Source organism: Planococcus soli (genome assembly GCF_016881065.1).
In the GTDB taxonomy this organism is placed as follows: domain Bacteria; phylum Bacillota; class Bacilli; order Bacillales_A; family Planococcaceae; genus Planococcus; species Planococcus soli.
Map to the genome: position 1 here is coordinate 1 of NZ_WXYN01000049.1, position 56,843 is coordinate 56,843.

A 56,843-nucleotide genomic window follows, 5' to 3' on the forward strand; every position below is an offset into this window, starting at 1 on the left:
CGTTACCGATTCCGGTAACGGCTTTTTTGTATGAAAAAATGAAAAGACAAAAGCAAAATTCATAAAGAAAGAAAAATTAGGATTGAAGATGTTATAGAATGGGAAAACCAAGAGTGAGGTGAGTTCTATGAAACCAGGTATATATAAAGTAGAGGCTATTGATAAAAGAACAGTATTATTAAAGGCTACAGAAGAAAGTGGAGAGCAGTATACATTTCCTTTAGCTGATTTTACTTATAATGTCTCTGTAGGAGACGCAGTCGAAATCTGGCAAGAAGGAATAAAGTGGAAAACGAAATATGCAGAAGAAAAAACTCAGTCAGTATCAAGCCATGCTAAAGATTTTGTAAAAAGAATACTAGATCAGGAGTAAGAAAGAAGTCTTTAAGCAAAAGTAGCTTTAAGGCTTTTTTATTGAAGAAATTTTTCGATACATACTATTTGATATCTATAAAAAACTTGGTGTATAATTAAGTCAAATATAGTCAAAGTCAATTTTTGCATATTATGTATCGAAGAGGTGAAAACGATGCGGAATATTTCGGATGTAATAGAAGGTTATTTGAAGCAGGTTATCGAATTAAGCGAGAGAGATCATATTGAAATTAAGCGAAGCGAAGTGGCTGAAAAATTTCAATGTGTGCCATCACAAATAAACTATGTCATTAACACGCGCTTCACTGTTGACCGTGGGTATTCTGTAGAAAGCAAACGCGGCGGCGGTGGGTATATTCGCATTAGGAGAATCCGGCTTCATCAAAAGTCCGATGTTATAGCCGAAGTTATCCAACGTTTGGAGCATGGTGCTACGCAAGTAATGGCTGAGGATATTATTTTCAGGCTACTGGATGAAGAGATTATTTCTAAACGGGAAGCAAAACTGATTCTCAGTGCTGTAGATCGCTCAACGCTGCTTTTACCTCTTCCAATGCGTGATGAAGTCCGGGCGCGTATTCTCATTGCCATGCTCTTCACAATAAAATATCAATCGAACACATAGAGGGGTGAAGGGATGATTTGCGATCAATGCGGAGAACGTTCTGCATCAGTAATAGTTAAACAACAGCAACAAGGACAGATAACTGAGCTTCACTTATGCCATATCTGTGCTGCTGAAAACCATAGCATTAATATTGCTTTTGAGCAGGATCCATTAGCTATTCATCAGTTATTATCAAATTGGTTTCCTACTTCGCAGGCATCTATTAACCCGGTCAAAAAGGAAGCGGCTACTTGTCCTTCCTGTGGTTTTACTTTCCATAAGTTTTTGCAGTTGGGTAAATTCGGGTGTGCCTCTTGTTACGATGAATTTGCGCCTCAACTCAATGAAATATTTAAACGGTTCCATAATGGGAATACAGAACACACTGGCAAGATTCCAGCTTCTTATGGCACAACGCTCAAGATAAAAAAGGAGATTGAAGAACTTCGGAAGCAGATGCAGGCATCAATTCAAGGGGAACATTTTGAAGAAGCTGCCAGACTAAGAGATGAAGTGAGAGTGTTAAGTTCAAAGCTTGAGGGAGGTGCTCCAAATGGCAGTTGAACGGTTTCTCCAACCTCGAGCAAGCAGCTGGATGGCCAATGATGGTGAAAATGTAGATATTGCAATGAGTACAAGAATTCGATTAGCGAGAAATTTAACTGATTTCAAGTTTCCATATTCTTTTACGGAAGATGAGGCACTTAAAGTAGATAAGGAAATCTCTTCTGTATTATTAGATAAGGGCAGTGAGTTAGACTATACTTTTAGTCATATCAGTATTGAAGAACTTGCTCAGCTGCAAAAAGAAGTATTGGTGGAAAAGCATTTGATAAGTCCTTATCTTGCAAATAGCCAGCATTCCAGTTCTGTTTTATTGTCTGAGAACGAAGAGCTGAGTATTATGGTAAATGAAGAGGACCATTTGCGGATTCAAAGTCTGCAATCAGGATTTCATCTTCAAAACGCCTATAAGATAGCCAATGAGTTAGATTCCCTTTTAGAAAAGAATTTGTCGTATGCATTTCATGAAAAATATGGCTACTTAACCAGTTGTCCCACCAATGTGGGTACAGGCATGAGAGCATCAGTCATGCTTCATTTGCCGGCTTTGACTATGTCACATCAAATTCAGAGGATCATTCCTGCAATCTCAAGACTCGGTATGGTGGTTCGCGGCATTTATGGCGAAGGCAGCGAAGCTTTGGGAAATGTCTACCAAATATCGAATCAATTGACGCTTGGCAAGTCCGAATACGAAATTCTTCAGGACTTAGAGAATATGACGGAACAGATTATTCAGCAGGAACGCAGGGCCCGAGAAGCAATTGTTCTAAATTCGCCGCTGATTTTGGAAGATCGCGTGTATCGGTCACTTGGAATTCTTACCCATTCGAGACTGCTGACGACTGAAGAAGCTGCTACTTGTTTGTCAGATGTTCGTTTGGGTATTGATTTAAAGATGATTCAAGATGTGGACATGTCGATTTTGAATGAACTGATGATTTTCATGCAGCCGGCATTTCTGCAGCAATATGCAGACAAGCCGCTGCAGCCGAAAGAACGTGATTTTGCTCGGGCTAAGTTGTTCCGGGAGCGATTGAATAAAGAAGGTATAAATAGTGAAGGAGAGGATCTTGCATGATGTTTAATCGATTTACACAACGCGCACAAAAAGTTCTTCAGTTAGCTCAAGAAGAGGCCATTCGCATGAAACATGAATCAATCGGTACAGAGCATATTCTTCTAGGTTTAATTCGCGAAGGCGGCGGTATTGCTGCTAAAGCTCTGGAAGCGATTGAAGTGAATACACAATTGATCGAAGAAGGCGTCAAAGAACTTGTTGGTGTCGGAGAAAAAGATGTTGGTCCGATTGTCCACTATACGCCGAGAGCGAAAAAAGTTATTGAATTGTCAGTAGATGAGTCCCGCAAATTGGGCCATTCCTATATTGGTACAGAGCATTTGCTATTGGCGCTGATCCGCGAAGGTGAAGGCGTTGCAGCGCGTGTGCTAGGTAATGCAGGTGTCAGCTTGAATAAGGCGCGTCAGCAAGTATTGCAGCTCCTGGGCAACAATGAGCAGGCATCTACTGGCACAAGCCCGAATGCTTCGGCAAACACACCAACCTTAGATGGTTTGGCCCGTGATTTGACGCAAGTAGCCCGTGAAGGCGGACTGGATCCTGTTATCGGCCGTAGTGATGAAATCACGCGTGTGATTGAAGTATTAAGCCGCAGAACGAAAAATAATCCGGTATTGATCGGTGAACCAGGTGTCGGTAAAACAGCGATTGCTGAAGGTTTGGCTCAACAAATCGTCAACAATGAAATTCCCGAAACCCTTCGTGATAAGCGCGTCATGGTTCTGGATATGGGTACAGTGGTTGCAGGAACAAAATATCGCGGTGAATTCGAAGATCGCTTGAAAAAAGTGATGGATGAAATTCGCCAGGCGGGCAATGTCATCCTCTTTATCGATGAACTTCATACGTTAATTGGTGCAGGTGGAGCTGAAGGGGCAATCGATGCTTCTAACATTCTAAAACCTTCATTGTCACGCGGTGAACTTCAGTGTATCGGTGCGACGACGTTGGATGAGTACCGCAAATACATTGAAAAAGATGCAGCGCTTGAACGCCGTTTCCAACCGATTCAAGTAGATGAGCCTTCAGTAGACGAATCGATTCAAATCATTCGTGGTTTGCGTGACCGCTATGAAGCGCATCACCGTGTGAAAATTACCGATGAAGCAATTGAAGCAGCTGCTAAAATGTCAGACCGCTACATTTCGGACCGCTTCTTGCCGGATAAAGCGATTGACTTGATTGATGAAGCTGGCTCTAAAGTAAGACTTCGCTCTTACACGACTCCACCGGATCTGAAGGAATTGGAAGCTCGTTTGGAAGCTGCACGTTCTGAGAAAAATGAAGCGGTGCAAAGCCAAGAATTTGAAAAAGCGGCTTCGCTTCGTGATGCGGAACAAAAGCTCCAAAACCAATTAGATAAAACGAAAAAAGAATGGAAAGAAAAGCAAGGCAAAGAAGAGTCTGAAGTAACAGTGGAAGATATTGCGAAAGTTGTATCCATGTGGACCGGCATTCCGGTTTCAAAACTGGCACAAACGGAATCTGATAAATTATTGAACTTGGAATCGATCCTTCATAACCGTGTTATCGGTCAGAATGAAGCCGTCACTTCCATTTCAAAAGCTATTCGCCGTGCGCGTGCCGGATTGAAAGATCCAAAACGTCCAATCGGATCGTTTATTTTCCTTGGTCCTACCGGCGTTGGTAAAACAGAGTTGGCGCGTGCGCTTGCTGAATCCATGTTCGGTGATGAGGATGCGATGATTCGCATCGATATGTCCGAATACATGGAAAGACACTCGACTTCACGTTTGGTCGGTTCGCCCCCAGGTTATGTTGGCTATGAAGAAGGCGGGCAGTTAACAGAGAAAGTTCGCAGAAAGCCTTATTCGGTAGTTCTGCTTGATGAAATTGAAAAGGCTCACCCGGATGTATTCAATATTCTATTGCAAGTACTTGAAGATGGCCGCTTAACAGATTCAAAAGGCCGCAGAGTCGATTTCCGCAACACAGTAATCATCATGACTTCAAACGTTGGTGCGGAAGAACTGAAATACAATAAATATGTCGGTTTCAATTTAGATGATGCAAAAACGGACTACAAAGACATGAAAGGCAAAATGCTTGCTGAGTTGAAAAAAGCATTCCGTCCAGAGTTCTTGAACCGTGTGGATGATATGATCGTTTTCCATTCTCTTGAAAAAGAGAACTTGAGAGAGATTGTCAACTTGATGACGAAACAGTTGGTTGATCGCTTGAAAGAGCAGGATATCGATTTGGAGTTGACTGAAGCAGCACTTGAAAAAGTGGCTAAAGAAGGATATGACCCAGAGTATGGGGCGCGTCCACTTCGTCGTTCACTCCAAAAGCACGTAGAAGACAGGTTGTCAGAAGAGCTGTTAAAAGGTACGGCTTTATCCGGCCAACGCATTATCTTTGATGTGGAGGACGATGAATTTATCGTTCGGACAAAAGAAACAGCAGAAGCGAAAGAAGTAGTAGTGGAAAAACAATAAGAATATTCCGCTCGCCGGAGGCCATCTCCGGCGAGCGTTTTTTCTATTTAGGAGGTACACATGGCTAAGAAAAAAACGAAATTCATTTGTCAGTCGTGTGGTTATGAATCAGTCAGATGGATGGGGAAATGTCCAGGCTGTGCAGCATGGAATACGATGACTGAAGAAGTAGAAGTGGCGGCTCCAAAAGGGACGCGCGGTGCTTTTCAGCACAGTGCATCGGTTCCTCAAAAAGCGACGCCAATCAATGCAATCGAAACACAGGACGAGCCTCGAGTGGAAACGGAACTAAGTGAATTAAACCGTGTGCTTGGAGGCGGCATCGTGCCGGGGTCACTGGTACTGATTGGCGGCGATCCGGGTATCGGGAAATCGACTTTGCTTTTACAAGTTTCCGCTATGCTTGCAAATAGTGGGAATCGGGTATTGTATATTTCTGGTGAAGAATCTATTCGCCAAACAAAATTGCGGGCAGAACGTCTGGATGCTTCCTCTTCAGAGCTGTTCATCTATGCAGAAACAAATCTTGAGTTGATTCATCATACGATTGAAGAAGTGGCTCCTGATTTTGTCATTATCGATTCGATTCAGACAGTTCATCATCCTGAAGTAACTTCTGCACCCGGCAGTGTGACTCAGGTACGAGAAAGCACCGCTGAATTAATGCGGATTGCAAAAACAAAGAACATTGCCATCTTCCTTGTCGGGCATGTAACAAAAGAAGGACAGATTGCAGGGCCGAGGATTTTAGAGCATATGGTGGATACGGTGCTGTATTTTGAAGGTGAGCGCCATCACACATACCGGATTTTGCGCAGTGTCAAAAACCGTTTCGGCTCAACCAATGAGATAGCAATTTTTGAAATGCTTCAAAGCGGATTGAAAGAAGTGTTGAATCCGTCCGAATTATTCCTTCAGGAACGGTCAAGCGGTGCAGCAGGATCGACAGTAGTAGCTTCAATGGAAGGAACGCGGCCAATTCTGGTTGAAATCCAGGCCTTGGTGACGCCGTCGAGTTTTAACTATCCTAAACGCATGGCTACAGGCATCGATGTTAACCGAGTGTCATTGTTGATGGCGGTGCTCGAAAAACGGGCGGGCATGTTAATGCAGACCCAGGACACCTATATTAAAGTTGCAGGTGGGGTTAAGCTTGACGAGCCGGCCATCGATTTGGCAGTGCTTGCAAGCATAGTCTCGAGTTTCCGGGATAAGGCGCCCAATGTCTATGATTGTATTATCGGAGAAGTTGGCTTGACTGGTGAAATAAGGCGCGTGTCACGGATTGAACAGCGCGTTCAAGAAGCGGCTAAGCTCGGGTTCAAGCGGGCAATTATTCCAGCGTCAAATTTAGGCGGTTGGGATTATCCTGAAGGGATTCGTGTGGTTGGTGTAGAAAGTGTTAACGATGCATTAAAAGAGATTTTTCCACAGTAAGGAGGCAATTATGCCTCCTTTTATTTCTAAATAAGGGTCATTGGAGCGTTTCAGATTTAAAATGTGTATAATTATAAAAAGGAGGTGGAGCGTGTGTTAAGACCTATTATACAAATTATGTTTTTGCTTATTGGTGCGACCGTCGGAATTTTATTATTACCATCTGCATTTGAACTTATTCCTCTTCTCGACAATCCATGGATTAGTAACCCTTACGTAGCTGCAATTGTTGGTGCTCTTGTCTTTTTCCTGTTATCTTTATTATTTGTAGATTCGCTCATCAATTTCATGAAGTGGATGGAGGAGAAGCTGCTTCACGCCCCAACGCCGGATCTTCTGTTTGGAACGGTGGGCATGATTATTGGCCTTGTGGTGGCGTTCCTGATCGGCTTTGCGTTAAGTACTGTGGATATTCCATTGGTGGCGACAGTGGCACCGTTAGTGCTGTCCGTGGTGCTTGGATACTTAGGGTTCCAGGTCGGATTCCAAAAGCGTGAAGAAATGGTAGCCATGTTAACACCAGCCAAATTTACAGCAGTGAAAAAGCTGGAACCGGAAGAGCCGATTGAAAAGGCGTCTTATAAATTGCTTGATACAAGTGTCATCATTGATGGGCGGATTGCCGACATCTCAGCAACGGGGTTCATGGAAGGCACTTTTGTAGTGCCGCAATTTGTCTTGTCTGAGCTGCAGCATATTGCCGACTCTTCTGACACCTTGAAACGGACACGCGGCAGGCGGGGCTTGGATATTTTGAAACGGCTTCAAAGTGAGCGTGTGGATGCTATTATGATCACAGAGGAAAATTTTGATGAAGTCAGCGAAGTCGATTTGAAATTGATGCGCGCTGCGAAAAAAATGGGCGGCCAAGTCGTAACCAATGATTTTAATCTTAATAAAGTGTGTGAACTTCATAATGTTCCTGTACTGAATATCAATGACTTGGCAAATGCTGTAAAACCTGTCGTCATTCCAGGAGAAGATATGCATGTAGTGGTCATCAAAGACGGCAAAGAGCAAAATCAAGGTGTGGCTTATTTGGATGATGGAACGATGATTGTTATTGAAGATGGCAAAGGGTACATCGGCCAGGCGATCAATGTCACAGTCACCAGTGTTTTGCAGACTTCTGCAGGGCGGATGATTTTTGCGAAGCCGCGCGAAGGAAAACAAACGGCAACAAATTGATAAAGGATGTTATCCAATGAACTATACAGTCGTCTTGCCTGCTGCTGGCAGCGGGAAACGAATGAAAGCAGATAAAAATAAATTATTGCTCGAGCTTTCCGGCAAACCAATCTTCCTTTATACCCTAGAAGTTTTTCAACGGGATCCAAATTGCGATGCAATCTGGCTGGCGGTAAAAGAGCAGGAGCGGGAACTGATTGAAGGATATGTATCGCGCCACAACATTACAAAAGTACAAGGATACGCTGCAGGGGGGACCGAAAGACAGGATAGTGTCAGAGCCTGTCTTGAAGCGATTCCACCTTGTGGCGTTGTTTTGGTTCACGACGCAGCTCGGCCTTTTATTGACAAGGAAGTTATTGAACGATTGGTGGAAACCGCGCAGGCATCAGGAGCGGCGATTGCCGGTGTACCGGTCAAAGACACCATCAAAAAAGCGGAAAATGGCGTCATTTCAGAAACGGTGGACCGCAATCAATTGTGGATGATCCAGACGCCGCAGGCTTTTCGTTATTCTTTGATTTTGAAAGCCGCGCAAGCAGCCCATAATGACGGGTTTATGGGGACAGACGAGGCGATGCTCGTGGAGCGCTTGAATTACCCGGTGGCTATTGTTGAGAGCACGTATGAAAATATTAAAATGACGACACCGGATGACTTGATCTATGGGAGAGCTATTCTGGAGAGTCGATTACAGGAGGAACAGAAATGATTCGAATCGGACAAGGGTATGACGTACACCAGTTGGCAGAAGGACGGCCATTTATATTAGGCGGTATCGAAATAGAGCATGATAGAGGACTTCTTGGCCATTCTGACGCAGATGTACTGCTCCATACCATTACGGACGCAGCACTTGGTGCAATTGGCGGAGGCGATATCGGCAAACATTTTCCAGATACAGATCCTGAATTTAAGGACGCCGATTCCCGAAAGTTACTGACTCATATTTGGAAATATGTTAAAGAACAAGGCTACGAACTAGGCAATGTTGATTGCACAGTGATTGCTCAAAAGCCGAAATTGGCACCATACATTGAACAGATGAGGGAGTCGATTGCGGGCTTACTGGAAGCGGATATTTCACAGGTCAATGTCAAAGCGACCACTTCCGAGCACCTTGGATTTACTGGACGCGAAGAAGGAATCGCTGCATTAGCGGTGATCTTATTGAACAAGCGCCCGGTTTCGCTCGATGTCCCTGAGTGATAGAATAACAGAAGGATATACGAAAATTTAGGAGGAAATCAAATGACACAAGAAGTACGCGTACGTTATGCGCCAAGTCCGACAGGCCATTTGCATATCGGCGGCGCACGTACAGCCCTATTTAACTATTTATATGCGCGCCACAATAACGGGAAATTTATCGTTCGCATCGAAGATACAGACACAGCCCGCAATATTGAAACAGGGATCATGTCCCAGCTGGATAATTTAAAGTGGTTGGGCATCGAGCACGACGAGTCTATTGATATTGGCGGAGATTACGGTCCATACCGCCAAATGGAGCGTTTGGATACGTATAAAGAGCATTCAGAAAAAATGCTTGAAAAAGGATTGGCCTATAAATGTTTCTGTACAGCTGAAGAGCTGGAAGCAGAACGCGATGCCCAAAAAGCATCCGGTATCGCAGCTCCCCAGTATAACGGAACTTGCCGCAATTTGACGGCTGAGGAAGTCGCTGAAAAAGAAGCAGCAGGCAAATCATTCACTATTCGTGCTAAGGTTCCTGCCGGCGTTAAGTATGAATTCAACGATTTGGTCCGCGGTCCGATTTCATTCGAGTCAAAAGATATTGGCGATTGGGTGATGGTCAAGACGACTGGCATCCCGACGTATAATTTTGCTGTTGTCATCGACGATCATTTGATGAAAATTTCACACGTGTTCCGCGGGGAAGAGCATTTGTCAAACACACCAAGACAAATGATGATTTACGACGCATTTGGTTGGGATTATCCAGGCTACGGCCACATGACCTTAATCATCAATGAAGACCGCAAGAAATTATCGAAGCGTGATGAGTCGATTCTGCAGTTTATTTCCCAGTACAAGGATTTAGGCTATATTCCGGAAGCCTTGTTTAATTTCTTTGCGCTTCTTGGCTGGTCTCCAGAAGGCGAAGAAGAAATCTTCTCGAAAGAAGAGTTGATCCGTATTTTTGATGTGGAGCGCTTATCTAAATCGCCATCGATGTTCGATAAGCAAAAATTGATGTGGATGAACAACCAATACATTAAGCAATTGCCGCTTGAAGAAGTAGTGAAGCTGTCTCTGCCGCATTTGCAAAAAGCAGGCAGATTGCCGGAAGAAATGACGCCAGAGCAAGCGGAATGGGCCAACAAGCTGGTTGCGTTGTATCACGATCAAATGAGCTACGGTGCAGAAATCACCGAACTTTCCGAGCAGTTTTTCACTGAGGAATTAACTTATGGCGAAGCTGAGAAAGAAATCTTGGCTGCTGAGCAAGTTCCTGAAGTGATGACGGCATTCAAAGAGCAATTGGCTTCTTTGGAAAACTTCGAGCCGGCTGAAATCAAAGCGGCAATCAAAGCAGTCCAGAAATCAACAGGCCATAAAGGCAAAAACCTGTTCATGCCAATCCGCGTGGTCATCACCGGACAAATGCACGGACCTGAATTGCCGGATTCTATTTCTCTATTAGGAAAAGACAAAGCCATTGCCCGCGTTTCCCAATACGCGAGTGCGTAACATTGACTTCCTGCGCTAACGGTGTAAAATGAATTTACCATTAATAAAAGCGTTGACGGGAAGAAGTACATGCAGCACGCTCTTTAGAGAAGGTCCCCACCGGCTGAAAGGGATCTGGGCCGCTGCTGCATCGAAATGCCTCTCCGAGTGCTGAGTCGAATCAAGTAGACCAGACGTCTTGCCTGCGTTACGGGCCTTCGAGAGAAAAGGATGCATAATTGTCCTTTTAATCAGAGTGGAACCGCGCAACTATGCGTCTCTGTCATTTATATGACAGGGGCGCTTTTTATTTTGGAGCAGAAAGGGAGCGAGAGACATGTTTAAGTTATTAAAAGATGACGTTGATGTCATTTTCGAACAAGATCCGGCAGCGCGCAGTTACATGGAAGTAATCTTGACCTATTCCGGTCTGCATGCCATATGGGCACACCGTCTGGCACATTTCTTCTTTAAGAATAAGTTATTTTTCATTGCCCGGGTTATTTCACAGATCAGCCGTTTTTTCACCGGAATCGAAATTCATCCAGGCGCCGTCATTGGCCGTCGTTTCTTTATTGACCATGGAATGGGTGTAGTTATCGGAGAGACGTGTGAGATTGGCGACAACGTTACGTTGTACCAAGGGGTCACGTTGGGCGGTACCGGAAAAGAACGCGGGAAGCGCCATCCGACATTGGAAGATAATGTCCTGGTCGCGACTGGCGCCAAAGTGTTGGGGTCGATTGTCATCGGTGCCAACTCCAAAGTTGGAGCGGGGTCGGTTGTCTTGAAGAACGTACCGATGAATTCAACGGTAGTCGGAATTCCGGGTAAAGTGGTGATTCAAAACGGCGTTAAAGTGAAGCGTGATTTGAACCATCAAAATATGCCGGATCCCGTCATGGATAAATGTGAAAGTATGGAAATGAAGATTGCCAGACTGCAATATGAAATTGACGAGCTAAAAAAAGTCAGACAGGAAGAAGGACAACGTTTATGAGCATTCAAATTTTTAATACTTTATCACGGCAAAAAGAAGAATTTATTCCTTTAGAAGAAGGAAAAGTAAAAATGTATGTCTGCGGACCGACTGTTTACAATTACATCCACATCGGCAATGCGCGCCCTGTCATCGTCTATGATACGGTGCGCCGCCACTTGGAATACCGGGGATATGATGTGAAATATGTCTCAAACTTTACGGATGTTGACGATAAATTGATCAAAGCCGCCAATGAACTCGGCCAGGAAGTTCCGGAAATTGCGAAGCGGTTTATTGCTGCTTATTTTGAAGATACGAAAGCGCTTGGTTGTGCAGAAGCGGATGTCCATCCGCGCGTAACCGATCATATGGTGCAAATCATCGAGTTTATCGAAGCGCTGATTGAAAAAGGCTACGCTTATGAGTCGCAGGGGGATGTCTATTATCGGACCCGTAAATTCGAAGGCTACGGCAAACTGTCTCATCAGTCGGTTGACGAACTGAAAGTTGGGGCGCGCATTGAAACCGGCGATAAAAAAGAAGATGAGCTGGATTTCGTGCTGTGGAAAACAGCTAAGCCAAAAGAAATTTCATGGGATAGCCCATGGGGCAAAGGGCGTCCGGGCTGGCATATTGAGTGCTCAGTCATGGCTCGCGAGCATTTAGGCGATACCATTGATATCCATGCAGGCGGGCAGGATTTGACTTTCCCGCATCATGAAAACGAAATTGCTCAATCTGAAGCATTTACCGGCAAACCTTTTGCGCGTTATTGGATGCATAATGGGTATATTAATATTGATAATGAAAAAATGTCGAAGTCACTGAATAATTTTGTGTTGGTAAACGACATCTTGAAAGAAATGGATCCTCAAGTGCTGCGCTTCTTTATGCTGTCGGTCCATTATCGCCATCCAATCAACTATTCTCAGCAACTGGTGGAAGATGCCGTTGCGGGACTGGAGCGGCTGCGTACCGCTTATGGCAACTTGAAGCATCGTTTGGGCACTTCAGCGGACCTTGGCGATCATACTGATATTTGGATCCATAAAATCGAAGCCATTAAAACAGCGTTTATCGAGACAATGGATGATGACTTTAATACAGCAAATGCGATTTCCAGTCTTTTTGACTTGTCGCGTCTGTCGAATACGTATTTATTGGAAAAACAAACTGCGACAACGGTGTTGGAAACTTTTATTGCGGTATTCGATGAATTGGCTGGTGTTTTAGGTGTGCCATTCAGCCAGCAGGAAGAGCTATTGGATGAAGAAGTTGAGGCTTTGATGGCAGAGCGGATTGAAGCGCGCAAAAACCGCGATTTTGCACGTGCTGATGAAATCCGTGATTTATTCAAAGAGAAAAAGATCATTTTGGAAGATACGGCGCAAGGCACACGCTGGAAGCGGGGGCAATAAGTTGAACGTTTTACGAAAAAATGATGTAGATCAACTAAATGCATTGGCCCTCGCCTATATGGGCGACGCCGTTTATGAGCAGTCTATCCGCGAGCATTTATTGCGTTCAGGCCGTTCCAAACCGAACATCCTGCACCGCCAGTCGACGACGTTCGTTTCTGCCAAAGCGCAGGCGATGGTCCTGAAGCGGCTGACCGAAGAAAATTTTCTGACAGAACCAGAATTGGCGATTATGAGACGTGGACGCAATGCCAAGTCCGGATCTGTTCCAAAAAATACCGATGTTCAGACCTATAATTTCAGCACCGCTTTTGAAGCGGTTCTGGGCTGGCTGTATTTAAAAGAAGAGCAAGCGCGTGTGGACGAAATCATTTCCTATGCGATTGAGATTGTCGAAGAGCTGGGAGGCGTATTAAAATGACTGAAGAAGAGTTGGCACCGGAGATAATCGGCGGCAAGAACCCTGTACTGGAAGCGCTGCGTGCAGACCGGGACATCAATAAAATCTGGATTGCAGAAGGCGTCCAGAAAAAAGGCATCACTGAATTGCTGCAATTGGCAAAAGACAAAGGCGTCATCGTCCAGTCGGTGCCGAAAAAGAAAATAGACGGACTGACGGATACCAATCACCAAGGCATTGCGGCGGCGGTTGCTGCTTATAATTACGCAAGCCTGGATGATTTATTCGAGGCAGCGGCAGCAAAAAATGAAGAGCCGTTTTTCTTGATCTTAGACGAACTGGAAGACCCGCATAATTTGGGCTCTATCATGAGAACGGCCGATGCAATCGGTGTTCATGGTTTAATTATTCCAAAGCGTCGGGCAGTCGGGCTGACAGGTGTCGTGGCAAAAGCTTCGACTGGCGCCATTGAACATGTGCCGGTCGTACGCATCAATAATTTGTCGCAGACCGTGGATGAGTTGAAAAAGCGAGGCCTGTGGATTGCCGGGACAGATGCTAAAGAGTCGGTCGATTACCGGAGAATGGACGCTGCGCTTCCGCTCGCTGTTATTATTGGCAGCGAAGGCAAAGGCATGAGCCGGATTTTGCGTGACAAATGCGATTTTCTCTACCAATTGCCGATGGTCGGCCATGTTACGTCACTGAACGCTTCCGTAGCGGCAAGTTTGTTGATGTACGAAGTTTACAGAAAGCGCAATCCCCTGGTTTAGTGCCATGAACATTCTGCTGGTTGATGGGTACAATATCATTGGTGATTGGGTCGAACTGCAGGAGTTAAAAAAAGATAAATTGGCAAATGCCAGGGACCGCCTAATTGAGCGGATGGCTGAATACCGGAGCTATAAAGGCTGGCGTGTCATCATCGTGTTTGACGCCCATCTGGTTCCGGGCATTGAAGCCAAGAATCTGCACCACGATGTTGAAGTCATTTTTACAAAAGAAAGTGAAACGGCAGATGAGCGGATTGAAAAACTGGTAGCCAGTTTAAACAATCGCCGTGACCAGATTTATGTAGCTACTTCGGATTTAACAGAGCAATGGGTTATTTTTGGCAAAGGCGCATTGCGAATTTCAGCGAGGGAACTGGAAATTGAAATGATCGAAATACAGGAGAACATCACTAAAAAAGTAAAAGAAATCCAGGAGCAGCGCGGGATTTCAAAAATACCGCTGTCTGGTGAAGTAGCGGAAATTTTCGAAAAATGGCGAAGAGGCTTGAAATGAACGGTTGAGCTCATTTTTTTCTTCCTGTATACTGAACATATCGAGGCTCACGCAATCGGAGGGATCACCCGTGGAAAATCATGAGCAAGTTCAGCCCCAACGATTCACCGGCATGACAGATGAGGAACTTGTCAGTTTAGTCCACAGTGGCAATACGGAAGCATTGGATTTTTTGATTACCAAATTCCGGCCTTTTGTTCGAATGAAAGCCCGGTCGTATTTTCTGATCGGTGCTGATAAGGAAGATATTATTCAGGAAGGCATGATCGGCTTGTACAAGGCGATCCGTGATTTTCGAAGTGATAAATTGTCTTCTTTCCGCGCGTTTGCAGAACTATGCATTATCCGGCAGATTATCACTGCCATTAAAACGGCGACACGCCAAAAGCATATTCCGTTGAATTCATATGTCTCTCTGGACAAGCCGATTTATGATGAGGAGTCTGACCGAACCTTGATGGATGTACTGGCTGGAAACGGCGTCGACGATCCAGAGGACTTAATCATTCATAATGAAGAATTTCAGTATATGGAAGAGAAAATGGGCGAGGTATTAAGCGAACTCGAGCGAGAGGTGTTGGCGCTCTATCTGGACGGCCAATCCTATCAGGAAATTTCGGAAAAGCTGGAGCGCCATGTAAAATCGATTGACAACGCTTTGCAGCGGGTCAAGCGAAAACTGGAGCGCCACTTGCAGATCAATGAGATGCCGAGCTCTTGACGTGCGGTTGACAGGTCTGTTTTAAGGTGATAACCTTGAAAAAGCTGTAAACTTGAATAAGGTGATAACATGGCTAAAAAGATTGTTTTAAGCTGCTCGAAATGTGCATCCCGCAATTATACGGTTCCTGCGAAAGCGGAATCCAGCACACGTTTGGAACTCAAAAAATTCTGTGCTCATTGCAATGGGCATACCGTGCATAAACAAACGATATGAATTTTAACTGAATGCCGGACGATATAGAGTGATTTTGAAATTCGGAGGTTTTTTAAACAATGGGTAACATTGGCGGTTTCTTTAAAAATGTCGTTTCGGAAATGCGGAAAGTTAGCTGGCCGAAACGAAAAGAACTAACTCGTTATACGATCGTTGTTCTTTCTACTTGTATTTTCATGGCTCTGTTCTTTGCAGTAATCGATGCAGGCATCTCGGAAGTATTCCGTTGGTTCTTGGCACTATAAGTCATTCGACAAGAATAACGCATAAAAATAGCCCGTGATTCTATGAGAACGGGTTTTTTTATTTGGTAAAAAAGGAGGGATGGACGTTCAGTCCGCACGATTATGGAGAAAAATTGGTATGTAGTCCATACGTATTCCGGTTATGAAAACAAAGTAAAAGCAAACCTGGAAAAGCGTGTAGAAACAATGGGTATGGAAGACCTTATCTTCCGCGTCATCATTCCGGAAGAACAGGAAACAGATTTTAAAGATGGCAAGAAACGCACCGTCATGCGCAAAACTTTCCCAGGCTATGTCCTAGTTGAGTTGATCATGACAGATGAATCTTGGTATGTGGTCAGAAATACACCAGGAGTTACAGGATTTATCGGTTCATCAGGCGGGGGAGCAAAACCGACGCCATTGCTAGATGAAGAAGTCGATTTCATCCTGAAACAAATGGGAATGACAGAACGCAAAGTGGATATCGATTTTGCAGTTGCCGATACAGTTGAAGTGATGGAAGGGCCATTCGCCAACTTCCAAGGGAAAGTGGAAGAAATCGATGATACAAAAGGCAAAGTTAAAGTGTCGATTGATATCTTCGGCCGCGAAACCAAAATGGAACTGGATTTCGAGCAAGTTCAAAAAGTATAAAAGCCCCTTGCTATTCTGAATTATTAATGGTATTATTTCATAGGTCAGACTGTCATAGGACAATCTGTACAATTTAGCTAATTCTATCAACATCGTTGACAGACAGATATTTGAGTGGGAGGGGAAACCCTATTACCACATCACGGACTTAAGGAGGTGTGTTTCGTGGCTAAAAAAGTTGTAAAAGTTGTAAAATTGCAGATTCCTGCAGCAAAAGCTAATCCAGCGCCACCGGTTGGTCCAGCATTGGGTCAAGCAGGTGTTAACATCATGGGCTTCTGTAAAGAGTTCAACGCGCGTACGGCAGATCAAGCAGGACTGATCATTCCAGTTGAGATTTCAGTATTTGAAGATCGTTCATTTACATTCATTACGAAAACTCCACCCGCAGCTGTTCTATTAAAAGTAGCAGCCGGTATTGAATCAGGTTCAGGCGAACCGAACCGCAATAAAGTAGCGACTGTGAAACGCGACAAAGTTCGCGAAATCGCAGAAACTAAAATGCCAGATCTAAATGCTGCTTCAGTAGAAGCTGCAATGTTGATGGTTGAAGGTACTGCTCGCAGTATGGGCATTACAATCGAAGACTAATTCTAGCAGTTGTTTTTGGATGGGTTGCGCAGTTCATCATGAGCCGCGCAGCCTTTAATCGTGGGAGGTTCATTCCGTTATACCACAACAAGGAGGACGTTTAAAATGGCTAAAACAGGCAAAAAGCTGCAAGATGCAGCAAAATTGATCGACCGTTCAAAACAATACGAAGCAAAAGAAGCAATCGAACTTGCGAAAAAAGCAAGCACAGTGAACTTTGACGCTACAGTAGAAGTGGCTTTCCGTCTAGGAATCGACACGCGTAAGAACGACCAGCAAATCCGTGGAGCAGTAGTACTTCCAAACGGAACTGGTAAAACTCAAAGCGTTTTGGTTTTCGCTAAAGGCGAAAAACTAAAAGAAGCTGAAGCAGCTGGTGCAGATTTCGTAGGCGACGCTGAATATATCCAAAAAATCCAACAAGGATGGTTTGACTTCGACGTGATCGTTGCAACTCCTGACATGATGGGTGAAGTTGGTAAACTTGGACGCGTTTTAGGGCCAAAAGGTTTAATGCCTAACCCGAAAACAGGCACAGTTACATTTGATGTAACGAAAGCTGTCCAGGAAATCAAAGCTGGTAAAGTGGAATACCGTGCAGACAAAACGGGTATCATCCATGCGCCAATCGGGAAAGTTTCTTTTGATGACAGCAAACTTGCTGAAAACTTGGAAGCGATCTATGACGTAATACAAAAAGCGAAGCCAGCTTCTGCTAAAGGTACGTACATCAAATCACTAAACGTTACTACAACAATGGGACCTGCTGTTAAAGTTGATCCATCTAAAGTAGTTGCTAAATAAGATATTGACATCGTATTTTCGCTCTGCTATACTAGCGGAGTTGTGAAATACCCATTTGTACCGCAGACAGCAGGGGCGCAAGCCGCTTAATTTATCCCTGCCGAGGACATGATGAATTCAGTAAACATCTTTTTGATGCTGATTTTATGCCTCTGTGTCTGTAATGGACCAGAGGCTTTTCTTATGGACGGTATAAATGAAAAATCTATAGGAGGTGCCAAAATGAGCAAAGCAGTTGAAACGAAAAAAGTTGTCGTGCAAACAATCGCTGATAAGTTCGGCGCTGCAGCTTCGGTTGTAGTTGTTGATTACCGTGGATTGAACGTTGCACAATTAACAGAACTTCGTAAACAGCTTCGTGAAGCAGGCGTTGAGTTTAAAGTTTACAAAAACTCAATGACTCGCCGTGCGACAGAAATGCACGGACTTGAAGCGATCAACGAACACTTTACAGGACCAAACGCAATTGCATTTTCTAACGAAGATGTAGTCGCACCAGCGAGAATCATCAATACTTTCGCTAAAACAAACGATGCGCTTGAAATTAAAGCGGGTATCATCGAAGGTGCTGTTGCATCTGCTGAAGATGTAAAAGCATTGGCAGAACTTCCATCACGCGAAGGTTTGCTTTCTATGCTACTCAGCGTACTACAAGCTCCAATCCGCAACTTTGCAGCTACAACAAAAGCGGTTGCAGATCAAAAAGAAGAACAAGGCGCTTAATAAGTTAGCCGGCTAGCACGACAAAAAATATTACCTATCAATAGGAGGAAACTATAATGACACAAGAACAAATCTTAGACGCAATCAAAGAAATGACAGTTCTTCAACTTAACGACCTAGTAAAAGCAATCGAAGAAGAGTTCGGCGTAACTGCTGCTGCTCCAGTTGCTGCTGCTGCTGGCGGCGCTGCTGCTGAAGAAGAGCAAACAGAATTCGACGTAGTTCTTACTTCTGCTGGCGATTCAAAAATCAAAGTAATCAAAGCAGTACGTGAAGTAACTGGTCTTGGTCTTAAAGAAGCAAAAGCTCTTGTAGACGAAGCTCCTAAAGCAATCAAAGAAGGCGCTACTAAAGAAGAAGCCGAAGAAATCAAAGGCAAACTTGAAGAAGTTGGCGCATCAGTAGAAGTTAAGTAATTTAATGACTTTATCAAAATGAAAGGAAAGCTCGTCAGTGTATACCGACGGGCTTTTCTTCTTTTTAATTTCATTTGCATAACGGGCAGTTTGCCCGCAATAAGGTGAACGCAAGGAGGACTTTACATGTCTCAACATTATTATTCCAAAAATCCTCAAACAAAAAGCAATCCTCGAGAATGGACAGACGTGTTGCGGGGCGAGAAGTTTCGCTTCCAGACCGATACAGGCGTTTTTAGCAAAAGTGAAGTCGATTTTGGTTCGCGTTTATTGATCGAGACATTTGAACGGGCTGAGATAGATGGGCCGGTGCTGGATGTTGGCTGCGGCTACGGACCTATCGGGATGGCAGTTGCAAAAGCATTTCCTCAAAATCAAGTGCATATGGTCGACGTTAATACACGAGCCATTGAACTGGCAAAAACGAACGTTGAAAAAAATAATGTCACGAATGTCCAGATTTACGAAAGTGATGGCTTAAGCGCTGTTGAAGCAACGGATTTTTCTGCAATTTTAACAAACCCGCCGATCAGGGCAGGCAAAGAAACCATTTTTCGTTTTTATGAAGAAGCTGCTGAAAAGTTAGCGGATGGTGGATCGTTGTGGGTGGTTATTCAGAAAAAGCAGGGTGCTCCTTCAACGCAAGTGAAACTGGAAGAGCTTTTCGGAGAAGTCAGAGTGGTCGATAAGAAGAAAGGTTACTTTATTTTTGAGGCCAGAAAAGTTTGACTTGACAAAACGGCTGTGTTATTATAATGAAATGCAAAATTTATTATTTTGAGGTCGTTTGCCCTTTTTCGGGCTTGGCATGGCGACAGATCTAATCACGTGTAAACCGAAAATGAGCTAATCTTTAGTCTCGTTTTCTTTTTGTCTTTTCGATATCATACACTATTTTGTAGAAATCGCAAAGACCTATAATCGTTTTATTGAGGGGTGAATAAGTTGGTAGGTCAACTAGTTCAGTACGGTCAACATCGTCAACGCAGAAGTTTTTCGAGAATCAGTGAAGTGCTGGATCTTCCGAACTTGATTGAAATTCAATCATCATCTTACGAATGGTTCCTTGAAGAAGGGCTTCGTGAAATGTTCCGGGATATCTCACCGATTGAAGATTTCACAGGAAATCTATCACTCGAGTTTGTTGATTACAGTCTCGCGGAACCGAAGTATCCAGTCGATGAATCGAAAGAGCGTGACGTAACTTATGCGGCACCATTGCGCGTTAAAGTACGTCTGCACAACAAAGAAACGGATGAAGTGAAAGAACAGGATGTCTTCATGGGAGATTTCCCATTAATGACAGAAACGGGTACTTTCGTCATCAACGGCGCAGAACGCGTTATCGTTTCTCAATTGGTTCGTTCGCCAAGTGTTTATTTCCATGACAAGACAGATAAAAATGGTAAAAAAGGCTTCGGAGCAACTGTTATTCCAAACCGTGGAGCATGGCTGGAATATGAAACAGATGCGAAAGATGTCGTGTACGTCAGAATTGACCGCACGCGTAAATTGCCGGTAACGGTTCTTTTAAGAGCGCTTGGCTTCGGATCTGACCAGGAAATCATCGATTTGCTTGGAGATAACGAATTCCTTCAGAATACGCTTGAAAAAGATAACACAGAGAGCACAGAAAAAGCGCTTCTTGAAATTTATGAACGCTTGCGCCCTGGTGAGCCGCCAACAGTTGAAAGCGCGAAGAGCTTATTGTATTCACGTTTCTTCGACCCAAAACGCTATGACCTGGCAAATGTCGGCCGTTACAAAATGAACAAAAAGCTTCATATTAAGAACCGTCTTTTCAATCAGACGATCGCTGAAACACTGGCTGATCCTGAAACAGGCGAAATTCTAGTTGAAGCTGGCACATTGATTGACCGTCGTGTACTTGATCGCTTGATTCCGAACTTGGAAAATGGAGTTGGTTTCCATACTGTTTCCCAAGTGGGCGGTGTCCTGGAAGGCGAAGTTACCTTGCAGTCGATCAAAATCTACGCACCGAACAATGAAGACCAAAAAGAAATTACTGTCATCAGCAACGCTTATATAGAAGATAAAATCAAGCACGTAACACCGGCTGATATTATTTCTTCTATTAGTTACTTCTTTAACCTTCTTTATGGTGTCGGAAACACGGATGATATCGATCATCTTGGTAACCGTCGCCTGCGTTCAGTAGGTGAACTGCTGCAAAACCAATTCCGTATCGGTTTATCCCGTATGGAGCGCGTGGTTCGCGAGCGTATGTCCATCAATGATACGCAGGCAATCGTTCCTCAGCAATTGATCAATATCCGTCCGGTTATTGCATCGATTAAAGAGTTTTTCGGCAGCTCTCAGCTTTCCCAGTTTATGGATCAAACCAATCCATTAGCTGAATTGACGCACAAACGCCGTCTATCGGCGCTTGGGCCCGGTGGTTTAACGCGTGAACGCGCAGGCTTTGAAGTACGTGACGTTCACTATTCCCACTATGGCCGCATGTGTCCGATTGAAACGCCTGAGGGCCCGAACATTGGCTTGATCAACACTCTCTCAACATTTGCGAAAGTGAATAAGTTTGGTTTCATTGAAACTCCTTATCGCCGCGTAGATGGTGAATCTGGCGTAGTGACAGAGCATATTGATTACTTGACTGCTGATGAAGAAGATAACTATGTAGTGGCTCAGGCCAATTCGAAGCTGAATGACGATGGTTCATTTGTCGAAGAAGGCGTTGTTGCACGTTTCCGTGGTGAAAACACCGTTTACAAGCGCGGCAATATCGATTACATGGATGTTTCTCCGAAGCAAGTTGTTTCTGTAGCAACAGCTTGTATTCCGTTCCTTGAAAACGATGACTCCAACCGAGCATTGATGGGAGCGAACATGCAGCGTCAAGCGGTTCCATTGTTAAATCCTGAAGCACCTTTTGTAGGAACTGGTATGGAGCACTTGGCAGCACGCGATTCTGGTGCAGCTGTAGTATCAAAAAATGATGGTATTGTGGAATATGTGGAAGCTAAAGAAATTTCAGTCCGCCGCATTGAAGTTGTGGATGGCAATGAAGTCAGAGGCGACCTTGACACATACAGATTGCAAAAATTCGTCCGTTCTAACCAAGGGACGAGTTATAACCAGCGCCCTATTGTTAAAGTCGGAGACCGTGTTTCGAGACGTGACATCTTAGCTGACGGACCTTCAATGGAACGTGGAGAGATGGCATTAGGAAGAAACGTATTGGTTGCCTTCATGACTTGGGATGGCTTTAACTATGAAGATGCGATCATCATGAGTGAACGCTTAGTGAAAGACGACGTCTACACTTCTGTTCATATCGAAGAGTACGAATCCGATTCACGCGATACGAAACTTGGGCCGGAAGAAATTACGCGCGATATCCCGAACGTTGGAGAAGACGCATTGCGTAACTTGGACGACCGAGGAATTATCCGTGTCGGTGCTGAAGTAAAAGATGGAGATATTCTAGTTGGTAAAGTAACTCCTAAAGGTGTTACGGAATTGACTGCTGAAGAACGTCTGCTTCATGCAATTTTCGGCGAAAAAGCACGTGAAGTGCGCGATACTTCATTGCGGGTGCCTCACGGTGCTGGCGGTATTGTATTGGACGTTAAAATCTTCAACCGTGAAGATGGAGACGAACTGCCACCGGGTGTAAACCAGTTGGTACGTGCATATATCGTTCAGAAACGTAAAATTTCTGTCGGCGATAAAATGGCTGGACGCCACGGAAACAAAGGTGTTATCTCAAGAATTTTACCTGAAGAAGATATGCCATTCATGCCAGACGGCACACCGGTCGACATCATGTTGAACCCACTTGGTGTACCATCCCGTATGAATATCGGTCAGGTACTTGAGCTGCATCTTGGAATGGCTTCCCGTTCACTTGGAATTCATATGGCTTCATCAGTATTTGATGGAGCGAATGAAGAAGATGTTTTGGAAACTATGGAAGAGTCAGGTATGCCACGCGATGGTAAAACGATTCTTTATGACGGCCGTTCTGGTGAAGCATTCGATAACCGTGTGTCAGTAGGAATCATGTACATGATCAAACTTGCCCACATGGTCGATGATAAATTACACGCCCGTTCAACTGGACCTTACTCATTGGTTACACAACAGCCGTTGGGTGGTAAAGCACAATTCGGCGGACAGCGTTTTGGTGAGATGGAAGTATGGGCACTTGAAGCATACGGTGCTGCACATACATTACAAGAGATCCTAACGGTGAAGTCGGATGATGTAGTCGGACGCGTGAAAACCTATGAAGCAATTGTCAAAGGTGAAAGTGTACCGGAGCCAAGTGTGCCGGAATCATTTAAAGTTTTGATCAAAGAGCTTCAAAGTTTAGGTATGGACGTTAAGATGTTAACGATTGATGATGAAGAAATTGAATTGCGCGATTTGGATGAAGAAGAAGATCTTCAGCCTGCTGATTCATTGAATATCCTGCCGATTGCAGATGCAGAAGCACCGGTCGGAACAATTGATTAATAACCATTGGATTCGAACGGCTCTAACCGGCCGTTCTCCATTTATTCACTTAGCCATTACCGAGGAAGAGCCGTACAGAAACTCGAGACAAAAGGGAGGTAGGCTCCTTGATAGATGTTAATAATTTTGAGTATATGAAAATCGGATTAGCGTCACCCGATAAAATTCGCTCATGGTCTTATGGAGAAGTCAAAAAGCCAGAAACAATCAATTACCGTACACTGAAACCTGAAAAAGATGGTTTGTTCTGTGAACGTATTTTCGGTCCTACAAAAGACTGGGAATGCCATTGTGGTAAATACAAGCGTGTCCGTTATAAAGGCGTTGTTTGCGATCGCTGTGGCGTTGAAGTCACGCGTTCTAAAGTTCGCCGCGAACGCATGGGGCATATTGAATTAGCAGCTCCTGTTTCGCACATCTGGTATTTCAAAGGAATTCCGAGCCGTATGGGACTTATCCTGGATATGTCTCCACGCTCACTTGAAGAAGTGATTTACTTTGCTTCTTATGTAGTAATCGATCCTGCGGATACACCGCTTGAAAAGAAACAGCTTCTTTCTGAAAAAGAATACCGTGCGTACCGTGATAAGTTTGGCAAGAAATTCCAAGCTGCCATGGGTGCTGAAGCAATAAAACGCCTATTGCAGGAAATCGACCTTGAGCGCGAAACGGATTCCCTAAAAGAAGAGTTGAAAACAGCTCAAGGCCAACGCCGCACTCGTGCAATCAAACGCCTTGAAGTGGTTGAGTCATTCCGTAATTCAGGAAACAATCCTGACTGGATGATCCTTGATGTACTTCCTGTTATTCCACCTGAACTTCGCCCGATGGTTCAATTAGATGGCGGCCGCTTTGCGACTTCTGATTTAAATGACCTTTATCGCCGCGTAATCAACCGGAACAACCGCCTGAAACGTCTGTTGGACCTTGGCGCACCAAGCATTATCGTACAAAACGAAAAACGCATGCTTCAAGAAGCTGTTGATGCGTTGATCGATAACGGCCGCCGCGGTCGTCCGGTCACAGGACCTGGTAACCGTCCATTGAAATCTCTTTCTCATATGCTGAAAGGGAAACAAGGACGTTTCCGTCAGAATCTTCTTGGTAAACGAGTTGATTACTCAGGCCGTTCCGTTATCGTAGTTGGACCTAACCTGAAAATGTATCAATGTGGTTTGCCGAAAGGTATGGCAATCGAATTGTTTAAGCCGTTCGTTATGAAAGAATTGGTTGAACGTGGATTGGCCCACAACATCAAGAGCGCAAAACGCAAAATCGAACGTCTTCATTCTGAAGTTTGGGATGTACTGGAAGATGTTATCAAGGAGCACCCGGTTCTATTGAACCGAGCACCAACACTTCACAGACTGGGTATCCAGGCATTTGAACCGACACTAGTTGAAGGTAAAGCAATCCGTCTTCATCCGCTTGTATGTACTGCATACAATGCCGATTTCGATGGTGACCAAATGGCTGTTCACGTACCTTTATCATCCGAAGCACAAGCAGAAGCAAGATTATTGATGCTTGCGGCTCAAAACATTTTGAATCCAAAAGACGGAAAACCTGTTGTAACACCATCTCAGGATATGGTTCTAGGGAACTATTACTTAACGCTTGAGCGCAAAGGTGCTACAGGAGAAGGCGCGACTTTCTCAGGACCTGAAGAAGTCATGATCGCTTATCAAACAGGCCATGTGCACTTGCATACTCGTATTGCAATTCAAGCTGGAGCCGTCAATAACCCGACGTTCACAGAAGAACAAAACAAAATGCTTTTATTGACAACTGTCGGTAAAATTATTTTCAATGAAATTCTGCCGAAGTCATTCCCATATATCAATGAACCAACTGATTACAATTTGCAGGTAGAAACTCCAGCGAAATATTTCGTCGCTACAACGACTGATATTCGCAAGCATATTGAAGAAGCGGAACTTGTGACACCGTTCAAGAAGAAAATTCTTGGGGAAATCATTGCGGAAGTATTCAAACGTTTCCATATTACGGAAACTTCTAAAATGCTTGATCGCATGAAGAGCCTTGGATTCAAATATTCGACACAAGCCGGCATCACTGTTGGTGTGGCGGATATCGTAGTTCTTCCGGATAAGGGAGAGATACTGGTCGATGCACAAGCAAACGTAGACAAAGTTATGCAGCAATTCCGTCGCGGATTGATTACAGAAGAAGAGCGATATGCACGTGTCATTTCATATTGGAGCAGTGCTAAAGATATCATTCAGAGCAAACTGATGGCATCTCTTGATAACTTGAATCCAATCTTTATGATGAGTGATTCCGGAGCACGTGGTAATGCATCCAACTTTACACAGCTTGCTGGTATGCGCGGACTCATGGCCAACCCGGCTGGGCGCATTATTGAACTTCCGATTAAATCTTCTTTCCGTGAAGGATTGACCGTACTTGAATACTTCATCTCTACTCACGGTGCTCGTAAAGGCCTTGCCGATACAGCACTTAAAACAGCCGATTCTGGTTACTTGACTCGTCGTCTCGTAGATGTTGCACAAGATGCAATTGTCCGCGAAAATGACTGCGGCACTGACAGAGGCCTGCTGGTAGGGGCGTTGATGGAAGGCACAGAAGTGATTGAAGAGCTTGATGAGCGTATCGTTGGCCGTCATGCTAAGAAAACTATCCGCCATCCGGAAACAAAAGAAATAATTGTAGCGAAAGATGAATTGATTACACAAGATTTGACTCGCCTCATTCTTGAAGCGGGCATCAAAGAAGTAACAATTCGTTCTGCGTTTACATGTAATACAAAACACGGCGTTTGTAAGAAATGCTACGGTACGAACTTGGCAACTGGAGACGAAGTTGAAGTGGGCGAAGCAGTAGGTATTATTGCGGCTCAATCAATCGGTGAACCAGGAACTCAGCTTACGATGCGTACATTCCATACAGGCGGGGTTGCAGGAGACGATATTACTCAAGGTCTTCCGCGTATCCAGGAAATATTTGAATCGCGTAATCCGAAAGGCCAGGCAGTTATTTCTGAAATTACAGGTACAGTTACTGAAATTGATGAAATTCGCGAAGGTCAGAAAGAAGTAACGATTCAAGGAGATGTTGAAACACGTAAATATCTAGCTCCATACAATGCGCGCATCAAGGTTCAAGTTGATGATGCCATCGTTCGCGGCGAAGTATTGACGGATGGTTCAATCGATCCGAAACAATTACTTCAAGTAAAAGATGTTCAAGCTGTTCAAGTGTATCTATTGAAAGAAGTTCAGAAAGTATACCGTATGCAAGGGGTAGAAATTGGCGATAAGCACGTAGAAGTTATGGTTCGTCAAATGTTCCGTAAAGTCCGTGTCATTGAAGCCGGAGACACTGAATTGCTTCCAGGTTCACTTTTGGATATTCACCAATTTACTGAAGCCAACGTCAAAGCGGTGCTGGAAGGCAACTTGCCAGCAACAAGCCGTCCTGTCATTCTAGGGATTACGAAAGCTTCACTTGAAACAGAATCATTCCTATCAGCCGCGTCATTCCAGGAAACGACTCGCGTCCTAACCGATGCAGCGATCAAAGGAAAACGTGATGAGCTTCTAGGATTGAAAGAGAATGTCATTATCGGTAAACTTGTTCCAGCCGGAACAGGAATGCAGCGTTACCGTCAAATTAAGATTGCTCAAAGTGAAAAAGCAGCGAAGCAGGAAATTGTCGGTACAGAGTCATAAGATAGTTTTTGGATTCCGGGGGAGCTACTGACAGTCTCCCGGGATTTTTAAGAATTCAGTTGACAGTATTGTCATAGAATGATAATATGTTGAGGGTTGATGGTTAACGGTCTGACACTTTGGAGGATATGCAAATGTCTAATGAAAAAGTAAAACAGGCGAATGAAATAATCATCGGTACAAAGCAGACAGTAAAAGCATTAAAAAGCGGCATTGTCCAAGAGATAATAGTGGCAAAAGACGCGGACGATCGAATGACCGAACAGATTATCCAACTAGCCTTAGAAAAAGGTATTCGGATCGAGTTTGCAGATTCACGATTGAAGCTTGGCAAAGCATATGGCATTAATGTCGGTGCAGCTGCTGTGGCTATTACTGGATAACAGTTTTTGTGTAAAACACAAAGACTTTGTTTTTTACCCAAAAATGAACCACCTGGATATGTGGTATTAGAACACCTTTTGAGAGGAGGAAAAAATCGATGCCTACAATTAACCAATTAGTTAACAAGCCTCGTAAACCAAAGAGCACGAAATCAGGTTCACCAGCGCTAAACAAAGGGTACAACAGCTTTAAAAAGTCTCAAACTAACGTGACATCACCACAAAAACGTGGAGTATGTACTCGTGTTGGTACGATGACACCAAAAAAACCAAACTCGGCATTGCGTAAATATGCTCGTGTACGGTTGACTAACCAAATCGAGGTTAATGCTTACATCCCTGGAGAAGGTCACAACCTTCAAGAGCACAGTGTAGTTCTTCTTCGCGGCGGACGCGTAAAAGATTTACCGGGTGTGCGTTACCATATCGTACGTGGAGCACTTGATACAGCTGGAGTAAACGGCCGTATGCAAAGCCGTTCTAAATACGGAACTAAACGTCCTAAAGTAAAAAAATAATAAATTAACTTAACGAAGAGATTTCGTTGAAAGGAGGAACATACATGCCTCGTAAAGGTCCTGTAGCTAAACGTGACGTGTTACCAGATCCAATTTATAACTCGAAATTGGTGACACGCTTAATTAATAAAATGATGGTTGACGGAAAAAGAGGTACTTCACAAAAGATTCTATACGGAGCGTTTGAGTTAGTTAAAGAGCGCAGCGGTAAAGATCCAATTGAAGTATACGAACAAGCATTGACTAACGTTATGCCAGTTCTTGAAGTACGCGCTCGCCGTGTTGGTGGTGCAAACTATCAGGTACCGGTTGAAGTTCGTCCTGAACGCCGTACAACTCTAGGTCTTCGCTACCTTGTAAACTATTCACGTCTTCGTGGAGAGAAAACAATGGAAGAGCGTTTGGCTAATGAAATTTTAGATGCTGCTAACAACACTGGAGCAGCTGTTAAAAAACGTGAAGATATCCATAAAATGGCGGAAGCAAACAAAGCGTTTGCTCACTATCGCTGGTAATTTCTTTCGAGATGTTCTTAACATCTTAATCCGAAACGGAAGGAGAAAAACAACATGGCTAGAGAGTTCTCCTTAGACAAAACACGTAATATCGGGATCATGGCACACATTGATGCTGGTAAAACGACTACTACGGAGCGTATTTTATACTACACTGGTAGAATCCACAAAATTGGTGAAACGCATGAAGGTGCTTCTCAAATGGACTGGATGGAGCAAGAGCAGGAACGTGGAATTACAATCACATCTGCTGCTACAACTGCTTCATGGAAAAACCACCGTGTTAACATTATCGATACTCCAGGACACGTAGACTTCACGGTTGAAGTTGAACGTTCATTGCGCGTACTTGATGGAGCTGTTACGGTTCTTGATGCTCAATCAGGTGTTGAGCCTCAAACTGAAACAGTTTGGCGTCAAGCTACAACATACGGCGTTCCACGTATCGTATTCATCAACAAAATGGATAAAATCGGTGCTGATTTCCTTTATTCTGTAGGCACTTTGCATGATCGCCTACAAGCTAATGCTCACCCGATCCAATTGCCAATCGGCGCAGAAGATGAGTTTTCAGCAATTATTGACCTTGTTGAAATGAACACACGCTTCTATGCAAACGATTTGGGAACTGAAATTACAGAAGGTGAGATTCCTGAAGAGTATAAAGAGCTTGCTGAAGAGTGGCACACTAAATTAGTGGAAGCTGTTGCTGAGCTTGATGAAGACTTGATGGAAAAATACCTAGGTGGGGAAGAAATCACTACAGAAGAACTTAAAGCTGGTATCCGTAAAGGCACACTAGACGTTGAGTTTTACCCAGTGGTTTGCGGAACTGCATTTAAAAATAAAGGGGTTCAATTAATGCTTGATGCAGTAATTGATTACCTACCATCACCACTTGATGTACCGCCAATGACTGGCGTTCTTCCAGATTCGGATGAAGAAGTATTGCGTAAACCTAGCGAAGACGAGCCATTCTCAGCGCTTGCGTTTAAAGTAATGACAGATCCATATGTTGGGAAGTTGACTTTCTTCCGTGTGTATTCTGGAACTCTTAAATCCGGTTCATATGTTCAGAACTCTTCTAAAGGCAAGCGTGAGCGCGTAGGACGTATCCTTCAAATGCACGCAAACTCCCGTGAAGAAATTGCTGAAGTATATTGTGGAGATATTGCTGCTGCTATCGGACTTAAAGATACATCGACTGGTGATACTTTAAGCGACGAGAAACATCAGGTTATCCTTGAGCGCATGGTATTCCCAGAACCTGTTATCTCACTTTCTGTGGAACCTAAATCAAAAGCGGATCAAGACAAAATGGGTCAAGCCCTTGCGAAATTGCAAGAAGAAGATCCAACTTTCCGTGCGCACACTGACCAGGAAACTGGCCAAACAATCATCGCGGGTATGGGGGAACTTCACCTTGATATCCTAGTTGACCGTATGCGCCGTGAGTTCAACGTAGAAGCTAACGTGGGTGCACCTCAGGTATCTTACCGTGAGACATTCCGTGAGTCTGCTAAAGTTGAAGGTAAATTCGTACGCCAATCTGGTGGACGCGGACAGTTCGGACACGTTTGGATCGAGTTCTCTCCAAACGAAGAAGGAGCAGGTTTTGAATTTGAAAATGGTATCGTTGGTGGTGTTGTTCCACGTGAATACATCCCAGCAGTTGAAGCGGGTCTTCGTGACTCTCTAGACAACGGTGTTATCGCCGGATATCCTTTGATCGATATCAAAGCTCGTTTGTTCGACGGATCTTACCATGATGTTGACTCGAATGAGATGGCATTTAAAGTTGCTGCTTCTATGGCGCTTAAAAATGCAATTTCAAAAGTACGTCCGGTTCTTCTTGAGCCAATTATGCGTGTTGAGGTTGTTATCCCTGAGGAATACCTTGGAGATATCATGGGTGACATTACGTCACGCCGAGGCCGTGTAGAAGGTATGGACGCTCGCGGAAACGCGCAAGTTGTTCGTGCTATGGTACCTCTTGCAGAAATGTTCGGTTATGCGACTTCATTGCGTTCAAACACGCAAGGCCGTGGTGTGTTCTCAATGCACTTCGATCACTATGAAGAAGTACCGAAATCAATTTCTGAAGAAATTATCAAAAAAAATAAAGGTCAATAATTGAATTTTGATCTTTAATAAAGTATAAATAGTTTGTATGCACGGAATAATAGGGCCCTATTATTCCGGCACTTCAAACAAACATTCACTTACATTTTGAGGAGGATTTTTCTAATGGGAAAAGCTAAATTTGATCGTTCTAAAACGCACGCGAATATTGGTACAATTGGTCACGTTGACCATGGTAAAACAACTTTAACTGCAGCAATCGCTACAGTTCTTGCTAAAAAATCAGGCGGGGAAGCTCGTTCTTACGCTCAAATCGACAACGCACCTGAAGAAAAAGAGCGCGGTATCACAATCAATACTTCACACGTTGAGTATGAAACTGAATCACGCCACTATGCACACGTAGATTGCCCTGGACACGCCGATTATGTTAAAAACATGATCACTGGTGCTGCTCAAATGGACGGCGGAATCTTAGTAGTATCTGCTGCTGACGGCCCAATGCCACAAACTCGTGAGCACATTCTTCTTTCACGCCAAGTTGGTGTTCCTTACCTAGTAGTATTCATGAACAAATGCGATATGGTAGATGACGAAGAACTTCTTGAACTAGTTGAAATGGAAGTGCGCGATCTTCTATCTGAATATGACTTCCCTGGCGATGACATTCCTGTCATCAAAGGTTCTGCTCTTAAAGCTCTTGAAGGCGAAGCAGAATGGGAAGAAAAAATCGTTGAATTGATGGATGCAGTTGATAGCTATATCCCAACTCCACCACGTGACACTGACAAGCCATTCATGATGCCTGTTGAGGATGTATTCTCAATCACTGGCCGTGGTACGGTTGCTACTGGACGCGTTGAACGCGGACAGATCAAAATCGGTGATAACGTTGATATCATTGGTCTTACTGAAGAACCAAAATCTACTACTGTAACAGGTGTAGAAATGTTCCGTAAATTGCTTGACTATGCTGAAGCTGGCGACAACATTGGTGCACTTCTTCGCGGAGTTTCTCGTGACGACGTACAACGTGGACAAGTATTGGCTAAACCAGGCACAATCACTCCACACACTGAGTTCAAAGCTGAAGTTTATGTTCTTTCAAAAGAAGAGGGTGGACGTCACACTCCATTCTTTACAAACTACCGTCCACAGTTCTACTTCCGTACAACTGATGTAACTGGCGTTTGTAACCTTCCTGAAGGTGTAGAAATGGTTATGCCTGGAGATAACATCGAAATGATCGTTTCTCTAATCTCTCCTATCGCACTTGAAGAAGGAACTAAGTTCTCTATCCGTGAGGGTGGACGTACTGTAGGCGCTGGCGTTGTTGCTACAATCACTAAGTAATAACTGCTGAGTGTTGATTTTAGACCCTGTCTCATTTAATGAGACAGGGTCTTTTTTTTTTGCATTGTACCAAAGGATGAGTACTAAATAACCGCTGAAATTCCTGGTGTTCATAAAATATTCAAACTTTTTAAAAAGTCTTGAGAAGCTAGTAATAGCAACAATGAAAACGGATACATAATTTGAGAATATTCAAAATTAACGAAAAAGTAACAAGAAGTTGATTGACACGTTATTGAATAGGCGATATGATAGCAACAATTTAAAAAACACAAACAGAATTCGATATATTGCATATTATAAAACTTTCGAGAAAGAAGTGGACATCATGAGCGAACAAGTAATTTATTTAAACGGTGAATTCGTAAAAAAAGAAGACGCTAAAATTTCAGTTTATGATCACGGGTTTTTATACGGTGATGGTGTGTTTGAAGGAATCCGTTCTTACAACGGAAATGTCTTTCGGCTGGAAGAACACCTTGAGCGCCTTTACGATTCAGCAAAATCTGTGATGCTCGAGATCCCACACACTTTTGAGGAAATGACTCAAATTGTTGTCCAAACTTTGAGAGAAAATAAATTCAAGGATGCCTATATTCGCCTCATAGTTTCGCGAGGAGTTGGAAACTTAGGGTTGGACCCTTATAGCTGTTCTCATCCCAGCGTAATCGTAATAGCCGAACCTTTATCATTGTTCCCTAAAGCGATGTATGAAACAGGAATCGAAATTGTGTCGGTTGCTACACGCAGAAGCCGTGCAGATGTACTGAGCCCGAAAGTTAAATCATTGAACTATATGAACAATATCTTAGTGAAGCTCGAAGCTCATTTAGCAGGCGTTTCTGAAGCGCTCATGTTGAATGATCAAGGGTATGTAGCCGAGGGCTCAGCAGATAACATTTTCATTGTCCGAAAAAACAAGTTGCTGACACCTCCAGGATATGTTGGTGCACTTGAAGGAATTACACGAAATGCAATCATGGATGTAGCTGCTGAAAAAGGCTATGACATCCAAGAAGCTGTTTTTACAAGACACGACGTTTATGTAGCGGATGAAGTATTCCTGACAGGAACTGCTGCAGAGGTTATTGCGGTAGTGAAAGTGGATGGCCGAGTGATCGGTGAAGGAAAGCCTGGCCCCGTTACAAATGATTTGCTTGAATCGTTCAGAGAGCTTGTTCAGAACGATGGAGTCAAAGTATATGCCGATCATTTAAATGTAGTATAAGAAAAGATCATCTCAATCAAATATTAGTTCAACTCAATGACGAGGTTAAAGTAAATGGAAGCTGTATTCACAGAGAGCCGGTATAGGTGGAAGCCGGTAATACAACCATTTGCGACATCCCCTCTGAGTGGATTGCTGAAAAGCTTCGGCTGTTTAGGTAGTCCCGGTGACTTGCAAGTTAAGAGCCATCGTTAACAAAGGATAAGCACTGCTTATCTATGAGGCTGCGGTTGCGCAGTGAACTAGGGTGGTACCATGAAGCTTTTTCATCCCTATGCGAAGAACATGTTTCTTTGTGTAGGGATGGAAAAGCTTTTTTGTTTTTATTCCACCGGAGACTGAGAAAAGGAGGCGGAAGGATTGGGAGTAAACGTACAGGTTAGAGAAGAAGTTAAACAGAAGCTAACAGGCAGTGGTGCAGACGTTCTGATTCAATCATTGAAAGGTCAGGGTGTAGAAATGATTTTTGGATATCCGGGGGGTGCGGTACTGCCAATTTACGATGCCTTGCACAAAAACCCGATACGCCATATATTGGCCCGACACGAGCAAGGCGCTATCCATGCAGCTGAGGGATATGCAAGAGTGTCAGGTAAACCAGGAGTGGTACTTGCCACATCAGGACCAGGTGCAACGAACTTGGTAACAGGAATAGCAGATGCCATGCTGGATTCCTTGCCGCTGGTCATCTTTACAGGGCAAGTTGCAACTTCAGTGATCGGAACCGATGCTTTTCAGGAAGCAGATATCATCGGCATTACACAGCCGATTACGAAGCACAATTATCAAGTGAAAAAAGTGGCGGATTTGCCAAGAATCATTAAAGAAGCATTTTACATTGCTTCTACCGGACGTCCAGGACCGGTTCTGGTTGATATCCCAAAAAATATTGCAACGGAATTATTCTTATCCAATAAAGAAGAAGAGGCACTCTACCTGCCAGGCTACCAGCCGACAACCAACCCGAATTTCCTGCAGATTCAAAAAGCTGCACAAGTATTGTCGCAGGCGAAAAAACCATTGATCTTAGCAGGAGCTGGGATACTTGCTGCCAAAGGAACAGAAGAGCTGAAGACTTTTGCGGAAAAGCACCAAATTCCGATCACCAATACATTATTGGGACTTGGAAGCATTTCCGGTGAGCACGAACTGTTCCTTGGAATGGCGGGGATGCACGGGACCTATACTGCAAATACAGCGATTTGCGATTGTGACGTGCTGCTGAACATCGGCGCACGATTCGATGATCGGCTGACCGGTAATCTTGCTCACTTCGCACCAAATGCACAAGTGATCCATATCGACATCGATCCAGCAGAAATCGGGAAAAACGTTCCAACGGCAATCCCGATCGTGGCAGATGCTAAAGAAGCGCTGCTTCAACTGCTCGATCAATCGTTTAGAAGTCCTGATACTGCTGAATGGCTTACGAAACTATCAGGCGACAAAACCGAGTATCCGCTTCAATATCACCTGAAAGGCCGTGAAGGTATTCTTCCGCAGCAGGCGGTTGAATTGATTCACCGTTTGACTGAAGGAAATGCGGTTGTAACCACTGACGTAGGACAGCACCAGATGTGGGCGGCTCAATATTATCGCTTTAACAATCCGCATAACTGGGTAACGTCAGGCGGCTTGGGGACAATGGGCTTTGGCTTCCCGGCAGCGATTGGTGCGCAATTGGCAAAACCTGAGGAACTGGTCATCTCCATTGTAGGAGATGCAGGTTTCCAAATGACGCTGCAAGAACTGTCCTTGCTTCAGGAACTGCGGCTTCCAGTGAAAATTGTCATCTTAAACAATCAAAGTCTGGGAATGGTAAGGCAGTGGCAGGAAACTTTCTATGAAGGGCGTTATTCCCAGTCATTGATTCCTGTGCAGCCTGATTTTGTGAAGTTGGCTGGAGCTTACGACATCAAAGGATATAAAGTGGAAACGATGGAAGAAGCAGAAGCGGTTTTCGCAGAAGCATTTAATTCAAACGAGCCAGTCTTGATCGATTGCCGAGTGGTGCAGTTGGAATCTGTTTATCCGATGGTTGCGCCAGGCACGGGCTTGAATGAAATGATCGGAGTGAAAGGCGAATGAAACGAGTCATTACAACAACGGTGATCAACCAAAGCGGAGTGCTTAACCGGGTGACAGGACTGCTGATGAAACGGCAGTTCAACATCGAAAGCATTTCGGTTGGGCACACCGAGCAGCCTGGCATGTCGAAAATGACGTTTGTGGTCAATGTAGAAGATAAGGGCAAGCTGGAGCAATTACTGAAACAACTTCAAAAGCAAATTGATGTCATTAAAGTAAACGATATTACCGATAAGGCGATGGTGATGAGGGAACTGGCGCTCGTCAAAGTGGTCGTCCCGCCGGCAGTCAGAAATGAGGTTCTGAGCATCGTTGAACCGTTTCGGGCAACGGTCGTTGATATGAGCAAGACTGTAACAACATTCCAAGTAACAGGCGATCCGGAAAAAATTGAAGCATTTATTGATCTGATGCGGCCTTATGGTGTGAAAGAGCTGACCCGAACCGGGGTATCCGCTTTTGTCAGAGAAACACAAAAAGCACAGGCACCGCAATTGAACATCCTATAAAACCCCAAACTCGAGGAGGAAATTAAAAATGGCTAAAATGTATTATAACCAAGACGTAAACGAACAGGTACTTAAAGGAAAGACGATCGCGGTGATCGGTTATGGTTCCCAAGGCCATGCACATGCTCAAAACTTAAAGGAATCCGGATTTGATGTAATCGTTGGCGTACGTCCAGGCAAATCATTCGATCAAGCTAAAAATGACGGCATGAAAGTGGCTACCGTAAAAGAAGCGGCAGAAGCGGCAGACGTGATCATGGTCTTAGTGCCGGATGAAAAACAGACGCAAATCTACAACGCAGAAATCAAACCTTCGTTGACAGCTGGAAAATCACTTGTTTTCGCCCATGGCTTTAACATTCACTTTAACCAGATTGTTGCTCCTGAAGATGTAGATGTCTTCTTAGTAGCTCCAAAAGGCCCTGGACATCTTGTCCGCCGCACGTACGAAGCGGGTGCTGGCGTTCCTGGATTGATCGCTATCCATCAAGACGTTTCAGGACAAGCTCAGGAAGTGGCACTTGCTTATGCCAAAGGAATCGGGGCTACACGCGCCGGCGTTTTGGAAACGACATTCAAAGAAGAAACGGAAACAGATCTATTCGGAGAACAGGCAGTCCTTTGCGGCGGTGTGACTTCATTGGTGAAAGCCGGGTTTGAAACATTAGTCGAGGCTGGTTACCAACCGGAACTTGCATATTTCGAATGCATGCACGAATTGAAATTGATCGTTGACCTAATGTACGAAGGCGGCTTGTCAGGAATGCGCTATTCAATTTCCGATACTGCCCAATGGGGAGATTTTGTTTCAGGACCGCGCATTGTGGATGCAGATACAAAAGCCCGCATGAAGGATGTATTGACGGATATCCAGACAGGGAAATTCGCAAAAGGCTGGTTGCTTGAAAATCAATTGAACCGTCCGGAATTCACAGCCATCGAAAAAGCGGAAGAATCTCATCAAATCGAACAAGTTGGACGTGAATTGCGTGCAATGATGCCATTCGTCAATGAAGGCAAAAAAACCAAACAAAAAGAGGTGGCTGCCAATGTCACAAATTGATATTTTCGATACGACATTACGGGACGGAGAACAGTCGGCCGGGATCAACTTGAATACAGCAGAGAAAATCGAAATCGCCCGCCAGCTTGAACGTCTGGGAGTGACGATTATCGAATCAGGGTTTCCTGCTTCATCTCCAGGTGACTTTGACGCTGTGCAGCGAATCGCAGGCACGGTAAAGAATTCCATCGTAACGGGACTGGCCCGTTCGATGCAAGGTGATATTGACCGGACATGGGAAGCGTTAAAAGGAGCGGAACAGCCGCATATTCATATCTTTTTGGCTACTTCACCCATCCATATGGAAACGAAACTATTCAAAACACCGGAGCAGGTTGTTGAACTGGCTGTGGAATCCGTAAAATATGCGCGCAAGTTCTTCCCGTTGGTCCAATGGTCAGCGGAAGATGCTTCCCGTTCAGATCCGGAATTCCTGGCTCACATTATCCGCAAAGTCATTGAAGCAGGTGCTACAACAATCAACCTGCCAGATACAGTCGGTTATGCAACGCCTCACGAATACGGTGCTATGTTCAAATATATGACCGAAAATGTAGCGGGAATCGAAAAAGTGAAGCTTTCTGCACATTGCCATAACGATTTGGGAATGGCGACAGCCAACACATTGGCCGCGATTGAAAATGGCGCAACTCAAATTGAGGGGACTATCAACGGTATCGGAGAACGCGCCGGTAACGTTGCACTCGAGGAAATTGCAGTCGCTTTGCACATCCGGAAACAGATCTTCAATATTGAAACGGGCATCAACCTTCAAGAGATCAAGCGCACTAGCCAGTTGGTCAGCCAGCTGACAGGCAGCCTGATCCAGCCGAATAAAGCCGTCGTCGGCAAAAATGCGTTTGCCCATGAATCCGGCATTCACCAGGATGGCATGCTGAAAAATCCGCTAACCTATGAAATCATTACACCGGAATTGATTGGTGATGTAGCGACGGAATTGGTGCTTGGCAAACATTCTGGACGCCATGCCTTTAAAGACCGCGCCGTCAAAATGGGCTTTGATTTACCTGAAGAGAAGCTGAACAATGCATTCATCGAGTTTAAGAAATTAGCTGACCGCAAGAAAGAAATTGTGGAAGATGATCTTTATGTATTGCTGACTGATCAGCAGATTCACGATACCGAAACCCCGGTTTACAGATTGGAAAGCGTGCAAGTGCAATACGGTACGGCAAACATTCCAACTGCTACGGCTTCTGCCTATCATCCTAATGGGGAGCTGATTAACGAAGCTGCGACTGGAGCCGGATCGGTTGAAGCGATCTTCAACACATTGGAACGGATTGTTGAAGGCAAAGTACACATTTTGGATTACCGTGTAACGTCCATCGGTAAAGGACGCGATGCCTTAGGCGAAGCAGTTATCAATATGAGCTATAACGGAGAAACGGTTACCGGCCGAGACGTTGCACAGGATGTTCTCGAAGCAACAGCAAAAGCGTATTTGAATGCAGTCAACCGCCAAATTGTCCAAGTAGGAAAGAAAGTACGAATGTCTGCGGTGTAATAAAGAACAGATTGAAAGAGGAGGAATTTAAAATGAAAAAAACAATAGCGGTATTGCCAGGAGACGGAATCGGACCAGAAGTAACAGATGCAGCGGTAAAGGTGCTGCAATCCATCGCAATGCGTTATGGACATACTTTTCATTTAAAGCACGCGGCAATCGGAGGTACTGCGGTTGATCAATTTGATAACCCGCTTCCTCAGCAAACCATTGACGTTTGTGATGCGAGCGACGCGATCCTCCTCGGTGCGGTCGGAGGAACGAAGTGGGACAGCAATCCGGCTCATCTGCGTCCGGAGAAAGGGCTTTTAAACATCCGGAAGCATTTCGATTTGTTCGCCAATATCCGCCCAGTTAAAGCAGTGCCTTCGTTGCTTGCTTCATCTCCTTTGAAGGAAGAAGTGGCGAAAGAAGTGGATATGGTCATCGTCCGCGAATTGACGAGCGGGTTATATTTCGGGGAACCGAAACGCCGGTCGGAAAAATCTGCAGTGGATACATTGGTTTACACGAGAGAGGAAATCGAGCGCATTGTTAATCAAGCGTTTGAAATCGCCCGTACACGCAGAGGCAAAGTGACATCAGTCGATAAAGCCAATGTATTGGAAACCAGCAAACTATGGCGCGAAGTTGTGGAAGAACGCAGAAAAGCCTATCCGGATATTGAAGTAGAGCATATGCTGGTCGATTCTGCAGCAATGAAACTGATCACCGATCCCCGCGCTTTCGACGTTGTAGTAACAGAGAACATGTTTGGCGATATCTTGAGTGATGAAGCTTCAGTCATCACCGGTTCACTTGGCATGCTGCCATCTGCCAGCATCCGTTCAGACGGTTTCGGCCTTTACGAACCCGTACATGGTTCTGCTCCGGATATCGCAGGACAAAACAAAGCGAATCCCTCTGCTGCCATCTTGTCCGCTGCCATGATGCTTAAGCATTCATTCGGCTTGCATACGGAAGCTGCAGCCATTGAAAAAGCTGTCATGGGCGTTTTGGAAGACGGGTATTGCACTGGAGATCTGGCTGGAGAAGGAAAACGCGTCATTTCGACTGATCGATTTGTAACAAAAGTTGTGGAAGAGCTGGAAAGAGAATTTGTATCAGAACACATCATGTATTCTTATGTGTAAGTGGAAGGAGCGGTTCGCATGGCAAAAACAATTATAGAAAAAATTTGGGAACAGCATATTGTCTTTGAAGAGCAAGGCAAGCCGGACCTGCTATATATCGATCTTCATTTATTGCATGAGGTGACATCTCCGCAAGCTTTTGAAGGGCTTCGGTTGAACGGACGCAAAGTCCGCCGGCCGGATCTTTGTTTTGCAACCATGGACCACAACGTGCCAACGCGAAACCGGGAAACCATCACGGATCCCATTTCGCGGAAGCAAATCAAGACCTTGCAGGACAATTGCGATGAGTTTGGTGTTCCGCTTGCGGGCATCAATCACCCGGACCAGGGAATCGTCCACGTCATCGGACCTGAATTGGGCTTGACGCAACCTGGCAAAACGATTGTCTGCGGCGACAGCCATACTTCGACGCATGGTGCTTTTGGCGCTTTGGCATTCGGCATCGGTACGAGTGAAGTGGAGCACGTCCTTTCCACTCAGACGCTATGGCAATCAAAGCCGAAAACGATGGAAGTGCGGATCGACGGCAAGCTGGGCTTTGGCGTTTCTTCCAAAGACGTCATCCTGGCGATCATTTCGAAGTTCGGCATCGATATGGGAACTGGGCATGTCATGGAATACACGGGAGAAGCCATCCGTGGATTGTCGATGGAAGAGCGCATGACCATCTGCAATATGTCGATTGAAGCTGGTGCACGTGCAGGCTTGATCAGTCCGGATGGAACGACGGTGGAGTATTTGAGAGGGCGCAGAAATGTACCTGAAGGTGAAGCCTTTGAAAAAGAAGCTGCCCGTTGGCTGGCGCTTGCAACAGACGAAGGCGCACAGTATGACACGTCAGTGACGATTCACGCAGATGAAATTTCTCCATTCGTTACATGGGGCACGAATCCTTCGATGGGTTCAGGCATTGCCGAGCGTGTTCCATCTGCTGCAGATTACGACAAGCAGTCGGATAAAGACGCTTTGAAGCAAGCTTTGGCTTATATGCACCTGGAAGAAGGCACACCGCTTTCTTCGATTGATATTCAGCATGTCTTTATCGGTTCCTGCACAAATGCCCGTCTTGGCGATTTGCGTGCAGCCAGTGAAATCATCAAAGGCAAAAGGGTGCATCCGTCCGTTACGGCGATTGTCGTTCCAGGATCTGAAACGGTCAAACGCGCTGCAGAACAGGAAGGGCTGGACCAAGTATTTCTTGAAGCTGGCTTTGAATGGCGCGAAACCGGATGCAGCATGTGTCTGGCGATGAATGAAGACTCTGTGCCTGCGGGCGAACGCTGTGCATCCACGTCCAACCGGAATTTTGAAGGACGGCAAGGAGCGGGATCGATGACGCATTTGGTAAGCCCTGTAATGGCAGCAGCAGCTGCAATTGAAGGCCACTTAACTGATGTTCGCAATTATATGAAAGAGCCTGTACCGTCCCTATGACAGACAGCAATGAGGAGGCCAAACGATGAAGCCGATCAATAAAATCTCAAGCGTCCTAACCCCGCTTGAACGCAAAAATGTAGATACGGACCAAATCATCTCAAAAGAGTTTCTAAAGCGCATTGAACGGACGGGATTCGGCAAGTATTTATTTTATCATTGGCGCTTTCATGCTGATGGTACGCCGGTGGAAGACTTTGTTTTGAATGACCCCCGATTCAACGGCTCCGAAATTTTGGTCGCACAAGAAAATTTCGGCTGCGGTTCTTCTCGTGAACATGCTCCGTGGGCGATTTTGGATTACGGATTCCGCGTAGTCATCGCTCCCAGCTATGCCGATATCTTCTATAATAACTGTGTGAAAAACGGCATCTTGCCAATCCGCTTAAAGGATGAAGAAGTCAATGAGCTGATCGACAAAGGGCAGCAGGAGGAATTCAAGTTGGAAATCAATTTGGAAGACCAGACTGTCTCGGCTCAGGACGGCACACGCTATGAGTTTGATATTGATCCATACTGGAAAGAAATGCTTTTGAAAGGCTGGGACGAGATTGCATTGACGTTCCAATACGATGCCTATATCGCGGCTTATGAAGAAAGAGCGCGCCGGGCATGATGTAGTGCAGAAAAATAACCTGATAAGTATTCATAAGAAGGCCCTTTGCGTAAACCGTAAAGGGTTTTTATTTTTGGACTTTTTTGTCTATAAACAAATCAGCAATAGGCTGTTGACAAGCATTTCACGGTTTGTTAATTTAAAGTGTGTACTTTAACGCTTTAGCAAACTAAAGGAGAGTTTATTTATGAATGCAGTTGTTGTCGCTGTCTTAGTCATGCTCGTATTGAGCTTATTGCGTGTGAATGTCGTCTTTGCTTTACTGATCGGCGCGCTTGCAGGCGGATTAAGCGGTGGATTATCATTTACCGATACATTAACATCATTTACCGACGGTTTAGGAGCAGGTGCGACCATTGCGCTCAGCTATGCCATGCTCGGAGGATTTGCCGTAGCGATTTCGCGCACGGGCATACCTGAGCTGCTTGTGTCTGGCGTCTTGAAGCTGGTTAATAAAGATGGGGAAGCCACGCGGGAAAATCTGGCGAAAGCTCTCATCATTATTGCGCTACTGGCAATGGCCATCTTTTCGCAAAACTTGATTCCGATCCATATCGCCTTTATTCCTTTATTGGTGCCGCCGATTTTGCATATCCTGAACGAACTGCGAATCGACCGCCGGCTCATTGCTGCTGTCCTGACGTTCGGTTTGACAGCTCCTTATATTCTATTGCCGTATGGCTTCGGCCTTATTTTTCATGAGATTGTCGCTACACAGATGGAACTCGCGGGCCTGACCATCGACATGGCGGATATCCCGAGAGCGATGGCGATTCCGGTCGCCGGCTTATTGGTCGGATTGATTATTGCGGTATTCGTCTCTTACCGCAAACCGAGAGAGTATCGTAAATCATCTTCTACTATAGAAGGAACTGTGAAAAAGACAGCGTCACTAAAAGATGTTATCGTGACGATCGTGGCATTGATTGCGGCATTAGTTGCCCAAATCCAGACAGACTCGATGATCATCGGCGCACTTGCCGGAATTCTTGTGCTATACGCTTTTGGTGCAATGAAGTGGCGCGAAGCTGATGACGTTCTCACAGAAGGCATGCGCATGATGGCATTCATTGGTTTTGTCATGATTACTGCCAATGGCTTTGCATCCGTCATACAGGCAACGGGAGCCGTCGAGCCGCTTGTTGAAAGCGTCTCTGATCTGTTTGCCGGCAACAAAGGTCTCGCAGCACTGGCGATGCTTATCGTCGGTTTGTTCGTAACGATGGGCATCGGCTCCTCGTTCGCAACGATTCCGATCATTGCTGCCATATTTGTGCCGCTGAGCCTGGAGTTTGAATTCTCAACAATGGCGATCATTGCCTTGATCGGTACGGCCGGCGCATTGGGTGATGCAGGATCGCCAGCTTCTGATTCGACGCTTGGTCCGACCGCCGGACTGAATGTTGATGGACAGCACAATCACATCTGGGACACCTGTGTCCCGACCTTCCTTCATTACAATATTCCTTTGGTGATTTTCGGCTGGGTTGCCGTCATGCTGCTGGGCTAAGCTCTAAATGTTCGGACTATTATCGTATGTCTTGATGTTCTAAAATATCCTGTTATACTAATAAAAGCGAATTGAAAAGAATTTCGTGGAAAGCCTTGCGGAATTCTTTTTTCTTTTGTATAATGGTGAATGTTGGTCTTTGACTGCGATGAAGCGAGAGGTTACCGATACACCCGGCCGCTTTGCCATGGCGAGTGATTGGAAAATTTTCGTGGAGAATGTCTATCAAAAATAGGCGAAAAGGAGGGAAAATAATGGCAAAACAAAAAATTCGTATCCGTTTAAAAGCATATGATCACAGAATTCTTGATCAGTCTGCCGAGAAAATTGTAGAAACCGCAAAACGTTCAGGTGCAAGCGTATCGGGTCCGATACCGTTGCCGACTGAAAGATCGGTCTACACAATCTTGCGTGCTGTCCATAAGTACAAAGATGCTCGTGAGCAATTTGAAATGCGCACACACAAACGTCTAATCGATATCGTTAACCCGACACCACAAACTGTCGATGCGTTGATGAAACTTGATTTACCGTCAGGCGTTGACATTGAAATTAAACTTTAATCGGTAAACGAAATAGAAAAACATAAAATAACCACAGGAGGTGTGACAACATGACCAAAGGAATCTTAGGTAGAAAAATCGGTATGACGCAAGTTTTTGCTGAGAACGGTGATTTAATCCCTGTAACTGTTATTGAAGCTGCTCCAAACGTAGTACTTCAAAAGAAAACAGTTGAGGTTGACGGCTACGAAGCAATCCAATTAGGTTTTGAAGACAAGCGCGAAAAGCTTTCAAACAAACCTTCTAAAGGACACGTAGCAAAAGCGAACACTGCTCCTAAGCGCTTCATTCGCGAACTTCGCAATGTAAACTTAGCTGATTACGAGATTGGTCAAGAAGTCAAAGTAGATGTATTCGCAGAAGGCGATGTAGTAGATGTCACAGGAACAACAAAAGGTAAAGGTTTCCAAGGTGTTATTAAACGCCACGGACAATCTCGCGGACCAATGAGTCACGGTTCACGTTACCACCGTCGTCCTGGTTCAATGGGTCCGGTTGCTCCTAACCGCGTATTCAAACAGAAGAAATTACCTGGTCAAATGGGTGGCACGACAATTACGATTCAAAACCTTTCCATCGTGAAAGTAGATCTTGAACGTAACCTGCTTCTTATTAAAGGTAATGTTCCTGGTTCTCGCAAAGCATTGATCCGTGTTAAAACGGCAATTAAAGCGAAATAATAATTTTTTAGAGAAAGGAGGAAACAAGAATGCCTAAAGTAGCTTTATTAAATCAAACAGGTTCACAAGTGGGCGACATCGAATTGAACGACTATGTATTCGGTATCGAACCAAATGAATCAGTGTTATTTGACGCAGTAGTGTCTCAACGCGCTTCACTTCGTCAAGGTAACCATAAAGTAAAAAATCGTTCTGAAGTAGCTGGTGGTGGTAAAAAGCCATGGCGTCAAAAAGGAACTGGACGTGCTCGTCAAGGGTCGATCCGTTCACCACAATGGCGCGGAGGCGGTGTCGTATTCGGACCAACTCCACGTAGCTATAGCTACAAACTTCCTAAGAAAGTACGTCGTTTAGCTCTACGTTCTGCACTTTCATCTGCAGTAATTGGAGAAAACCTGATGGTACTTGAAGGATTGACATTTGATGCACCGAAAACAAAATCTTTCAACCAGTTGATCCAAGATCTTTCAATTGGCAAAAAAGCTTTGTTCGTAACTGCTGACCTTGATGAGAACGTTGCAAAATCTGCACGTAACCTTCACGGAATGACAGTAGTAGCAGCAGATGGCATCAACGTTTTAGACTTGCTTGGACATGACAAAATTGTTATGACAAAAGCAGCGATTGAGAAAATTGAGGAGGTGCTTAGTTAATGGAAGCACGTGATGTAATTAAACGTCCAGTCATTACTGAGCAATCGTCTGAAGTAATGGCAGAGAAAAAGTACACTTTTGAAGTGGACACTCGCGCAAACAAAACACAAGTTAAACAAGCAGTGCAGGAGATCTTTGGCGTGAAAGTTGAGAAAGTCAACATCATGAACTACAAAGGCAAATTCAAGCGCATGGGCAAACACGCAGGATACACAAACAAACGCCGTAAAGCGATTGTTAAATTGACTGCTGAATCTAAAGACATCGAGCTATTCGAAATTTAATTTTTATAAGTTCTTAAAGGACTATTAAAGAAGGAGGGAAACAACGTGGGGATAAGAAAATATAAACCTACCACTAACGGTCGTCGTAACATGACGAGTTCAGATTTCGCTGAAATCACTACGAACAAACCTGAAAAATCGCTTTTACGACCAGTAAAGCGCAAGGGCGGCCGTAATAACCAAGGTAAAATAACTGTACGCCATCACGGTGGTGGACATAAACGCCAATACCGTGTTATCGATTTCAAACGTAACAAAGATGGCATTCCAGGACGCGTTGCTACAATTGAGTACGATCCTAACCGTTCTGCGAACATCGCATTGATTCATTACGCTGATGGTGAGAAACGTTACATCCTCGCTCCTAAAGGAGTCGAAGTTGGAACTCAACTTATGTCAGGTATTGAAGCAGACATCAAGGCGGGTAACGCTTTGCCGTTGTCAAACATCCCAATGGGTTCTACAATCCATAACATCGAATTGAAGCCAGGCGGCGGCGGACAACTAGTTCGTTCTGCAGGAACTTCAGCTCAAGTATTGGGTAAAGAAGGAAAATACGTAACAGTTCGTTTGCAATCAGGCGAAGTTCGCATGATCCTTGCTACTTGCCGCGCAACTATCGGGGCAGTAGGAAATGAGCAGCACGAATTGATCAACATTGGTAAAGCAGGACGTAACCGCTGGAAGGGCAATCGCCCAACAGTCCGCGGATCTGTAATGAACCCTAACGATCACCCACACGGTGGTGGTGAAGGACGTTCGCCAATCGGACGTAAATCACCAATGTCTCCTTGGGGTAAACCAACTCTTGGTTACAAAACACGCAAGAAAACGAACAAATCAGATAAATTTATCGTGCGTCGTCGTAAAAAATAATTTGATTCCGCTACGGTTCGCCAAAAGAACCGTGGTGCGATCACGAAGGGAGGATCCCACATGGGCCGCAGCTTGAAAAAAGGACCTTTTGTTGATGATCATCTTATGAAAAAAGTTGAAGCACAAAAGGACTCTGAGAAAAAACAAGTGATCAAAACTTGGTCTCGCCGTTCTACAATTTTCCCGACATTCATCGGACAAACAATCGCAGTATACGATGGTCGTAAGCACATCCCTGTATACGTGACTGAAGACATGGTGGGCCATAAACTAGGCGAATTCGCTCCAACACGCAAATACGCTAGTCATGGTGCAGACGATAAGAAAACAAGACGTTAATTGAGAGGAGGATTTCCCTATGCAAGCAAAAGCTGTCGCTAGAACAGTACGTATTGCTCCTCGTAAAGTCCGTTTAGTTGTAGATTTAATTCGAGGCAAGCAAATTGGCGAAGCTGTTGCGATTTTGAACCACACTCCGAAAGCAGCATCTATTGTTGTTGAGAAGTTATTGAAATCTGCAGCTGCTAACGCTGAACACAACTACGAAATGGATCTGAATGACTTGGTCATCAGTGAAGTATTCGTTGACGAAGGACCAACACTTAAACGTTTCCGTCCACGTGCAATGGGACGCGCAAGCGCGATTAATAAACGCACAAGCCACATCACACTAGTGGTATCTGACAAGAAGGAGGGGTAATTCGTGGGACAAAAAATACATCCAATTGGGATGCGTATCGGAATCATTCGTGATTGGGAATCCAAATGGTACGCTGAGAAAGATTATGCGACACTTCTTCACGAAGATATTAAAATCCGTGAATATGTTGAAGCACGTTTGAAAGAAGCTTCAGTTTCTAAAATTGAAATTGAGCGCGCTGCAAACCGTGTCAACGTAACTATTCACACTGCGAAACCAGGTATGGTAATCGGTAAAGGTGGATCTGAAGTAGAAGTACTTCGCAACCAACTTAACTCTATGACTGGCAAGCGTGTACACATCAACATTATTGAAATCAAAAGAGCTGACCTTGATGCAAGATTGGTTGCTGAAAGTGTTGCACGTCAATTGGAAAACCGAGTATCTTTCCGTCGTGCACAAAAACAAGCGATCCAACGCACTATGCGTTCTGGCGCTAAAGGAATCAAAACTCAAGTATCTGGACGTCTAGGCGGCGCTGACATTGCGCGTGCTGAACACTACAGTGAAGGTACTGTTCCGCTCCATACGCTTCGTGCCGATATCGATTATGCGCATGCTGAAGCAGACACAACTTACGGCAAGCTTGGCGTAAAAGTATGGATCTACCGCGGTGAAGTCCTTCCAACTAAGAAGAAATCTGAGGAAGGAGGCAAATAATATGTTAATGCCTAAACGCGTTAAATATCGTAGAGAGCACCGAGGCAAGATGCGCGGGGAAGCTAAAGGCGGTAAAGAAATCGCATTCGGCGAATTTGGTCTCCAAGCACTAGAATCATCTTGGATCACTAACCGTCAAATCGAAGCAGCACGTATTTCCATGACTCGTTACATGAAACGTGGCGGTAAAGTCTGGATCAAAATTTTCCCTCATAAACCATATACGAAAAAGCCTCTAGAGGTTCGTATGGGATCTGGTAAAGGTTCACCTGAAGGTTGGGTAGCCGTTGTCAAAACTGGTAAAATCATGTTCGAACTTGGTGGAGTATCTGAAGAAGTGGCACGCGAAGCATTGCGCCTAGCATCTCACAAACTTCCGATCAAAACGAAGTTCATCAAACGCGAAGAAATTGGTGGTGAATCGAATGAAAGCTAATGAAATCCGTGACTTAACCACTGCTGAGATTGAACAAAAAGTGAAATCACTGAAAGAAGAGCTTTTCAACCTTCGCTTCCAATTGGCTACTGGTCAATTAGAAAACACTGCTCGCATCCGCGAAGTACGTAAAGCGATTGCCCGTATGAAAACTGTGATTCACGAAAGAGTACTCAGTGGCAATAACTGATAAATCGAGAGGAGGTTTGCAAGTATGACTGAGCGTAACCAACGCAAAGTATACACAGGCCGTGTTGTGTCTGACAAAATGGACAAAACCGTTACAGTAATGGTTGAAACTCAAAAGAAGCACGCATTCTATGGCAAACGTGTAAAATACTCTAAGAAATATAAAGCTCATGATGAGCTAAACGAAGCGAAAATGGGCGACGTAGTTCGCATCATGGAAACTCGTCCGTTATCAGCTACAAAACGTTTCCGCGTATTGGAAATTGTAGAAAAAGCGGTTATCATTTAATTTAAATAATTTCGGAACCTAAGAAATTCCGGAGGGAGGTTACCTAAGTGATCCAACAGGAAAGTCGTTTAAAAGTTGCAGACAACTCGGGTGCTCGTGAAGTACTAACGATTAAAGTACTTGGTGGTTCTGGTCGCAAGACTGCAAACATCGGTGACGTAATCGTTTGTACCGTGAAAAAAGCAACACCAGGTGGCGTTGTTAAGAAGGGTGAAGTCGTTAAGGCTGTCATCGTTCGCACGAAAAGCGGAGCTCGCCGTAAAGACGGTACTTATATCAAATTTGATGAAAATGCATGTGTCATTATCCGTGACGACAAAGGTCCACGCGGAACTCGTATTTTCGGACCTGTTGCCCGCGAACTTCGCGATAACAGCTTCATGAAAATCGTATCACTTGCTCCTGAAGTTCTTTAATAAATCAATGTGCCATACCAAGGAGGTGCGACAGAATGCATGTTAAAAAAGGCGATACAGTTAAGGTAATCTCAGGCAAAGACAAAGGCAAAACAGGTGTTGTTTTGACTGCTTTACCTAAGAAAGACCGTGTGCTTGTTGAAGGTGTAAACATCATTAAAAAGCATACAAAACCGAACCAGGCAAGCCCACAAGGTGGAATTGTCAGCCAAGAAGCAGCAATTCACGTTTCTAACGTAATGTTACTTGACCCTAAATCCGGCGAGCCGACTCGTGTAGGATATAAGGTTGAAGATGGTAAAAAAGTTCGTGTTGCAAAAAAATCCGGCGAAAAATTAGATAAATAAAATTCCTGAATGAAGGGAGGTACACACATGAACCGCCTAAAAGAAAAATATGTGAATGAAATCACTCCTGCTCTAGTGAGCAAGTTTGAATATAAATCGGTAATGCAGGCACCTGAAGTAAACAAAATCGTCATCAACATGGGTGTAGGCGAAGCTGTTCAAAACACGAAGTCACTTGACTCTGCTGTTGAAGAATTACAAACGATCACTGGCCAAAAACCGGTTATTACTAAAGCTAAGAAATCTATCGCTGGCTTCCGTCTTCGTGAAGGTATGCCTATCGGATGTAAAGTTACACTACGCGGAGAGCGTATGTATGACTTCCTGGATAAATTGATTGCTATCTCACTTCCACGTGTACGTGACTTCCGTGGCGTATCGAACAAATCGTTCGACGGACGCGGTAACTATACACTTGGCGTGAAAGAACAGTTAATCTTCCCTGAAATCGATTATGATAAAGTGAACAAAGTACGCGGTATGGACATCGTAATTGTAACAACTGCGAACTCTGATGAAGAAGCTCGTGAGTTATTAACACAATTCGGAATGCCGTTCCAAAAGTAAACGTGAGGGAGGCGTAAACGTGGCTAAAAAATCTATGATCGCAAAACAAAAACGCACGCCAAAGTTTAAAGTACAAGAGTACACACGCTGTGAACGATGCGGACGTCCGCATTCAGTATTACGCAAATTTAAACTTTGCCGTATTTGTTTCCGTGAACTTGCATATGTGGGACAAATTCCTGGCGTCAAAAAAGCCAGCTGGTAATCCCCTAATTTGGGAAGGAGGTAAAAGTAATGACAATGACAGATCCGATTGCAGATATGCTGACACGCATTCGTAACGCAAACATGGTTCGTCACGAGAAATTAGAGCTTCCGGCTTCTAATGTGAAAAAAGACATCGCTGAAATCCTTAAGCGTGAAGGTTTCGTTCGTGACGTGGAATATGTTGAAGATGATAAACAAGGCATGATCCGTATTTTCCTTAAATATGGAGCAAACAACGAACGCGTTATTACTGGATTGAAACGCATTTCAAAACCAGGATTACGTGTTTACGCTAAAACTAATGAGGTGCCACGTGTACTAAACGGTCTTGGAATCGCTTTAGTCTCAACATCACAAGGTTTGGTAACTGATAAAGAAGCCCGCGCGAAACAAATCGGCGGAGAAATCATAGCATACGTTTGGTAATAAGCAACAAGCGAATGGAGGTGCAACAGAATGTCACGTGTAGGTAAAAAACCAATCGAGGTGCCTGCTAACGTTACCGTAACTCTTGGAGACAAGAATACCGTAACTGTTAAAGGCCCTAAAGGCGAGTTGACTCGCACATTTAACCAAGATATTACAATCGCACAAGAAGAAAACGTGCTAACATTGACACGTCCTTCAGATTCTAAAGATCACCGCACAAACCACGGTACAAGTCGTGCTTTGCTTGCGAACATGGTCACTGGAGTTTCAGAAGGATTCCAACGTTCACTTGAACTAGTTGGTGTCGGTTACCGTGCTCAATTGCAAGGACAAAAATTGGTTCTTAACGTTGGTTACTCTCACCCGGTAGAATTCACACCGGAAGAAGGAATTACAGTTGAAGTCCCAGCTAACACTAAAGTCATTGTTAAAGGCATTGACAAAGAACGTGTTGGAGCTCTTGCTTCGAACATCCGCGCAACGCGTCCACCAGAGCCGTATAAAGGCAAAGGTATTCGTTACGAAGGAGAAGCAGTTCGCCGCAAAGAAGGTAAAACAGGTAAATAATGCTGCTTAGGCAGGCTGAAAGGAGTGACCTCAGTGATTACGAAACTCGATAAAAACGCATCTCGTAAAAAACGTCATGCACGCGTACGTTCTAAAATTACGGGTACAGCACAACGCCCGCGTTTAAACGTATTCCGTTCAAATAAATACATTTACGCTCAATTGATCGACGATACTAATGGCGTTACACTTGCAAGTGCATCTTCTATGGAGAAAGATTTCTCAGTAGAATCAACTGGCAACGTGGAAGCGGCAGCTAAAGTCGGCGAAACAATCGCAAAACGCGCTACTGAAAACGGCTTGAAATCGGTTGTTTTCGACCGCGGTGGTTATTTATATCATGGACGCGTAAAAGCATTAGCAGAAGCTGCACGCGAAAATGGTTTACAATTTTAAAAAGAAGGAGGGACACATTTCATGAGTCGTATTGATCCAAACAAACTTGAACTTGAAGAACGCGTAGTTACAATCAATCGCGTAGCTAAAGTTGTAAAAGGTGGACGTCGTTTCCGTTTCTCCGCTTTAGTTGTTGTAGGCGACAGAAATGGCAATGTTGGTTTTGGTACTGGTAAAGCTCAAGAAGTTCCAGATGCTATCCGCAAAGCCATCGAAGATGCGAAGAAAAACCTTATTGAAGTACCAATGGTTAAGGGTACAACTCCACACTTAGTAATTGGTCGTTTTGGCGCAGGCCAAATCCTAATCAAACCTGCTTCTCCGGGTACTGGTGTAATTGCTGGCGGACCTGTTCGTGCGGTACTTGAATTAGCTGGAGTACAAGATATTTTATCTAAATCTCTAGGTTCAAGCACACCAATCAACATGGTACGTGCAACTATTAACGGTTTAACTCAATTGAAAAGTGCTGATGAAGTTGCAAAACTTCGCGGTAAATCAATAGAAGAACTGTTAGGATAGGAGGGAAAATCACATGGCAACTAAATTGGAAATTACCCTCACAAAATCTGTGATCGGTGCTAAACCGCCACAACGTAAAACTGTTCAATCATTGGGATTGCGCAAAATGCACCAAACTGTTGAGCACCAAGACAATGCAGCCGTTCGCGGAATGCTTGATAAAGTCGCTCACTTAGTAACTATCAAAGAAGTTTAATTACGGATTTCTATAGAAGGAGGTGCCAACCAAATGAAACTTCATGAATTAAAACCGGCAGAAGGTTCACGCAGCTCAAGAAAGCGTATCGGACGCGGTATCGGTTCAGGTACTGGTAAAACAGCAGGTAAAGGTCATAAAGGTCAAAACGCGCGTTCAGGCGGCGGTGTTCGCCCTGGATTCGAAGGTGGTCAAAATCCTTTGTTCCGTCGTTTGCCAAAACGTGGATTTACCAACATTAACCGTAAAGACTATGCAGTCGTAAACATTGAAGTGTTAAATCGTTTCGACGAAGGCACAGAAGTTACACCTGCATTGTTGATTGAAACAGGTATTGTGAGCAATGAACGTTCTGGAATCAAAATTCTCGGCAATGGTAGCTTAGAAAAGAAATTGACAGTAAAAGCTCACAAATTCTCTGGATCAGCTAAAGAAGCGATTGAAGCTGCCGGCGGACAAACCGAGGTGGTTTAATGTTTCAGACAATCTCTAATTTTATGCGCGTGACTGATATTCGAAATAAAATATTCTTTACATTACTGATGCTCATCATTTTCCGTATTGGAACTTTTGTTCCAGTACCGAATGTTGATGCTTCGGTTTTGCAAGCTACTGACCAGATGGGTCTGGTCGGATTCTTAAATACTTTCGGTGGAGGTGCCCTAGCTAATTTTTCGATTTTAGCGATGGGAATTATGCCATACATTACAGCGTCAATCATCGTGCAATTATTGCAGATGGATGTTGTACCGAAATTTGCAGAGTGGGCGAAACAAGGAGAAGTCGGAAGACGGAAACTTGCTCAATTCACTCGCTACTTCACAATCGTTCTTGCCTTTATTCAAGCAATCGGTATGTCTTATGGATTTAACCAAATGTACGGCGGTTCTTTAATCCAAAACGATACGATTTCAACATATGTTGTCATCGCCATTGTATTGACTGCGGGTACGGCGTTTCTACTGTGGCTTGGTGAGCAGATTACGGCAAAAGGTGTGGGGAACGGTATTTCGATTATCATCTTCGCAGGGATTGTCGCTGCAGTACCAGGCGCTGTAAACCAATTGTATGCACAGCAGATCCAAGGAGCTGGAGATCAGCTTCCGGTGAATATTGCCATTATGGCATTGCTTGCATTAGCTGTTGTTGCCATTACGGTTTTGGTCATTTACGTTCAACAAGCGTTGCGTAAAATACCGATTCAGTATGCAAAACGAGTTGCTGGCCGTGGCCAGACAACAAGTGGGCAGCAAACGCATTTACCTTTGAAAGTGAACGCGGCCGGAGTTATCCCGGTAATCTTTGCAGTAGCGTTTATCATTACGCCGCAAACCATTGCTTCTTTCTTTGGTGCCAACGCGTTTACAGAAGCGATTCAGAATACGTTTGATTATACGCGTCCTGTCGGCATGATCATTTATGTCGCTTTGATCGTAGCATTCACGTACTTCTACGCATTTATTCAGGTTAATCCTGAAAACGTGTCGGATAACTTGAAAAAGCAAGGCGCATATATTCCGGGAATCCGTCCGGGTAAAAATACGCAGGATTATTTAACAAGTGTGTTATACCGATTGACCTTCGTCGGTGCCATTTTCCTAGCGGTCATTGCCATTCTACCGATTTTCTTCATCAACATTGCGAATTTACCGCAATCGGCGCAAATCGGCGGAACAAGTCTTTTGATTGTTGTTGGGGTAGCACTTGAAACGATGAAGCAGTTGGAATCTCAGCTTGTAAAACGTCATTATAAAGGCTTTATGAAATAATCAGTAGGATCTAGAGGGACGTGAGAGCGTCTCTTGTCCAATTGTTTGAGGGGGAAAACGTATGAATATCGTATTAATGGGTCTACCGGGTGCCGGAAAAGGTACTCAAGCAGACGAAATTGTTAAGAAGTACGACATCCCTCATATTTCTACAGGTGACATGTTCCGAGCTGCTATAAAAGGTGGAACGGAGCTGGGCTTGAAAGCAAAATCATTCATGGATCAAGGTGCTCTAGTGCCTGATGAAGTGACTATCGGCATCGTCCGGGAACGACTAAGCGAAAAGGATTGTGAAGAAGGCTTCTTATTAGATGGCTTTCCACGTACAGTTCCTCAAGCGGAAGCGTTGGAATCTCTTCTGGCCGATCTTGATAAGCGAATCGAGCATGTCGTAAATATCCAAGTCGAACAAGATGAATTAATTGCACGTTTAACAGGCCGATGGATCTGTAAAGTTTGTGGAACTGCTTACCATACTGTGTTTAACCCGCCGGCAACAGCTGGAGTGTGCGACAAAGATGGTGGAGAGCTCTACCAGCGTGAAGATGATAAGCCTGAGACCGTCACTAAACGTTTAGAAGTAAATATGCAACAAACACAGCCGCTTCTTGATTTCTATGAAAGCAAAAACGTGCTGCAAAACATAGATGGACAGCAGGACATCCAAAAAGTATTTGCTGACATTGATGCTCTTCTAAAGGGCGACCGAGGCTAATCCCCGGCGCCGGGCGCAGTTAGTTGCCTCCATGTGGCTTTAAGGAGCACCGGAGATATGAATTTTCAATTTTCGAGAGCTGCAAAAGCAAACAAGACTCAGGATATGAAAGTTGATGCAAAACGCACTTTAGTGCAATTGCGCATCGAAACTAGTATAATGAGTTTCGTGGAAGCATCTGTGTAACGGGTTTGGAACTCATCCAAAGCAGTCCGGGCAGTCGAGGATACATGAGACAGACTGGCTTTGCCGGATTAACCCCGGCCCGCTTATTTGCGGGACTCGGAGAATGTCTTTCGAATGTCACTCATGCATTTCTTGTGAATGAATGTACTATTACTATTCAATCAGCAAATACTGTTTGAAGATGAGAACCTGATTTGTATACAGAAGGGAGACTGGGTCGATGGCGAAAGACGATGTAATTGAAATCGAAGGAACTGTCGTTGAGACTTTGCCTAACGCGATGTTTAAAGTGGAATTGGAAAACGGCCATACGATTCTTGCGCACGTATCAGGCAAGATTCGCATGCATTTCATCCGCATTCTGCCAGGAGATAAAGTGACAGTGGAACTTTCTCCTTACGATTTAACACGCGGTCGTATCACATACCGTTTTAAATAATCTTTTGCACTCCGGACTACTAAGGAGGTTGGGTTAGATGAAAGTGAGACCATCTGTAAAACCGATCTGTGAAAAATGTAAAGTTATTCGCAGAAACGGTAAAGTAATGGTAATCTGTGAAAATCCGAAACACAAACAAAGACAAGGCTAATTTGAAGGAGGTGCATCGCACACATGGCACGTATTGCTGGTGTTGACATTCCGCGCGACAAACGCGTTGTTATTTCATTAACATACATTTTCGGTGTTGGTAAAACAACTGCACAGAAAGTTCTTTCTGCTGCTGGTATCTCTGAAGAGACACGCGTTCGTGATCTTACAGAAGACGAGTTGAACAATATCCGTGAACAATTAGATCAATACAAAATCGAAGGTGACCTACGCCGTGAAGTTTCAATGAACATCAAACGCTTGATGGAAATTGCTAGCTTCCGAGGGATCCGCCATCGTCGTGGACTACCTGTTCGCGGTCAAAATACGAAGAACAATGCGCGTACGCGTAAAGGTCCTCGTAAAACTGTAGCTAACAAGAAAAAATAATCAGTAAAGGAGGTTTCTTCTTAACATGGCACGTAAACAACAAACTCGTAAGCGTCGTGTGAAAAAGAATATCGAATCTGGTATTGCTCACATCCGCTCAACATTCAATAACACAATCGTTACTATCACTGATATGCAGGGCAACGCTGTTTCATGGTCAAGTGCAGGGGCTCTAGGATTTAGAGGTTCACGTAAATCTACTCCTTTCGCTGCTCAAATGGCTGCTGAAACTGCTGCTAAAACATCAATCGAACACGGTCTTAAAACTCTAGAAGTTACAGTTAAAGGTCCTGGTTCAGGTCGTGAAGCTGCAATCCGTGCACTTCAAGCTGCCGGACTAGAAGTTACAGCTATTAAAGATGTAACTCCTGTACCTCACAACGGTTGCCGTCCGCCAAAACGCCGTCGCGTATAATCGTTAATCTGAATGGGATTTTTGAACATCACGACTTACTGGATGGGTTCTGAATCGTAGCGAAAGTCTGTGACTATCGAATTCTTTGATGAAGCGAAAAAAAACCGACGTTTTGAAGGAGGGTAAACTGAATGCTCGAAATAGAAAAACCAAAGATTGAAACGGTTGAGATCGACAGCAATGCCAAATTCGGTAAATTTGTTGTTGAACCTCTTGAGCGTGGATATGGAACCACTTTAGGAAACTCCTTACGTCGAATCTTACTTTCATCTTTACCTGGCGCAGCTGTTACTTCAATTCAAATTGATGGCGTACTGCATGAATTCTCCACTGTTGAAGGTGTAGAAGAAGATGTAGCAACCATTATTCTGAATATCAAGAAGCTGGCTTTGAAAATTTACTCTGACGAAGAAAAAGTCATTGAAATTGATGTAAAAGGTGATGGAACGGTTACGGCTGCAGATATCACGCACGACAGTGACGTGGAAATTCTGAATCCGGATCTATATATTGCAACAATCGCTAAAAATGGCCACTTGCGTATGCGCATGTATGCGAACAGAGGCCGTGGATATGCCCGTGCAGATCAGAACAAACGTGAAGATCTTCCGATCGGCGTTATCCCGATTGACTCTATTTACACTCCAGTTTCACGCGTTAATTTCCAAGTGGAAAACACTCGTGTGGGTCAACTGGCTCATTTCGACAAATTATCTCTTGATGTATGGACAGATGGCAGCATTGGTCCAAAAGAGGCAATTGCGCTTGGCGCAAAGATTTTT

General features: G+C 44.3%; 67 protein-coding genes, 1 pseudogene and 2 other annotated features (1 of these 70 running past the window's edge). All 68 genes and pseudogenes read left to right on the forward strand.

Annotated features, from left to right (window positions below; all coding sequences use genetic code 11):
* Positions 1-127 precede the first annotated feature (127 nt).
* A complete protein-coding gene (locus GJB59_RS14180; protein WP_142830463.1) occupies positions 128-373 on the forward strand; it encodes a hypothetical protein in 246 nt (81 codons plus the stop codon).
* 156 nt (positions 374-529) lie between these two features.
* Positions 530-1,000 carry a CtsR family transcriptional regulator gene (locus GJB59_RS14185; RefSeq protein WP_142830465.1) on the forward strand — a complete coding sequence of 157 codons (471 nt, stop codon included), beginning with the start codon at positions 530-532 and terminating at the stop codon, positions 998-1,000.
* Between the two features lie 12 nt (positions 1,001-1,012).
* Positions 1,013-1,546: a UvrB/UvrC motif-containing protein gene (locus GJB59_RS14190; RefSeq protein WP_142830467.1), complete on the forward strand. Its 534-nt coding sequence runs from the start codon at positions 1,013-1,015 to the stop codon at positions 1,544-1,546.
* Entirely contained in the window at positions 1,536-2,627 is a 1,092-nt protein-coding gene (mcsB, locus tag GJB59_RS14195) for a protein-arginine kinase McsB (protein WP_142830469.1), read from the forward strand. The genes GJB59_RS14190 and mcsB overlap by 11 nt, the downstream gene beginning before the upstream one ends.
* Complete coding sequence (locus GJB59_RS14200) at positions 2,624-5,086, forward strand: ATP-dependent Clp protease ATP-binding subunit (RefSeq protein ID WP_142830471.1); 2,463 nt, start codon at positions 2,624-2,626, stop codon at positions 5,084-5,086. The genes mcsB and GJB59_RS14200 overlap by 4 nt, the downstream gene beginning before the upstream one ends.
* A 60-nt stretch (positions 5,087-5,146) precedes the next feature.
* Entirely contained in the window at positions 5,147-6,523 is a 1,377-nt protein-coding gene (gene radA, locus GJB59_RS14205; RefSeq protein ID WP_142830473.1) for a DNA repair protein RadA, read from the forward strand.
* Between the two features lie 93 nt (positions 6,524-6,616).
* On the forward strand, positions 6,617-7,711 hold the full coding sequence (locus GJB59_RS14210) for a PIN/TRAM domain-containing protein (RefSeq protein ID WP_142830475.1): 1,095 nt from the start codon (positions 6,617-6,619) through the stop codon (positions 7,709-7,711).
* 16 nt (positions 7,712-7,727) lie between these two features.
* Positions 7,728-8,423, forward strand: a complete 696-nt coding sequence (ispD, locus tag GJB59_RS14215) for a 2-C-methyl-D-erythritol 4-phosphate cytidylyltransferase (RefSeq protein ID WP_142830477.1) — start codon at positions 7,728-7,730, stop codon at positions 8,421-8,423.
* The gene (ispF, locus tag GJB59_RS14220; RefSeq protein ID WP_142830479.1) at positions 8,420-8,920 is read left to right on the forward strand and encodes a 2-C-methyl-D-erythritol 2,4-cyclodiphosphate synthase; all 501 of its coding nucleotides are present in this window, start codon (positions 8,420-8,422) and stop codon (positions 8,918-8,920) included. The genes ispD and ispF overlap by 4 nt, the downstream gene beginning before the upstream one ends.
* A gap of 42 nt (positions 8,921-8,962) precedes the next feature.
* Positions 8,963-10,426, forward strand: a complete 1,464-nt coding sequence (gltX, locus tag GJB59_RS14225; RefSeq protein ID WP_142830481.1) for a glutamate--tRNA ligase — start codon at positions 8,963-8,965, stop codon at positions 10,424-10,426.
* A gap of 43 nt (positions 10,427-10,469) precedes the next feature.
* Positions 10,470-10,690 (forward strand) — a binding site (T-box leader).
* A gap of 52 nt (positions 10,691-10,742) precedes the next feature.
* Complete coding sequence (epsC, locus tag GJB59_RS14230) at positions 10,743-11,405, forward strand: serine O-acetyltransferase EpsC (RefSeq protein ID WP_142830483.1); 663 nt, start codon at positions 10,743-10,745, stop codon at positions 11,403-11,405.
* On the forward strand, positions 11,402-12,805 hold the full coding sequence (gene cysS / locus GJB59_RS14235; RefSeq protein WP_142830485.1) for a cysteine--tRNA ligase: 1,404 nt from the start codon (positions 11,402-11,404) through the stop codon (positions 12,803-12,805). The genes epsC and cysS overlap by 4 nt, the downstream gene beginning before the upstream one ends.
* A 1-nt stretch (position 12,806) precedes the next feature.
* Positions 12,807-13,226 carry a Mini-ribonuclease 3 gene (locus GJB59_RS14240; protein WP_142830487.1) on the forward strand — a complete coding sequence of 140 codons (420 nt, stop codon included), beginning with the start codon at positions 12,807-12,809 and terminating at the stop codon, positions 13,224-13,226.
* Complete coding sequence (gene rlmB, locus GJB59_RS14245) at positions 13,223-13,978, forward strand: 23S rRNA (guanosine(2251)-2'-O)-methyltransferase RlmB (RefSeq protein ID WP_142830490.1); 756 nt, start codon at positions 13,223-13,225, stop codon at positions 13,976-13,978. The genes GJB59_RS14240 and rlmB overlap by 4 nt, the downstream gene beginning before the upstream one ends.
* Positions 13,979-13,982: 4 nt before the next feature.
* Positions 13,983-14,492, forward strand: coding sequence for an NYN domain-containing protein (locus GJB59_RS14250; RefSeq protein ID WP_142830493.1), 510 nt, complete (start codon positions 13,983-13,985; stop codon positions 14,490-14,492).
* Positions 14,493-14,562: 70 nt separating this feature from the next.
* Positions 14,563-15,213, forward strand: coding sequence for an RNA polymerase sporulation sigma factor SigH (sigH, locus tag GJB59_RS14255; RefSeq protein ID WP_142830495.1), 651 nt, complete (start codon positions 14,563-14,565; stop codon positions 15,211-15,213).
* Positions 15,214-15,282: 69 nt separating this feature from the next.
* Complete coding sequence (rpmG, locus tag GJB59_RS14260) at positions 15,283-15,429, forward strand: 50S ribosomal protein L33 (RefSeq protein ID WP_142830497.1); 147 nt, start codon at positions 15,283-15,285, stop codon at positions 15,427-15,429.
* Positions 15,430-15,488: 59 nt separating this feature from the next.
* Positions 15,489-15,674 (forward strand): preprotein translocase subunit SecE, encoded by a 186-nt coding sequence (gene secE / locus GJB59_RS14265; protein ID WP_142830499.1) that lies wholly within the window; start codon positions 15,489-15,491, stop codon positions 15,672-15,674.
* Between the two features lie 102 nt (positions 15,675-15,776).
* Positions 15,777-16,310, forward strand: coding sequence for a transcription termination/antitermination protein NusG (gene nusG / locus GJB59_RS14270; protein WP_142830501.1), 534 nt, complete (start codon positions 15,777-15,779; stop codon positions 16,308-16,310).
* A 165-nt stretch (positions 16,311-16,475) separates the two neighbouring features.
* A complete protein-coding gene (gene rplK, locus GJB59_RS14275) occupies positions 16,476-16,901 on the forward strand; it encodes a 50S ribosomal protein L11 (protein WP_006828906.1) in 426 nt (141 codons plus the stop codon).
* Between the two features lie 105 nt (positions 16,902-17,006).
* Positions 17,007-17,705, forward strand: coding sequence for a 50S ribosomal protein L1 (gene rplA / locus GJB59_RS14280; RefSeq protein WP_142830503.1), 699 nt, complete (start codon positions 17,007-17,009; stop codon positions 17,703-17,705).
* Between the two features lie 42 nt (positions 17,706-17,747).
* Positions 17,748-17,896 (forward strand) — a sequence feature (ribosomal protein L10 leader region).
* A 31-nt stretch (positions 17,897-17,927) separates the two neighbouring features.
* On the forward strand, positions 17,928-18,428 hold the full coding sequence (gene rplJ / locus GJB59_RS14285) for a 50S ribosomal protein L10 (RefSeq protein ID WP_142830505.1): 501 nt from the start codon (positions 17,928-17,930) through the stop codon (positions 18,426-18,428).
* Positions 18,429-18,484: 56 nt separating this feature from the next.
* Positions 18,485-18,844 carry a 50S ribosomal protein L7/L12 gene (rplL, locus tag GJB59_RS14290; RefSeq protein WP_142830507.1) on the forward strand — a complete coding sequence of 120 codons (360 nt, stop codon included), beginning with the start codon at positions 18,485-18,487 and terminating at the stop codon, positions 18,842-18,844.
* A gap of 126 nt (positions 18,845-18,970) precedes the next feature.
* Complete coding sequence (locus tag GJB59_RS14295) at positions 18,971-19,573, forward strand: class I SAM-dependent methyltransferase (protein WP_142830509.1); 603 nt, start codon at positions 18,971-18,973, stop codon at positions 19,571-19,573.
* A 216-nt stretch (positions 19,574-19,789) separates the two neighbouring features.
* The gene (gene rpoB, locus GJB59_RS14300) at positions 19,790-23,344 is read left to right on the forward strand and encodes a DNA-directed RNA polymerase subunit beta (RefSeq protein ID WP_142830512.1); all 3,555 of its coding nucleotides are present in this window, start codon (positions 19,790-19,792) and stop codon (positions 23,342-23,344) included.
* Positions 23,345-23,451: 107 nt separating this feature from the next.
* A complete protein-coding gene (rpoC, locus tag GJB59_RS14305) occupies positions 23,452-27,057 on the forward strand; it encodes a DNA-directed RNA polymerase subunit beta' (RefSeq protein ID WP_142830514.1) in 3,606 nt (1,201 codons plus the stop codon).
* Between the two features lie 134 nt (positions 27,058-27,191).
* The gene (locus tag GJB59_RS14310) at positions 27,192-27,440 is read left to right on the forward strand and encodes a ribosomal L7Ae/L30e/S12e/Gadd45 family protein (RefSeq protein ID WP_142830516.1); all 249 of its coding nucleotides are present in this window, start codon (positions 27,192-27,194) and stop codon (positions 27,438-27,440) included.
* 98 nt (positions 27,441-27,538) lie between these two features.
* Complete coding sequence (rpsL, locus tag GJB59_RS14315; protein ID WP_142830518.1) at positions 27,539-27,958, forward strand: 30S ribosomal protein S12; 420 nt, start codon at positions 27,539-27,541, stop codon at positions 27,956-27,958.
* 44 nt (positions 27,959-28,002) lie between these two features.
* On the forward strand, positions 28,003-28,473 hold the full coding sequence (gene rpsG / locus GJB59_RS14320; RefSeq protein ID WP_008432480.1) for a 30S ribosomal protein S7: 471 nt from the start codon (positions 28,003-28,005) through the stop codon (positions 28,471-28,473).
* Between the two features lie 54 nt (positions 28,474-28,527).
* Positions 28,528-30,606, forward strand: a complete 2,079-nt coding sequence (gene fusA, locus GJB59_RS14325) for an elongation factor G (RefSeq protein WP_142830520.1) — start codon at positions 28,528-28,530, stop codon at positions 30,604-30,606.
* Positions 30,607-30,720: 114 nt separating this feature from the next.
* Positions 30,721-31,908, forward strand: coding sequence for an elongation factor Tu (gene tuf / locus GJB59_RS14330; RefSeq protein ID WP_142830522.1), 1,188 nt, complete (start codon positions 30,721-30,723; stop codon positions 31,906-31,908).
* Positions 31,909-32,236: 328 nt separating this feature from the next.
* Entirely contained in the window at positions 32,237-33,136 is a 900-nt protein-coding gene (gene ilvE / locus GJB59_RS14335; RefSeq protein WP_142830524.1) for a branched-chain-amino-acid transaminase, read from the forward strand.
* A 360-nt stretch (positions 33,137-33,496) separates the two neighbouring features.
* Positions 33,497-35,224, forward strand: coding sequence for a biosynthetic-type acetolactate synthase large subunit (gene ilvB / locus GJB59_RS14340; RefSeq protein ID WP_142830526.1), 1,728 nt, complete (start codon positions 33,497-33,499; stop codon positions 35,222-35,224).
* Entirely contained in the window at positions 35,221-35,733 is a 513-nt protein-coding gene (gene ilvN / locus GJB59_RS14345; protein ID WP_142830528.1) for an acetolactate synthase small subunit, read from the forward strand. The genes ilvB and ilvN overlap by 4 nt, the downstream gene beginning before the upstream one ends.
* A 22-nt stretch (positions 35,734-35,755) precedes the next feature.
* Positions 35,756-36,796 (forward strand): annotated as a pseudogene (ilvC, locus tag GJB59_RS14350) (ketol-acid reductoisomerase); the annotation flags it as partial.
* Complete coding sequence (locus tag GJB59_RS14355) at positions 36,783-38,324, forward strand: 2-isopropylmalate synthase (protein WP_142830532.1); 1,542 nt, start codon at positions 36,783-36,785, stop codon at positions 38,322-38,324. The pseudogene ilvC and the gene GJB59_RS14355, both read left to right, overlap by 14 nt.
* Positions 38,325-38,356: 32 nt before the next feature.
* Positions 38,357-39,457 (forward strand): 3-isopropylmalate dehydrogenase, encoded by a 1,101-nt coding sequence (leuB, locus tag GJB59_RS14360; RefSeq protein WP_142830534.1) that lies wholly within the window; start codon positions 38,357-38,359, stop codon positions 39,455-39,457.
* A gap of 18 nt (positions 39,458-39,475) precedes the next feature.
* Positions 39,476-40,894 carry a 3-isopropylmalate dehydratase large subunit gene (leuC, locus tag GJB59_RS14365; RefSeq protein ID WP_142830537.1) on the forward strand — a complete coding sequence of 473 codons (1,419 nt, stop codon included), beginning with the start codon at positions 39,476-39,478 and terminating at the stop codon, positions 40,892-40,894.
* Between the two features lie 25 nt (positions 40,895-40,919).
* On the forward strand, positions 40,920-41,510 hold the full coding sequence (leuD, locus tag GJB59_RS14370) for a 3-isopropylmalate dehydratase small subunit (RefSeq protein ID WP_142830539.1): 591 nt from the start codon (positions 40,920-40,922) through the stop codon (positions 41,508-41,510).
* Positions 41,511-41,697: 187 nt separating this feature from the next.
* A complete protein-coding gene (locus tag GJB59_RS14375) occupies positions 41,698-43,020 on the forward strand; it encodes a Na+/H+ antiporter family protein (protein ID WP_142830541.1) in 1,323 nt (440 codons plus the stop codon).
* A 254-nt stretch (positions 43,021-43,274) separates the two neighbouring features.
* Positions 43,275-43,583, forward strand: a complete 309-nt coding sequence (gene rpsJ, locus GJB59_RS14380) for a 30S ribosomal protein S10 (protein ID WP_006828927.1) — start codon at positions 43,275-43,277, stop codon at positions 43,581-43,583.
* A 50-nt stretch (positions 43,584-43,633) separates the two neighbouring features.
* Positions 43,634-44,263, forward strand: a complete 630-nt coding sequence (rplC, locus tag GJB59_RS14385; RefSeq protein WP_142830543.1) for a 50S ribosomal protein L3 — start codon at positions 43,634-43,636, stop codon at positions 44,261-44,263.
* A gap of 29 nt (positions 44,264-44,292) precedes the next feature.
* Positions 44,293-44,916: a 50S ribosomal protein L4 gene (gene rplD, locus GJB59_RS14390; protein ID WP_142830545.1), complete on the forward strand. Its 624-nt coding sequence runs from the start codon at positions 44,293-44,295 to the stop codon at positions 44,914-44,916.
* Positions 44,916-45,200, forward strand: a complete 285-nt coding sequence (rplW, locus tag GJB59_RS14395) for a 50S ribosomal protein L23 (RefSeq protein ID WP_006828930.1) — start codon at positions 44,916-44,918, stop codon at positions 45,198-45,200. Before rplD ends, rplW begins: the two co-directional genes overlap by 1 nt.
* A 45-nt stretch (positions 45,201-45,245) precedes the next feature.
* Positions 45,246-46,076, forward strand: a complete 831-nt coding sequence (gene rplB / locus GJB59_RS14400; RefSeq protein WP_142830547.1) for a 50S ribosomal protein L2 — start codon at positions 45,246-45,248, stop codon at positions 46,074-46,076.
* Positions 46,077-46,136: 60 nt separating this feature from the next.
* A complete protein-coding gene (gene rpsS, locus GJB59_RS14405) occupies positions 46,137-46,415 on the forward strand; it encodes a 30S ribosomal protein S19 (RefSeq protein WP_006828932.1) in 279 nt (92 codons plus the stop codon).
* Positions 46,416-46,434: 19 nt separating this feature from the next.
* Positions 46,435-46,776, forward strand: a complete 342-nt coding sequence (gene rplV, locus GJB59_RS14410) for a 50S ribosomal protein L22 (RefSeq protein WP_006828933.1) — start codon at positions 46,435-46,437, stop codon at positions 46,774-46,776.
* Between the two features lie 3 nt (positions 46,777-46,779).
* On the forward strand, positions 46,780-47,436 hold the full coding sequence (gene rpsC / locus GJB59_RS14415) for a 30S ribosomal protein S3 (RefSeq protein ID WP_049694551.1): 657 nt from the start codon (positions 46,780-46,782) through the stop codon (positions 47,434-47,436).
* Between the two features lies 1 nt (position 47,437).
* Positions 47,438-47,872 (forward strand): 50S ribosomal protein L16, encoded by a 435-nt coding sequence (rplP, locus tag GJB59_RS14420; protein ID WP_142830549.1) that lies wholly within the window; start codon positions 47,438-47,440, stop codon positions 47,870-47,872.
* On the forward strand, positions 47,862-48,062 hold the full coding sequence (rpmC, locus tag GJB59_RS14425; RefSeq protein WP_006828936.1) for a 50S ribosomal protein L29: 201 nt from the start codon (positions 47,862-47,864) through the stop codon (positions 48,060-48,062). Before rplP ends, rpmC begins: the two co-directional genes overlap by 11 nt.
* A gap of 24 nt (positions 48,063-48,086) precedes the next feature.
* A complete protein-coding gene (gene rpsQ / locus GJB59_RS14430) occupies positions 48,087-48,350 on the forward strand; it encodes a 30S ribosomal protein S17 (protein WP_008432511.1) in 264 nt (87 codons plus the stop codon).
* Positions 48,351-48,397: 47 nt separating this feature from the next.
* Entirely contained in the window at positions 48,398-48,766 is a 369-nt protein-coding gene (gene rplN / locus GJB59_RS14435; RefSeq protein ID WP_006828938.1) for a 50S ribosomal protein L14, read from the forward strand.
* Positions 48,767-48,801: 35 nt separating this feature from the next.
* Positions 48,802-49,113 (forward strand): 50S ribosomal protein L24, encoded by a 312-nt coding sequence (gene rplX, locus GJB59_RS14440; protein WP_142830551.1) that lies wholly within the window; start codon positions 48,802-48,804, stop codon positions 49,111-49,113.
* A 27-nt stretch (positions 49,114-49,140) separates the two neighbouring features.
* Entirely contained in the window at positions 49,141-49,680 is a 540-nt protein-coding gene (rplE, locus tag GJB59_RS14445; protein WP_142830553.1) for a 50S ribosomal protein L5, read from the forward strand.
* Positions 49,681-49,699: 19 nt separating this feature from the next.
* Positions 49,700-49,885, forward strand: a complete 186-nt coding sequence (rpsN, locus tag GJB59_RS14450) for a 30S ribosomal protein S14 (protein ID WP_006828941.1) — start codon at positions 49,700-49,702, stop codon at positions 49,883-49,885.
* A 29-nt stretch (positions 49,886-49,914) separates the two neighbouring features.
* Positions 49,915-50,313 carry a 30S ribosomal protein S8 gene (gene rpsH, locus GJB59_RS14455; protein WP_006828942.1) on the forward strand — a complete coding sequence of 133 codons (399 nt, stop codon included), beginning with the start codon at positions 49,915-49,917 and terminating at the stop codon, positions 50,311-50,313.
* 30 nt (positions 50,314-50,343) lie between these two features.
* Positions 50,344-50,883 carry a 50S ribosomal protein L6 gene (gene rplF, locus GJB59_RS14460; protein ID WP_142830556.1) on the forward strand — a complete coding sequence of 180 codons (540 nt, stop codon included), beginning with the start codon at positions 50,344-50,346 and terminating at the stop codon, positions 50,881-50,883.
* A gap of 33 nt (positions 50,884-50,916) precedes the next feature.
* The gene (gene rplR, locus GJB59_RS14465; RefSeq protein ID WP_142830558.1) at positions 50,917-51,279 is read left to right on the forward strand and encodes a 50S ribosomal protein L18; all 363 of its coding nucleotides are present in this window, start codon (positions 50,917-50,919) and stop codon (positions 51,277-51,279) included.
* Between the two features lie 21 nt (positions 51,280-51,300).
* Complete coding sequence (gene rpsE, locus GJB59_RS14470) at positions 51,301-51,801, forward strand: 30S ribosomal protein S5 (RefSeq protein WP_142830560.1); 501 nt, start codon at positions 51,301-51,303, stop codon at positions 51,799-51,801.
* Between the two features lie 13 nt (positions 51,802-51,814).
* Complete coding sequence (gene rpmD, locus GJB59_RS14475; RefSeq protein ID WP_006828946.1) at positions 51,815-51,997, forward strand: 50S ribosomal protein L30; 183 nt, start codon at positions 51,815-51,817, stop codon at positions 51,995-51,997.
* A 33-nt stretch (positions 51,998-52,030) separates the two neighbouring features.
* On the forward strand, positions 52,031-52,471 hold the full coding sequence (rplO, locus tag GJB59_RS14480; protein WP_142830562.1) for a 50S ribosomal protein L15: 441 nt from the start codon (positions 52,031-52,033) through the stop codon (positions 52,469-52,471).
* Positions 52,471-53,766 carry a preprotein translocase subunit SecY gene (gene secY / locus GJB59_RS14485; protein WP_142830564.1) on the forward strand — a complete coding sequence of 432 codons (1,296 nt, stop codon included), beginning with the start codon at positions 52,471-52,473 and terminating at the stop codon, positions 53,764-53,766. The genes rplO and secY overlap by 1 nt, the downstream gene beginning before the upstream one ends.
* A 61-nt stretch (positions 53,767-53,827) precedes the next feature.
* Entirely contained in the window at positions 53,828-54,481 is a 654-nt protein-coding gene (locus GJB59_RS14490) for an adenylate kinase (RefSeq protein ID WP_142830565.1), read from the forward strand.
* A 406-nt stretch (positions 54,482-54,887) separates the two neighbouring features.
* Positions 54,888-55,106: a translation initiation factor IF-1 gene (gene infA / locus GJB59_RS14495; protein WP_006828950.1), complete on the forward strand. Its 219-nt coding sequence runs from the start codon at positions 54,888-54,890 to the stop codon at positions 55,104-55,106.
* A 37-nt stretch (positions 55,107-55,143) separates the two neighbouring features.
* Positions 55,144-55,257 (forward strand): 50S ribosomal protein L36, encoded by a 114-nt coding sequence (gene rpmJ, locus GJB59_RS14500; RefSeq protein ID WP_006828951.1) that lies wholly within the window; start codon positions 55,144-55,146, stop codon positions 55,255-55,257.
* Positions 55,258-55,280: 23 nt separating this feature from the next.
* Positions 55,281-55,646 carry a 30S ribosomal protein S13 gene (gene rpsM, locus GJB59_RS14505; protein WP_006828952.1) on the forward strand — a complete coding sequence of 122 codons (366 nt, stop codon included), beginning with the start codon at positions 55,281-55,283 and terminating at the stop codon, positions 55,644-55,646.
* A 25-nt stretch (positions 55,647-55,671) separates the two neighbouring features.
* Entirely contained in the window at positions 55,672-56,061 is a 390-nt protein-coding gene (gene rpsK / locus GJB59_RS14510) for a 30S ribosomal protein S11 (protein WP_006828953.1), read from the forward strand.
* Between the two features lie 131 nt (positions 56,062-56,192).
* Positions 56,193-56,843, forward strand: partial view of a DNA-directed RNA polymerase subunit alpha gene (locus GJB59_RS14515; RefSeq protein WP_142830567.1) — the 5' portion only. Its footprint extends 294 nt past the window's final position; the window shows 651 of its 945 coding nt (coding positions 1-651); it begins with the start codon at positions 56,193-56,195; the stop codon falls past the right edge of the window.

Bases quoted from the DNA above. Each gene is read 5' to 3' on its own strand.
- rpsL (WP_142830518.1), top strand. From the start codon at position 27,539: ATGCCTACAATTAACCAATTAGTTAACAAGCCTCGTAAACCAAAGAGC.
- cysS (WP_142830485.1), top strand. From the start codon at position 11,402: ATGAGCATTCAAATTTTTAATACTTTATCACGGCAAAAAGAAGAATTT.
- ilvN (WP_142830528.1), top strand. From the start codon at position 35,221: ATGAAACGAGTCATTACAACAACGGTGATCAACCAAAGCGGAGTGCTT.
- ispF (WP_142830479.1), top strand. From the start codon at position 8,420: ATGATTCGAATCGGACAAGGGTATGACGTACACCAGTTGGCAGAAGGA.
- rplF (WP_142830556.1), top strand. From the start codon at position 50,344: ATGTCACGTGTAGGTAAAAAACCAATCGAGGTGCCTGCTAACGTTACC.
- rpmC (WP_006828936.1), top strand. From the start codon at position 47,862: ATGAAAGCTAATGAAATCCGTGACTTAACCACTGCTGAGATTGAACAA.
- rpsK (WP_006828953.1), top strand. From the start codon at position 55,672: ATGGCACGTAAACAACAAACTCGTAAGCGTCGTGTGAAAAAGAATATC.
- rpsS (WP_006828932.1), top strand. From the start codon at position 46,137: ATGGGCCGCAGCTTGAAAAAAGGACCTTTTGTTGATGATCATCTTATG.
- leuD (WP_142830539.1), top strand. From the start codon at position 40,920: ATGAAGCCGATCAATAAAATCTCAAGCGTCCTAACCCCGCTTGAACGC.
- rpmD (WP_006828946.1), top strand. From the start codon at position 51,815: ATGGCAACTAAATTGGAAATTACCCTCACAAAATCTGTGATCGGTGCT.
- rpsQ (WP_008432511.1), top strand. From the start codon at position 48,087: ATGACTGAGCGTAACCAACGCAAAGTATACACAGGCCGTGTTGTGTCT.
- rplC (WP_142830543.1), top strand. From the start codon at position 43,634: ATGACCAAAGGAATCTTAGGTAGAAAAATCGGTATGACGCAAGTTTTT.
- GJB59_RS14355 (WP_142830532.1), top strand. From the start codon at position 36,783: ATGTCACAAATTGATATTTTCGATACGACATTACGGGACGGAGAACAG.
- tuf (WP_142830522.1), top strand. From the start codon at position 30,721: ATGGGAAAAGCTAAATTTGATCGTTCTAAAACGCACGCGAATATTGGT.
- rpmG (WP_142830497.1), top strand. From the start codon at position 15,283: ATGGCTAAAAAGATTGTTTTAAGCTGCTCGAAATGTGCATCCCGCAAT.
- rpsH (WP_006828942.1), top strand. From the start codon at position 49,915: ATGACAATGACAGATCCGATTGCAGATATGCTGACACGCATTCGTAAC.
- rpsM (WP_006828952.1), top strand. From the start codon at position 55,281: ATGGCACGTATTGCTGGTGTTGACATTCCGCGCGACAAACGCGTTGTT.
- ispD (WP_142830477.1), top strand. From the start codon at position 7,728: ATGAACTATACAGTCGTCTTGCCTGCTGCTGGCAGCGGGAAACGAATG.
- rplE (WP_142830553.1), top strand. From the start codon at position 49,141: ATGAACCGCCTAAAAGAAAAATATGTGAATGAAATCACTCCTGCTCTA.
- mcsB (WP_142830469.1), top strand. From the start codon at position 1,536: ATGGCAGTTGAACGGTTTCTCCAACCTCGAGCAAGCAGCTGGATGGCC.
- rlmB (WP_142830490.1), top strand. From the start codon at position 13,223: ATGACTGAAGAAGAGTTGGCACCGGAGATAATCGGCGGCAAGAACCCT.
- rplO (WP_142830562.1), top strand. From the start codon at position 52,031: ATGAAACTTCATGAATTAAAACCGGCAGAAGGTTCACGCAGCTCAAGA.
- rplA (WP_142830503.1), top strand. From the start codon at position 17,007: ATGGCTAAAACAGGCAAAAAGCTGCAAGATGCAGCAAAATTGATCGAC.
- GJB59_RS14185 (WP_142830465.1), top strand. From the start codon at position 530: ATGCGGAATATTTCGGATGTAATAGAAGGTTATTTGAAGCAGGTTATC.
- GJB59_RS14375 (WP_142830541.1), top strand. From the start codon at position 41,698: ATGAATGCAGTTGTTGTCGCTGTCTTAGTCATGCTCGTATTGAGCTTA.
- epsC (WP_142830483.1), top strand. From the start codon at position 10,743: ATGTTTAAGTTATTAAAAGATGACGTTGATGTCATTTTCGAACAAGAT.
- rplJ (WP_142830505.1), top strand. From the start codon at position 17,928: ATGAGCAAAGCAGTTGAAACGAAAAAAGTTGTCGTGCAAACAATCGCT.
- secE (WP_142830499.1), top strand. From the start codon at position 15,489: ATGGGTAACATTGGCGGTTTCTTTAAAAATGTCGTTTCGGAAATGCGG.
- rpsG (WP_008432480.1), top strand. From the start codon at position 28,003: ATGCCTCGTAAAGGTCCTGTAGCTAAACGTGACGTGTTACCAGATCCA.
- infA (WP_006828950.1), top strand. From the start codon at position 54,888: ATGGCGAAAGACGATGTAATTGAAATCGAAGGAACTGTCGTTGAGACT.
- rplX (WP_142830551.1), top strand. From the start codon at position 48,802: ATGCATGTTAAAAAAGGCGATACAGTTAAGGTAATCTCAGGCAAAGAC.
- rplD (WP_142830545.1), top strand. From the start codon at position 44,293: ATGCCTAAAGTAGCTTTATTAAATCAAACAGGTTCACAAGTGGGCGAC.
- GJB59_RS14310 (WP_142830516.1), top strand. From the start codon at position 27,192: ATGTCTAATGAAAAAGTAAAACAGGCGAATGAAATAATCATCGGTACA.
- leuB (WP_142830534.1), top strand. From the start codon at position 38,357: ATGAAAAAAACAATAGCGGTATTGCCAGGAGACGGAATCGGACCAGAA.
- rpmJ (WP_006828951.1), top strand. From the start codon at position 55,144: ATGAAAGTGAGACCATCTGTAAAACCGATCTGTGAAAAATGTAAAGTT.
- rpsE (WP_142830560.1), top strand. From the start codon at position 51,301: ATGAGTCGTATTGATCCAAACAAACTTGAACTTGAAGAACGCGTAGTT.
- GJB59_RS14180 (WP_142830463.1), top strand. From the start codon at position 128: ATGAAACCAGGTATATATAAAGTAGAGGCTATTGATAAAAGAACAGTA.
- rplW (WP_006828930.1), top strand. From the start codon at position 44,916: ATGGAAGCACGTGATGTAATTAAACGTCCAGTCATTACTGAGCAATCG.
- secY (WP_142830564.1), top strand. From the start codon at position 52,471: ATGTTTCAGACAATCTCTAATTTTATGCGCGTGACTGATATTCGAAAT.
- ilvE (WP_142830524.1), top strand. From the start codon at position 32,237: ATGAGCGAACAAGTAATTTATTTAAACGGTGAATTCGTAAAAAAAGAA.
- leuC (WP_142830537.1), top strand. From the start codon at position 39,476: ATGGCAAAAACAATTATAGAAAAAATTTGGGAACAGCATATTGTCTTT.
- rplV (WP_006828933.1), top strand. From the start codon at position 46,435: ATGCAAGCAAAAGCTGTCGCTAGAACAGTACGTATTGCTCCTCGTAAA.
- GJB59_RS14250 (WP_142830493.1), top strand. From the start codon at position 13,983: ATGAACATTCTGCTGGTTGATGGGTACAATATCATTGGTGATTGGGTC.
- rpsJ (WP_006828927.1), top strand. From the start codon at position 43,275: ATGGCAAAACAAAAAATTCGTATCCGTTTAAAAGCATATGATCACAGA.
- rplP (WP_142830549.1), top strand. From the start codon at position 47,438: ATGTTAATGCCTAAACGCGTTAAATATCGTAGAGAGCACCGAGGCAAG.
- GJB59_RS14295 (WP_142830509.1), top strand. From the start codon at position 18,971: ATGTCTCAACATTATTATTCCAAAAATCCTCAAACAAAAAGCAATCCT.
- fusA (WP_142830520.1), top strand. From the start codon at position 28,528: ATGGCTAGAGAGTTCTCCTTAGACAAAACACGTAATATCGGGATCATG.
- nusG (WP_142830501.1), top strand. From the start codon at position 15,777: ATGGAGAAAAATTGGTATGTAGTCCATACGTATTCCGGTTATGAAAAC.
- GJB59_RS14190 (WP_142830467.1), top strand. From the start codon at position 1,013: ATGATTTGCGATCAATGCGGAGAACGTTCTGCATCAGTAATAGTTAAA.
- radA (WP_142830473.1), top strand. From the start codon at position 5,147: ATGGCTAAGAAAAAAACGAAATTCATTTGTCAGTCGTGTGGTTATGAA.
- rplL (WP_142830507.1), top strand. From the start codon at position 18,485: ATGACACAAGAACAAATCTTAGACGCAATCAAAGAAATGACAGTTCTT.
- gltX (WP_142830481.1), top strand. From the start codon at position 8,963: ATGACACAAGAAGTACGCGTACGTTATGCGCCAAGTCCGACAGGCCAT.
- GJB59_RS14200 (WP_142830471.1), top strand. From the start codon at position 2,624: ATGATGTTTAATCGATTTACACAACGCGCACAAAAAGTTCTTCAGTTA.
- GJB59_RS14490 (WP_142830565.1), top strand. From the start codon at position 53,828: ATGAATATCGTATTAATGGGTCTACCGGGTGCCGGAAAAGGTACTCAA.